Origin of the sequence: Actinomyces sp. HPA0247 (assembly GCA_000411415.1) — a bacterium.
Lineage (GTDB): Bacteria > Actinomycetota > Actinomycetes > Actinomycetales > Actinomycetaceae > Pauljensenia.
In genome coordinates, this window is sequence record KE150451.1 from 597,504 (window position 1) to 655,174 (window position 57,671).

The window sequence follows — 57,671 nt, forward strand, 5'->3', positions numbered from 1 at the left end:
CCTGCAGGACCTTCGTGTAAGTGTCGGTCTGTTCCTCCAGCGTCGGGGCCTCCGAACGCTCCAGGAACAGGAACTCCGTGCGGAACAGGCCCGAGCCCTCAAGGTCGAACTTCGAGGCCTTCATCGCGTCGTCAACCGTGCCGATATTGGCCAGGAGCTTGACGGGGTAGCCGTCGTAGGTCGCGCCCTTGCCGGTCGAACCGGCCAGGGCGAGCGCGCGGCGACGCGAGCGTTCCTTGAGCAGGTCCACCTCGTCGTCGGTGGGGGCGATGATCACCTCGCCGACGCCACCGTCGAGGGCCAGCATCGTACCTTCGGCGACACCCATGATGCCCGCGGCCTTCACGATCGCGGGAATACCCAGCTGGGCGGCCAGGATCGCCGTGTGCGAGGTGGGGCCGCCGACCTCGGTGATGATGCCGAGAACGGTATCGGGGTCCAGGGTCGCGGTCTCGGCGGGGGCCAGATCGTGGGCCACGAGGACGACGGGGCCATCAAAGGCCGGGACGCCGGGCTCGGGCAGGCCGCGAAGCTCGCAGATCGCGCGATCGCGCACGTCGTAGAGATCGGTCGCGCGCTCGGCCATGTAGCCGCCCAGGCCGCGCAGCATCTGCGCATAGTCCTCGACAGCATCGTGGACGGCCTGAGTGATGCCCAGACCCTTCTTGAGCTTCTTGTCGACGGCCTTGGCCAGGCCGCGGTCACCCGCGAGCTGAGCGGTGGCCTTCAGGATCGCCTTCGTCTCCTCCGGCGCGTTCGCGGCGCGCTCTTTCAGGCGAGCGGAAACGGCAGCGAGCGCCTCGCGGACACGCGCGCCGTCGGCGGCAGCATCGACACTGCCCGGCTCCGTCGTGTCAACACCGGGGGCGGGCTGGACGATCGCGGCGGGGGCTGCTGCGGTACCGGCGGAGACGCCGATGCCGTGCAGGACGTCGTGCGTCGCCATCAGTTCACTCCTGGTCGAGGTCGCGCGAGAGCAGCTCAACGAGCGAGTCGAGCACCGCACCCGCGGAATCATCCTCGGTGGACAGCGTGACAACGTCGCCGTGCTTGGCGCCCAGGGTCATGATCTCGAGGAGCGACGCGGCGTCAGCTTCCTCTTCACCCAGGGAGATGGTCACGTCGACGCCGGAGTCATCAACGGCCTCGGCAAGAATGTTCGCGGGACGCGCGTGGAGGCCAACGGAGGAACCAATTGCAACGGTGCGGGAAATCATGGTTGTTCCTTTCAAGTGCGGGTATGTCCATCGTGAGACACAGGTGCCCGTACGGCCCATGGTAACGGGCTCAGATACCCGCGCAAAACCCGATATCACAGACCGTGACATGGGATACATCACCCTTATAAATGCTGGCAAACCATGGAACGGACCCCTCGCTCGCTCCCGCGTGACGACGCCCTTTCGTACCCCTGCGCCCCGGCCTCGCCGACGTGATGGACGGCTCCCTCCCACCCAACCAACTACAATGGAGAAGTACCGAGGGAAGGAAAGGAAACCCCGCATGAGTTCGCGCGAACCCACGCTGGCCGACGTCGCCGAGCTGGCCGGAGTGAGCCTGACGACCGTGTCGCGCGTCCTCAACAACCGCGGATACCTCTCGGAAAAGACGAAGCAGAACGTCGCCGACGCGATCAAGACGCTGGGATATCGCCCTAATTCCCTGGCGCGCGCCCTGCACGGAAAACGCACGCAGACGGTCGGCCTCATCGTTCCGGCCGTGTCTCTCCCCTTCTTCGGCGAGCTGGCCGTCGAGGTCGAAAACGCCCTCGCCGACGCCGGATACCGCATCCTTATCTGCAATTCCATGGGCAGGGCGGACCGCGAGCGCGAATACCTGTCGCTCCTCGTGGGCAACCGTGTGGATGGCATCATCTCGGGCGCCCACAACGAGGGCCTGGGCGAATACGACACAATCCGCATGCCGCTGGTGACGATCGACCGCGAGCTGAGCCCATCCATCCCGAACGTGCGCTGCGCGAACGAGGAGGCGGGCGCCATGGCGACGCGCGCTCTCATCGAGGGCGGATGCCGCTATCCGCTGCTGCTCACCTCGCGTTCGGGTCCGCGCAATCTGCGCGAGGCAGGCTACCGCACTGAGGTGACACGCGCCGGACTGACCCCGCGCGTGGTGACCGTGCCCTTCGATACGCCGACACCGCAACGTTTCGCGATGGTGCGCGACGCCCTGGATGAGGCCCGCGCCGCCGCTCCCATCGACGGCGTTTTCGCGACCGACGACCTGGCAGCGGCCGAGGTCCTCGAGTGGGCGCGCACGCGCGAGCTGGCTGTCCCCACGGATCTGTCGGTCATCGGCTTCGATGGCACGGAGACGATGCGCCGCGCTCTGCCTCACCTTGCAACAATTCGCCAACCCATCGCGGCGATCGCGCAGGAGGCGGTGACGATCCTCCTCGATCAGATCGAGGGCAAGGCGCCGCGTCCCTCATCCGACGAGACCGGGGCACCCCACGCCCAGACGGTCGAGTTCCCGGGGACGCTGATTCCGGGGCGCTCGATCAACGCCTGAGTGCGTCACGCGGCGCGAGGCTCCCACCAGTCACGATTGTCGCTGTTCCGCGTCATTTTCTTAGCCCCCGCGAGCGCCCACAGCTACGCACGCGGATAGGTTATCCGCATATGGATAGGTTATTGGCATACGGATAGGTTAATAAGCTATCCGCATCGTCATAACCTATCCGCGTGTGCACAACCTATCCGCATGTTCGGCCCTAATCTGCGAGCAGGCCCCCGTCCGCAGATTCAGCCCTATCCGCATGTTCGGCCGTAATCTGCGAGCAGACCCCCGTCCGCAGGTTCAGCCCTTTGCTGCGGGCAGATCGCCTAGCCGCGAGCGCACATCAACACACCCGGTACAAAACTCTCCCAACACGCCCCCGCCAGCAGCCCACCCGGTACAAAACTCTCCCAACACGCCCAAAAAGGCCCATTTCAGCCAGTTTTGCACGAGCAGGGAGAACTTTGTACCGCATCCACCCCCACGACCCCCAGCAGGGAGAACTTTGTACCGCGCCCAGTGCCAAACCCGGCACAAAACTCCCCCAACACGCCCCCGCCAGCAGCCCAACCGGTACAAAACTCTCCCAGCGCCCCCGTTCTACAGCGGTTCCGCGAAAAAGTTCGCCCAGCACACCCCACACCACAACAGAACCGCGAAAAAGTTCGCCCAGCACTCCTAAAAACGGCGTTTTTCGCCTCTTTCGCGCCTGCAGGGCGAATTTTTTCGCGCTCACACCCACACCAGGCCGAGCAGGGCGAACTTATTCGCGCAGAGGACTTGACCGGACGCTATGACGGGGCGACTTTGAAACCGCCAACACCTTTGTTCACCGTCGACAGGCCTCGCAGCAGCCACAGACTGTACAGTCGACACCCGCGCCCGAGAACACAAGCTCCCCACAACGAGTGCCACCACAACGAAACGCGCATACGACTCTGCCGGTTCAACAGACGGGTGGGCGGCACCAGCGCACTGCTGATGCCGCCCACCCGTTATGTCGAGAGTAACTCCCGGAAGGCTCAGGCCTCCTTGGGGGCCACGTCGAGCAGCGCGTCGCCGCGCTGGATCTGCCCGCTCGCGACCGGGGTGATCGCACCGAGCTTCTTCTTGTTCGTCACGACGACGGGCGTGATGGTCTCGTAGCCGGCCTCGCGGATCACGTCGAGGTCAACCTCGGCGAGGACGTCGCCACGGCGCACGATGTCGCCCTTGGCGACGCGGGGCGTGAAGCCCTTGCCGTCGAGCTTGACGGTGTCCATGCCAACGTGGATGAGGACCTGGACGCCGGACGCGGACTTGAGGCCGTAGGCGTGGCCGGTCGGGAACGCGACGGTCACGGTGCCATCGAAGGGCGCCACGACGAGGCCGTCGGCGGGCTCGATGCCAATGCCGGGGCCGAGCATGCCCTTGGCGAAGGACTCATCCTTGACCTGCTCGAGCGGAATCGCGGTGCCCGCAAGGGGCGAGGAGACCGAGAGGTCAGCCACTGCCTCGTCGCTAAAAGACGGGGCGGCAGCGGGAGCAACGGCTGCAGCGGGAGCAGCGGCGGCAGCCGGGGCTGCAGCGGGAGCCGGAGCTGCGGAAGAAGCAGCAGCCGCGGCCACGGGAGCGGCAGCCTTGGCGGCGGGCGCGCGGCCCTCCATGTCAGCCTTGCCTCGCGTCATGGCGTAGCCGAAGGTGAGGCCGAAGGAGATGACGAAGACGAGGACCTCGAGGGCCAGGTAGGCGGGGATCGACTTGGGGATGATCGACACGAAGCCGACGAAACCTGCGGCGCCGAGGGCCTGACCGCGCACGTTCAGCAGGGCGACGCCCGCCGAGCCGATGGCGGCGGACACCATCGCGCAGTAGAAGGGCCAGCGCAGACGCAGGTTGACGCCGAAGATCGCGGGCTCGGTGATACCGAAGACGGCGGACACGCCACCGGCGCCAGCCAGGCCCTTGAGCTTGGCGTCGCGGGTCTTGAAGAAGACGGCCAGGGCGGCTGCGCCCTGCGCGACGTTCGCCATGGAGGCGATCGGGAAGATGAAGTCGCCGACGCCACCATTGGAGGGCAGGAGCGGAATTTCGATGGCCGGGAACGACTGGTGCAGGCCGGTGACAACGATGGCGCTGTAGAAGAAACCGAAGATGAGCCCACCAAAGATGCCGAGGGTCGTGTACGCCCAGTTGATGCCGTAGGTCAGGTAGTTGGAGAGCTCGCGGGTCACGGGGCCGACGACGACGAAGGCCAGGAAGCCGGTGATCAGCAGGGTGATGAGCGGGGTCAGCAGGAAGTCCGCGGTGCCCTTGAGGACCTTGTGCAGACTCTTTTCGATGAGGCACATGATCCAGGTAACGACCAGGGTGGGGATGACCATCGCCTGGTAGCCGACCTTGCTGACCTCGAGGCCGAAGAGGTGCCACACGGAGGACTGGTCCGTGTAGGCCCAGAACTTGGCGGCGGCCGCGGCATCCGTCATGGAGTAGGCGGACAGCAGCGAGGGCGACACCATGGCAGCACCCATCGCGGCGCCCAGGTAGGTGTTGCCTCCAAAGCGCTTGGCAGCCGAGAAACCGACGAGTACGGGCAGGAACGCGAAGGCCGCGGATGACACGAGGTTGATGAGCGCGTCATAGTCGGTCATCGCCGGATACATCTGGATGACGGACCGCTCGCCGAAAAGCCCCTCGGCCGTGAGGACCGAGTGGAGGGCCATGAGGAGACCACCGGCGATCAGGGCCGGGAGGACTGGAACGAAGATGTCGGCGATCATCTTGATGAAGCGCGAGAAGATGTTGCCACCAGCCTCGGCTTCTTCCTTGGCTTCATCCTTGGAGACCTCGCGCACGCCGTGGTCGGAGACCATGTGAGCGTACACCTGGTCGACATCGCCGGGGCCGACGATGATCTGGAACATGCCGCCGGCGGCGAATGTGCCCTTCAGATCTTCATTGTCGTCAAGGGCCTGCTGATTGATCTTGGACTCGTCCGCGATCACCAGGCGGAGACGGGTTGCACAGTGTGCTGCTGCGCTGATGTTGGAGGCGCCGCCGACTGCTTCGACGACCTCTCCTGCCACCTTGGCGTGATCCATCGCTGATCACATTCCTTTCTGAAAACCCCACGCGCAACGCCATTGTTACGCCGCGCTGGGCGGTGTGTAGCAATCGATTGACATACTACGGGCGAACGAGCCGCGAACGCAAGGTACGAGAGGGATCGTCTCAGGTCAGAGCATGAGAGACCGCACACATACGACGAGGCCGGGGCCACCTGAGCAGCCACGGCCTCGTGCGCGGGTCGCTTAGTCGGCGCGCGCGGCGCTCACGTTCGTCACGGAAGCGGCGCCCGTGAGGGTCACGCCGGAGCCGTCGCCGTTCAGGAAGCTGCGGGTCGTGAAGACGCGCGAGCCGTCGCCCAGGTAGATCTCGGTGATGGAACGGTCGTGGAGGATCTCGACGCGGCTGGCCTCCCCCGCCTCCAGGGTGACGACGCGGCGGCCGCCATGGGGGTAGCGCGTGCCCGTCAGGTCGACGCTCAGGCGTCCGTCTTCCAAAGTGATCGACAGGCCGGAGCCGGAACCGATCTGCACGGACAAGGCCCCGTCGTAGGAGGCGTCGAAAGCGAGGCGCCACGAGCGCGACCCAGCGAGCTCCGCAATGCGTGCCCCGGCCTCGTCCCCGGGAACACCCTCGAGTGTGGCGGGCGCCAGGGGCAGGCCCGGCAGGTACGGGCGGGCGATGACGCTGCCCCCACGCAGGGTCAGGGCGCGCGGGGCGGTGAAGCAGTGCACCCAGCCGCCGGTCGCGATGGAGGGCTGGTCGTCCTCCCCGGCGTTACCCGCCCAACCGAAGAGGAGGGTCGCCGCGTCAGGCGAGGAGGAGGCGAAGCGGGCCATGATCTGGGGTGCGTAGAACTCGGTGCCGCGGTCGAGCTCCTCGAAGGAGCCGTCGGCCCCGCGCAGCTCGGTCCCCACGAGCTCGCCGACGATGGCGACGCACGGGAAGACGTTCTCGAAACCCTCGCGCTCGGGCGAGATGCCCTGCGGGCAGAAGATCAGGACGTCGCGCGCCTCACCCGATTCTTCGTCGACGAGGCGCACCAGGTTGGGGCACTCCCACATGTAGCCGAACGCGTCAAAGGTGCCGCCGGCGTCGGGGAAGGTCATCTCACCCTCGCACTCCCACGCGCGCAGGTCCGCGGAGCGGTAGAGCAGGGCCGCGCCCGTGAGGTTCTCGCGCTGGACGCCGAGCAGCATCCGGTAGGAGCCGTCCGCGTCGCGCCACACCTGCGGGTCACGGAAATGCGCCGTGTATCCCTCCGGCTGGCGGCCGATGATCGGGGGCACGTGCTTATCGAAGTGAACCATATCCGTCGTGGTGACGACGCACTGGGTGGCCTCGCGCTCCCCCGTCTCGGGATCCTTGTAATTGCCCGTGTACCACAGCTCAACGTGATCGCCGACCTCGATCGCCGTGCCCGAGTAGGCACCGTTGGCGTCCTGGTGGGTGTCAGGCAGGATCGCGGGGGCATGGTAGTCCCAGTGGGTCAGGTCCGAGGAGGTGGCGTGACCCCAGTAGACGAGCTTGCGCGGGTGCTCGGGCGTGTACTGGAAGAACGCGTGATACGTCCCGTCGATCTCAATGAGGCCGTTCGGGTCGTTCAGGCGGCCCACCGGGGGCGCGACGTGAAAGAGCGGGTAGTCGGGATCTTGCGGGGCGCGCGACGAGGCCTCGGCGGCGAGGGCGGACGCGAGAAAATCTTCGGCCATGACCTCACGGTAACACCCCGGGATAGACGAGCGCGCGGGCGGGACTCATCCGTCCCGCCCGCGCGCGCTCACACGTCCGTCACACTCTTCACGAGTGGCGTCCTGCCAAGGAAAACCTCAGATCAGGCGCCCGTCACATCGTCGGGGTGAGCGTCCGCGTAGCGGGCAAGCTCCTCCTCGACGATGGATTCGTCGAGCTTGACGAACACGGGCGTGGGCTTGGCGATCGGGGTGCCGGGCGTGATCGGGTGACGCTCCCAGGTGGGCACGTTCGTGTAGTCGCCCGTGATGATCGGGTAGCCGTCGCGGCCCTCGAAGTCGGCGGGCAGGACCTGCGGGTCGAGCTCGGCGACCTCTTCGATGCGAGGCATCGGCGCGATCTCGCCGGCACCACCCATGACGCGGTCGATGTCGTTGGCGGCGTGGGGCAGGAACGGGGAGAGCATGAGGTTGAGGTCCGTCACCGCCTGGGCGAGGGTCCACAGGACCGTCGCGAGGCGCTCGCGCTGCTCGGGGGCCTTGAGCTTGAAGGGCTCGGTGTCGGTCACGTACTTGTTGGCCTCGCCCACCAGGCGCATGGCCTCGGATAGCGCCGCCTTCTGGCGGTGGTGGCGGATCAGGTTGCCGACGGTGTCGAAACCGGCCTCGACGGCGTCCAGGAGCGCGCGGTCGATGTCCTCGAGCTCACCCGGGGCGGGGATCTCGCCGAACTTCTTGGCGATCATGGAGGCGGTGCGGTTGACCAGGTTGCCCCAGCCGGCGACAAGCTCGCCGTTGGTGCGGCGCACGAACTCGGCCCACGTGAAATCGGAGTCCGAGGTCTCGGGGCCCGCCGCGCTGATGAAGTAGCGCAGGGCGTCGGCCTGGTAGCGCGAGAGGAAGTCGCGCACGTAGATGACGATGCCGTGCGAGGAGGAGAACTTCTTGCCCTCCATGGTGAGGAACTCGGAGGAGACGACCTCGGTGGGCAGGTTGAGGACACCCAGGTCGCCGGGAGCGCCACCCTTCGAACCCTGGCCGTTGTAGCCGAGCAGCTCGGCGGGCCAGATCTGGGAGTGGAAGACGATGTTGTCCTTGCCCATGAAGTAGTAGGACAGGGCCTCGGGGTCGTTCCACCACTTGCGCCAGGCCTCGGGGTCGCCGGTGCGGCGCGCCCACTCGATGGAGGCACTCAGGTAGCCGATGACGGCGTCGAACCACACGTAGAGACGCTTGGTGGGCTGGTCCTCCCAGCCGGGGACCGGGATACCCCAGTCGATGTCGCGCGTCATCGCGCGGGGGCGGATGTCCTCGAGGAAGTTCTGGGAGAACTTGATGACGTTGGGACGCCAGGTGCCGGACTTCTCGCGCTCGTCGAGCCAGGCGGACAGGGCCTCGGCGAGGGCGGGCAGGTCGAGGAAGTAGTGGACGGACTCCACGAACTTGGGGGTCTCACCGTTGATGCGCGAGTGCGGGTTGATGAGCTCGGTCGGGTCCATCTGGTTGCCGCAGTTGTCGCACTGATCGCCACGCGCGCCCTCGGCGCCACAGATCGGACAGGTGCCCTCAATGTAGCGGTCGGGCAGGGTGCGGCCGGTGGACGGAGAGATGGCGGCACGCGTGACCTGCTCGATCATGTAGCCGTTGTCGCGCACGGTGGCGAACATGTCCTGGACGACGCGGTAGTGGTTACCGGCGGTCGTGCGGGTGAAGAGGTCGTAGGACAGGCCGAGCGCCACGAGGTCCTCGACGATGAGGCGGTTGTTGCGGTCGGCGAGTTCGCGGGCGCTCATGCCAGCGCCGTCGGCGGCCACCAGGATGGGGGTTCCGTGTTCATCGGTGCCGGAGACCATGAGGACGTCGTGGCCGGCCATTCGCATGTACCGGGAGAAAACGTCGGAGGGGACACCGAATCCCGCAACGTGGCCAATATGACGGGGGCCGTTGGCGTAGGGCCATGCGACGGCGGACAGAATACGACTCATAGCCCCTAACAATACTGCGTAGCGCTCACGAACGGGGAACCGGCCACATCGCGAGGAATTGAAACAGCCTTTGGGCGACTGTGACCGGGGTGATATTCTTGAGGAAATCACTGAATTTTCTGGGAGGTCTCATGCCCCGCGCTCTCATCATTGTCGACGTTCAGCCCACGTTCTGCGAAGGCGGTGCCCTCCCGGTGACGGGCGGTAACGCTATCGCCGAGGCCGTGGCCGCCTACGTGGACGCGCACCGCGACGAGTATCAGCTGATCGTGACCACGCAGGATTGGCACATCGATCCGGGCGAGCACTTCTCGGAGAACCCGGATTTCGTAGACACGTGGCCCCCGCACGGCGTGGCCGGCACGGACGAGGCCGAGCTGCACCCGGCGCTCGCGAACGTGAACGCGGATGTGACGGTCAAGAAGGGCCAGTACAAGGCTGCTTACTCGGGCTTCGAGGGAACGACCGAGGATGGGAAGACGCTGGAGGAGGCGCTGCGCGACGCCGGCATTACGGATGTGGACGTCGTGGGCCTGGCGGAGTCGCACTGCGTCGCGTGCACGGCCGTGGACGCTGTCCACGCCGGATTCCCGACGCGTGTCCTGCGCGAGCTGACCGCCCCCGTGACCGAGGAGCTGGGCGCGTCGGCCCGTCAGTGGATGACGTCGGAGGGCGTCTTGCTCGTCTGAGCAAATTCCCTGACGGTGCCCGGGCCTCGTTGCCGCCCGGGCCTCGTCACTTCGCGGCAAGCGCCGCCTTGTAGAGGTCGTTCTTGCGCGCGCCCGTCGCCGCGGCTACCTCGGCCGCGGCGTCTTTGAGGCGCATCCCTTCCGCCGCGAGCGCGAGGACCGCTCCGACGTGGTCTTCGGCGCGCGCGCTGCGCTCGTATCCGGCGACGACAATCGTCACTTCGCCGAGGACGTCGTCGGCGCCGGCCGCGAGCTCGCCGAGCGTGCCGCGGCGCACCTCCTCATAGTCTTTCGTGAGCTCGCGGCACAGCGCGGCGGCGCGGTCGGCGCCCAGCACCTCGGCCATGCGCGTGAGCGTGGCGGCCGCGCGACGGGGTGACTCGAAGAAGATGAGCGTGTGCGGGTCGGTGGCCAGGTCCTGCAGGTAGCGCGTGGCCTCCCCGTCCTTGCGCGGCAGGAATCCCTCGAAGGCGAAGCGGTCGGAGGGCAGGCCGGACAGCGCGAGGGCGACGAGCGGCGCGGAGGGGCCGGGCAGGACGGACAGGGGAACGCCCGCTTCGATGGCGGCGCGAGCCAGTCGGAATCCCGGGTCGGAGACCGTGGGCATGCCCGCGTCGGAGACGAAGACGACGCGCGCCCCACCCTTGGCGGCCTCGACGATACCCGAGGCCTTGTCGGCCTCGTTATGGTCGTGCAGGGCGATCAGTCGGCCGCCCAGCTTGATGCCCAGGCGTGAGGCCAGGGCGAGCGCGCGGCGCGTGTCTTCGGCGGCGACGATGTCCGCCCCTTCGAGAGCGGCGACGACGCGCGGGGACGCGTCACGCACGTCACCGATGGGGGTCGCGGCCAGCAGGATGGTCCCCGCCTCCTGGCGGTAGGCCTCCTGCGTGCGAGCATCCTTGGACGTCGAGGCAACCTCGGGGGCGTTGGTCGTGTCGGTCGCTGCTTCCATGCCCGTATCGTCTCACTGGTTTCCTGCGCGTGCACGGCGCGTCCGCGTCGTACCCGCCCGCCATTGGGGGACGCGCGAGGCGAGGACGCACGCGGCGCACAGGAGCGCGATGGTTCCGCCTGCGCTGAGGCGCGCGGGGACGGCAATGGCGAGGCCGGAGATCCCCAGGAGCGCGCCGAGCAGCGGGCAGCCGATGAGGAAGGCACGAGAGCTGCGCACGAGGGGCGCGAGCGCCGCGGCTGGCGCGGCAATGAGCGCGATCGACAGGATCGTACCGACCGCCGGGATCGCCACGGTGACCGACGCGAGGATGAGTCCGAGGATGACGAGTTCGTGGCGAGAGGCCCGCGCGGCTGCGGCTGGGCTAGAGGGGTCGAAGCAGTGGGCAATCAGCTGGCGCCCGCCCAGCATCACGACAAGAAGGGCGACCGCGAAGACGGCACCGGCCCAGGCGACGTCAGCTGGCGAGACCGTCATGACGGAGCCGGTCAGGAAAGAATTGACCGCGAGGGGCAGGGGCTTGAACCAGGTCGCTAGGAAGTAACCGGAAGCAAAACCCGCGGTCAGCACGATGCCGGCCGCTCCTTGGCTGGAGATGCCGGGGATCGTGGCGAGCCAGCGCATGAGGGCGACGAGCGGGATCGTCCCAAGGAACGCTCCAACGTAGAGCGCCGCCGACATGCCGGAGTGCCCGAATCCGAGGGCGGCTGCGATGACCACGCCGAGGACCGCGCCGGGGAAGGTCCCGTGCGTAACGGATTCGGCGAAGAAGATGCGCCGGTCCAGGTAGGCGAAGGCGCCGACGAGGCCGCCCAGGGCCCCGATGATCGTCACGTGCAGCGCGGGGTACAGGAGGAGGCTGGCGATCACGACTGATCCCCTCCCCGGGCACTCACGGTCGTTTCACGCGACGTTTCACGCGCGGCTCCGACCGCTTGGGCACGCCGGCCGCGGATCCCGCGGATGGCGCAGGCGGCAGCGAAGCAGACAAGGACCCCCATGGCGACGCACGCCTGCGGGGAGAGCGGGCGCGGCGCACGCAGGAGGGAGATGCCAAATCCGGCCCATCCCCCGACGAGCGCGCAGGCGCCGGCCAGGAGCGCCATCGAGCGTGGGCCCGACGCGAGCAGGCGACCGAAGGCTCCGGGCACGACAAGATATCCGACGACGAGGAGGACCCCGACGGCCGTCGACGCGGCGACGACGATCGCGCCGAGCGCCGCGTTAAAAGCGATGTCAATCCAGGTGACCGGGATGCCGCTAACGTGCGCGGCCTCGCGGTCGAAGGCCACCGCGACCTGTGCACGCCAGGTGAGGGCAAGCAGGGCGGTCGCAACCACGAGGACCAGAGCACTCACCGACAATCGAGAGGGCGTGATATCCAGGAGACGGCCGAACATGAGGGATTCGAGCTGCCCGGACATGTCCCCGATGCGTAGGGAGATGACGATGCCCAGGGAGAAGAAGGCGGTGAGCAGGACCGCGGTCGTCGCCTCGGAGTGGCGCTGTTTGCGCGAGGCCGCCGTCAGCGCCGCCGCGATGAGGGCCGCGCACACGGCACCGCCCGGGATGATCGCGTCGCGCCCGCCAAGGGCCATGCCGACGACAATGCCGGGAAAGACACCGTGGACCATCGTTTCAGCGCTGAACTCGGCGCGGCGCAGGTTGACCAGCGTCGAGGCCGGTCCCACCGCGAGCGCGAGCAGGCCAAGGACAACGAGAGGGCGCGCCAGGTAGGGGGCGATCATGACAGGGACGCAATCGCCTCGTCGGCGCTCGATCCGTAGGCGCGCGCCAAGACCTCGGGGGCGAGGGCTTCGTCGGTGGACCCCAGGGCGACGAGGCGGGAGGCGAGCACGCACGCCTGGGAGCACACGTCGCGCGCGAGGGACAGGTCGTGCGTGGACACGATGACGCCGACGCCGTCGGCTGTCAGGTCCGCGATGAGACCCGTGATGATGTCGCGGCTGGGCGCGTCGAGGCCGTTGAAGGGTTCGTCCATCATGACCAGCTCGGGGCGCGCAACGAGGGCGCGTGCGACGAGGACACGCTGGCGCTGGCCCCCACTGAGCGTCCCGAAGCGGTGGGTCGCCCGGTCGCTGAGGTTCACCCGCTCGAGGGCAGCGCTCACCCGCGCGCGCATGTCCGAGGTGATGCGCCTGCCCCAGCCGGCCTCGGCGATGAGTCCCATCGTGACGACCTCGGCGGCGCTCACTGGGAAGGTAAGGTCCAGGTCGGCGCTCTGCGGCACGAGGCCGATGCGCGTTGCATCGACCTCAACGCTGCCGGACAGAACCGAGCAGCCGCCGACGATACCTCGCATGAGGGTCGTCTTGCCCCCTCCGTTGGGGCCGACAAGGGCGAGGGCCTGGCCCCCGAACACGTCGAGGGTCAGGCCGGTCAGCGCCGGGGTATTCCCATACCCCAGCGCCGCGTCGTGAAAGGAGACGAGCCGTGCCATCACTGGTCCTTCAGCCGTTCGGGCAGCTGCGGGACGGTGCCGCCCCACGCCTGCGTCACGGCGCGCACGTTGTGGATGATCGAGCCGACGTAGGTGGCTCCCTCGGAGCCATCCGGTCCCAGCGAGTCGCCGTACATGGCGTCCTCGCCCACGATGGGGGTCACGCCGGCCGCGCGAGCAATCGCCTCGATGGACTTGGAGTTGTTGGAGTTTTCGGCGAAGAGCGCGACCGCTCCGGACTCCTTGACGGCCGCGACGGCCTTGGCGATGTGGTCGGCGGTGGCGTCCTGCTGCTCGTTGAAGTCGGACAGGGCGGCGCCAATGAAGCGGATCCCGTAGTCCCTCGAGAAGTAGCCGAACGCGTCGTGGGAGGTGAAGAGGACGCGCTGTCCCTCCGGCACAGTCTCGATGGCCTCGGCGGTCCATTTATCGAGCGCGTCAATCTCCTCCAGGTACGAGGCCGTGGCTGCGTTGATTGACGAGGCGGCGTCGGGTGCCGCGGCCGCGAGGCCCGCGCCGAGGTTAGCGACCTGGACGCGAGCGCCCTTCGGCGAAGTCCACACGTGCGGGTCGAAGCGGAACTCGGGTTCCTCGCCCGCTTCCTCCGGCGGGAACGGCCACGGGGCGACGTCCACGCGTTCGCTTCCGCGATCAATCGTGTAGGGGCCCTCGGGGTCGGGAGTACCCGGGTTGTCGACGTCGGCGGCAGTCAGGACTCCAGAGGTGACGACCATGCGCCCCTTGAAGCCGGAGGAGGCGACCGCGTCGTCGAGGAAGTGCTCGAGGTCGACGCCGGAGACCGCCATGACGTCGGCCTGCGCGAGCGCTGAGGTCTGCGCGGGGGTCATCTCGTGCTCGTGCGCGGATGCGTTGGGGGCGAGCAGGCAGGTCAGGCTCATGGTGAGAGCGGCGCCGTCGTTCTGCGCGCCGACGTGGCTATTCTTTCCGGCAGCGTCGGTCTTGTCGAGGGAAATGTCGGCAGAATGAGCAGCGATCTGCGTGACGTAGTCGCAGATCTGCGTGGTCGTGGCAACGACCGCGAGGCCGTGGGCCGAGGAGGAGGGCGTGCACGCAGCCAGCGAGGCGGTCGCCATTGCCAGCCCGGCGGCAGCGGCCAAGCTGCGCGTTGTTGAGGAAAACATCATTGCTCCTACGCAATTTTCGGGTACACGAAATTATAGCCACAAGCGAGAACAATTCTCAAGAGTCTTGCGCCGCACATCCTCCCCGGGCGCGCGAGCGAATGTGCACCGCGGTTCTTGTGCCTCGACGAGGCCGCTAGACTCGGATGCGATGGATACAGCGAACACACACAACGACACGATCGACGAGGCTACGCAGCCCCTCGAGCAGGAGACGACGGCCGACACCTCTGTCGAGAAACAGCACCCCGAGGCCCCTGACGCCGACTCGACGACCCCACCTGCCTCCGAGCTCCCCCTTCCCCCGCGCCATCCGCGATGGGCGGATCGCCTGACCACTCCGGCGGCCGGATGGGTCGCCACCGCGATCGCGACGATCCTCGCGGCCGTCATCAGGCTCCCCGGCCTCGATAACGTCCGCACGCTGATCTTCGACGAGACCTATTACGTGAAGGACGCGTGGTCACTCCTCACGCTGGGGTACGAGGGAACATGGGCCAAGGACGTCGACGCAGCATTCGCCGCCGGCGACGTCTCCGGCCTGTCCACGGTGGGCGGATACCCGGTGCACCCGCCCACCGGCAAGTGGCTGATCGCGCTGGGTATGAAGATTTTCGGTCAGGCAGACCCCGTCGGCTGGCGCATCGCCGCCGCCATCTGCGGCATCATCACCGTCTTCCTTCTGTGCCGACTCGCCCAGAATCTCTTCCGCACGCCAGCACTGACGCTCCTGGCTGGCCTCTTCCTGGCGACCGACGGCATGGCGATCGTCATGAGCCGCACATCCATCCTCGACGGCTTCCTCACGATGTTCGCCCTGGCCGCATTCCTGTGCGTCGTCAAGGACCAGGAAACATCCCGACCGCGCCTGCTGGCTAAGCTACGCGAATGGGACGGCCTGGGCGCGCCGAGGCAGGGGTGGTCCGACCTGCGCACCTACCTCACCCGCCAGGACCGACGCCCCTTCGCGATCGGCCCGAATGCGGGCAACCGTCCTTGGCTGCTCGCAGCGGGAGTCCTGGCAGGGCTCTCCTGCTCCGTCAAGTGGTCGGGCATCTACGCTCTCGCTTTCCTCGGCCTGTTTGTGGCCCTCCGCGAAGTCACATGCCGCTGGCGCGCCGGTCACCCCTCCCCCATCCGCGGCGCCCTCCTCGCCGACATCTGGTGGGCATTCATCCTCATGGTTCCCACCGCGATCCTGACATACATCGCCTCGTGGTTCGGGTGGTTTGCTCACCCCGCCGCGCACGGACACGGTCGATCAGGAATCCCGGGCTTCGCGGGTTCACTCGCAGACCTATGGCTCTACCACAAGGAAATGTGGACATTCCACAACGGGCTCAGCACGCCGCACACCTACCAGTCCAGCCCCTACACGTGGCTCGCACAGTACCGTGCAACATCCTTCCACTGGGCAAACGGACCCGAGGTCACAGGATGCACATCCGGGACGTGCGCGACCGACATTGTCGCCCTCGGCAATCCACTCCTGTGGTGGATCGGGATTGGCGCACTCATCGTCGTCCTCTGGGCAACGGTGCGGTACCGCAACTGGCGCACCGGCGTCATCACGCTTGGCTACATCGCCCTATACGTTCCCTGGCTCGCCTACGCACACCGCACGATCTTCACGTTCTACACCGTCGCCTTCGCACCTTTCGTGGCACTCGCCGTCGCCTGGCTCATCGCCGTACTGGCGGGGTGGGTCACCGCCGACGACCAGCCCCTCACCGCCCCACTCCCCCGCCGCACCGAGCTAACGGGCTGGGTACTGGCAGCGGTCCTGACGATCATGATCCTCGCGTGCGCGGCATACTTTATGCCGCTATGGCGGGCGGACGTCGTGGACTACAGCTTCTGGCGCGCACACATGTGGCTCCCCTCGTGGATCTAATGACGCGCCAGTGACGCCCTTAAGAAAGGGTGGGGCCCGGCAGTTACCTGCCGGGCCCCACCCTTTCATCCTGAACCCCGCCCCATCACGGTTGCACGTTCAACCACTCATGCCAAAGCACGACGCCAACAAGCCGACTCCGCGTCACCCCGTGGGAAGCCGTTCGCGAAGCCTTCTCAGGCAAGCGATGCGAGAAGCTCGCGGATCTGAGCGTTCAGCTCGTCGGAGGGCTGGAAAACGCCGTCCTGGAAGTCAGAGCCAAGGTTGATGCCAACCTGCTGGTCGCGAACGTCGGCCCCAAAGGTCGACACGATCTCACGCAGATGCTCGAGGGGCTTGACAGCGCCGTACCACGAGTAGCCGACGAGACCAACAGCCTTGTCCTTGAGCGTGGCCGGGGGCAGGTAATCGATAGCGTTCTTCAGAACCGCGGAGACCGAGTGGTTGTACTCGGGGGTCACGAAAAGAACGGCGTCATTCGCCTCGATGTTCGTGCGCAGACGAACAGCCTCGGGCAACTCGGGGGCCTGCATCGACGGGGGCATCTCCTCCGCAAAGAGCGGCAGCTGGTAGTCGCGCAGATCGAAGAAAACGGTGGAGACGCCGTCGAGCTGACGCGCCTGCTCCTCAATCCAACGAACGACCTGCTCGCCAGCGCGGCCGGGACGCACGGAGCCAAGAACGATAGCAACGGAAGCCATGATGTTTCCTCTCACAGTCTTATTGAAACATCAACTACTATAGGCGCTTGGTAGGCCGCTGCCAAGGATGAATAGCTATTGCTTAGGACACAAGTCCCATGAACATTGCGAGCACCGGCGCGGCGCGGATCGTCATGGAGCATATATGCGCGGAGGGCCTCACCCTGATGGGTGAGGCCCTCCGTTTACGTGTGTTGTGGCGGTGTCCTACTCTCCCACAACCTGGCGGTTGCAGTACCATTGGCGCTGCCGGGCTTAGCTTCCAGGTTCGGAATGGAGGCTGGGCGTTTCCCCGGTGCTATGACCACCACAAGAATTGGTGTTCAACACTCCCCTCACCGTGTTTGGTGGGGTGTGGGTTGATCGTGGTTTGTATAGTGGTTGCGGCTGTTTCGTTGCCTGGTTTTTGTTCACCCCAACGTTGTTTGTGTGTTGGGTGTTGTTTAGTGTTGGCCCATTAGTACCAGTCGGCTCACGAGCACCTCGCGGTGCTTCCACCTCTGGCCTATCAACCCGCTAGTCTGGCGGGGGCCTCTCACCCCACAGTGGGGGCGTGGAAACCTCATCTTGAAGCAGGCTTCCCGCTTAGATGCTTTCAGCGGTTATCCCTTCCGAACGTAGCCAACCAGCCATGCACCTGGCGGTACAACTGGCACACCAGAGGTTCGTCCATCCCGGTCCTCTCGTACTAGGGACGGCCCTTCTCAAGTTTCCTGCGCGCACAGAGGATAGGGACCGAACTGTCTCACGACGTTCTGAACCCAGCTCGCGTACCGCTTTAATGGGCGAACAGCCCAACCCTTGGGACCAACTCCAGCCCCAGGATGCGACGAGCCGACATCGAGGTGCCAAACCATGCCGTCGATATGGACTCTTGGGCAAGATCAGCCTGTTATCCCCGGGGTACCTTTTATCCGTTGAGCGACCACGCACCCACGTGCCATGGCCGGATCACTAGTTCCTGCTTTCGCACCTGCTCGACCCGTCGGTCTCACAGTCAAGCTCCCTTGTACACTTGCACTCGCCACCTGATTACCAACCAGGCTGAGGGAACCTTTGAGCGCCTCCGTTACATTTTAGGAGGCAACCGCCCCAGTTAAACTACCCACCAGGCACTGTCCCCAACCCGGATCACGGGTCTAGGTTGAGGTGACCGCTTGAACCAGAATGGTATTTCAACGACGACTCCACCACCGCTGGCGCGGCAGCTTCACAGTCTCCCACCTATCCTACACAAGTCCAAGCGAACACCAATACCAAGCTATAGTAAAGGTCCCGGGGTCTTTCCGTCCTTCTGCGCGAAACGAGCATCTTTACTCGTACTGCAATTTCACCGAGTTCGCGGTTGAGACAGCGGAGAAGTCGTTACGCCATTCGTGCAGGTCGGAACTTACCCGACAAGGAATTTCGCTACCTTAGGATGGTTATAGTTACCACCGCCGTTTACTGGGGCTTAAATTCACCGCTTCACACCCACAAGGAGTGTTGACGGTTCCTCTTAACCTTCCAGCACCGGGCAGGCGTCAGTGCGTATACATCGCCTTACGGCTTCGCACGCACCTGTGTTTTTGATAAACAGTCGCTTCTCCCTATTCTCTGCGACCCCACAACCCCACACCGCGCGCAAGGCACGGGGAAGTCACGGGGTCCTCCTTATCCCGAAGTTACGGAGGAATTTTGCCGAGTTCCTTAACCACGATTCACTCGAACGCCTCGGTATACTCTACCTGACCACCTGAGTCGGTTTAGGGTACGGGCGCGTTATGCCCTCACGTCGAGGCTTTTCTCGGCAGCATAGGATCACCACAAGTCCACACACGCGTGTGTCCCTCATCAGTTCTCACCCTCCATGCCCCCCGGATTTACCTGGGCGGCGGGCCACAACCTTAAATACGCACAACCATCGGCGCACTGCAGCTACCTGTCTGCGTCACCCCTGTTAACACGCTTGCCTACAATCACCGGGGCCCCAAGACCCACACACACCAACAAACCCGAAGGCTTAGTGGCGGCGTGAGCAAATTGGTTAGCACAATGACTTCAGCATGGGCGGTCATAACGCGGTACCAGAATATCAACTGGTTGTCCATCGACTACGCCTGTCGGCCTCGCCTTAGGACCCGACTAACCCAGGGCGGATAAACCTAGCCCTGGAACCCTTAGTCAATCGGCGCTGCGGATTCTCACCGCAGATTCGTTACTCATGCCTGCATTCTCACTCCCACACAATCCACCAGAAGTTCCCTCCAGGCTTCACCTCGTGCAGGACGCTCCCCTACCCAACAACACACCAGCACTCCAGTTCCTGGCGCCAGCATTGCGTGTTGTTGCCACAGCTTCGGCGGTACGCTTGAGCCCCGCTACATTGTCGGCGCAGAACCACTTGACCAGTGAGCTATTACGCACTCTTTCAAGGATGGCTGCTTCTAAGCCAACCTCCTGGTTGTCACCGCGACTCCACATCCTTTCCCACTTAGCGTACGCTTAGGGGCCTTAGCTGATGATCTGGGCTGTTTCCCTCTCGACTACGAAGCTTATCCCCCGCAGTCTCACTGCCGCGCTACACCTAATGGCATTCGGAGTTTGGCTGACGTCAGTAACCCATAGGGCCCATCGGCCATCCAGTAGCTCTACCTCCACCAGGGACCACGCGACGCTGCACCTAAATGCATTTCGGGGAGAACCAGCTATCACGGAGTTTGATTGGCCTTTCACCCCTACCCACAGTTCATCCCCCAGGTTTTCAACCCTGGTGGGTTCGGTCCTCCACACAGTCTTACCTCTGCTTCAACCTGACCATGGGTAGATCACCCCGCTTCGGGTCTAGAACACGCGACAAACGCCATCTTTCAGACTCGCTTTCGCTACGCATACCCCACACGGGTTAAGCACGCCACGTATCACTAACTCGCAGGCTCATTCTTCAAAAGGCACGCCATCACCCCACAAGGCTCTGACGGCTTACAGGCACACGGTTTCAGGTACTATTTCACTCCCCTCCCGGGGTACTTTTCACCATTCCCTCACGGTACTATGCACTATCGGTCATCAAGTAGTATTTAGGCTTACCAAGTGGTCTTGGCAGATTCACACGAGATTTCACGAGTCCCGCGCTACTCGGGTACCACACCCACACGCCCTGCCACCGGTCCGCTTACACGACTCTCACGCTCTACGGTCAGCCATCCCAGACTGTTCAACTCCCAGCAACAACACGCGCGACCCCCCGGCAGAAGGATCCGATGTGGCCCCACAACACCAAACACGCAACGGCCGCCGCCTCTCACACGCATCTGGTTTAGCCTCCTCCGCTTTCGCTCGCCACTACTCACGGAATATCTTTTCCTGCGGGTACTGAGATGTTTCACTTCCCCGCGTTCCCCCCACCACCCTATACACGTTCAGATGATGGTAACCCAGCACAACCCAGGTTAGGTTCCCCCATTCGGACACCCTCGGATAATAACGCTCGCTCGCCAGCTCCCCGAGGCATATCGCAGGCCGCAACGTCCTTCATCAGCTCTTGATGCCAAGGCATCCACCGAATGCCCAATAAAACTAAACAAAACACAAAAAACAGTACAGAACAAATATGCTCGCAACCACTATACAAATCACAAACAACCCACCACACACACCCAGACACCCAAACCACAAACGATCCAGGCCGGGCATGCAGGCAACCACCACAACAAGCGGCGGACGCTCACACGGTGTTGAACGTGAACCCGACAGTGTGCTCATCTGCTAAAAACTTTATATGCCCAACCCACGAAACGCACCCACACCCACCACCCACATCAGGTGGCGTACACATGCAGGCACAAGAAAACAACCACACACCCACAACAGGCGCAATGATCGTCCCCCACAAAACTGGGCTCCCTAGAAAGGAGGTGATCCAGCCGCACCTTCCGGTACGGCTACCTTGTTACGACTTCGTCCCAATCGCCAATCCCACCTTCGACCACTCCCCCCGCAAAAACGGTTAGGCCATGGGCTTCGGGTGTTACCAACTTTCGTGACGTGACGGGCGGTGTGTACAAGGCCCGAGAACGTATTCACCGCAGCGTTGCTGATCTGCGATTACTAGCGACTCCACCTTCATGGGGTCGAGTTGCAGACCCCAATCCGAACTGAGACTGGCTTTAAGGGATTCGCTCCACCTCACAGTATCGCAACCCTCTGTACCAACCATTGTAGCATGCGTGAAGCCCAAGACATAAGGGGCATGATGATTTGACGTCATCCCCACCTTCCTCCGAGTTAACCCCGGCAGTCCCCCACGAGTCCCCACCATCACGTGCTGGCAACATAGGGCAAGGGTTGCGCTCGTTGCGGGACTTAACCCAACATCTCACGACACGAGCTGACGACAACCATGCACCACCTGCACACGACCAACTAAATGCCACCACATCTCTGCAGTGTCGCCGTGCATGTCAAGCCTTGGTAAGGTTCTTCGCGTTGCATCGAATTAATCCGCATGCTCCGCCGCTTGTGCGGGCCCCCGTCAATTCCTTTGAGTTTTAGCCTTGCGGCCGTACTCCCCAGGCGGGGCACTTAAAGCGTTAGCTACGGCGCAGAAACCACGGGTGGCCCCCACACCTAGTGCCCAACGTTTACAGCGTGGACTACCAGGGTATCTAATCCTGTTCGCTCCCCACGCTTTCGCTCCTCAGCGTCAGTAACGGCCCAGAGACCCGCCTTCGCCACCGGTGTTCTTCCTGATATCTGCGCATTCCACCGCTACACCAGGAGTTCCAGTCTCCCCTACCGCACTCAAGTCAGCCCGTACCCACCGCACGCCCCCAGTTAAGCCAGAGGATTTCACGGCAGACGCGACCAACCGCCTACAAGCCCTTTACGCCCAATAATTCCGGACAACGCTCGCGCCCTACGTATTACCGCGGCTGCTGGCACGTAGTTAGCCGGCGCTTCTTTACCCACTACCCTCACCACAACCCAAAGCTGCGGCTTGACCATGAGCGAAAGAGGTTTACAACCCGAAGGCCGTCATCCCTCACGCGGCGTCGCTGCATCAGGCTTTCGCCCATTGTGCAATATTCCCCACTGCTGCCTCCCGTAGGAGTCTGGGCCGTATCTCAGTCCCAATGTGACCGGTCACCCTCTCAGGCCGGCTACCCGTCAAAGCCTTGGTAGGCCATCACCCCACCAACAAGCTGATAGGCCGCGAGCCCATCCCCCACCAGAAAAAACCTTTCCACCAACCCCCATGCGAAGATCAGTGAATATCCAGTATTAGCACCCGTTTCCGGGCGTTATCCCAAAGAAGGGGGCAGGTTACTCACGTGTTACTCACCCGTTCGCCACTCATCCACCCAGCAAGCTGGGCTTCAGCGTTCGACTTGCATGTGTTAAGCACGCCGCCAGCGTTCGTCCTGAGCCAGGATCAAACTCTCCGAACAAAAACAAAAACGTTAAAGCCCAGAAAAACCAACCAGACACAAAGCCCAGTCAGCAATCCCAACCAAAAACACTCAAAAACAAAAAACAGGCATAAAAAACAAACAAACACACTATCGAGTTCACAAACAACACCTGCACGATCAAGCGCACACGAATATCTCGCATGTTTTCGAAAGGCGGTCCGCGCCATGTTTCCGCGATCCGAGCTTCTCGCTTCGTTCGCTGCCGTTCGGCGCAACAAGGAAAACAATACGCAGTTCTTCCGACATCGTCAAGTCAAGCGCAATTGCACCCATTCTCGACACTTTTCCGCAGAATGTCAACGATTGAAGCTTTGAGACTGGCTCACTTTGCCCCAAAATCGCCCAATTTCATGCGCCAGACCACAAAGATTTGCCCGAAATGTGCGCCAGCACTCCCAACATTCCACAGTAACCCGCCCCCCAAGCCACGCTATCAGGGGTCCGACGTGCACAGACGGCCGATGCCATCACGTTTTTTAGTAAACTCTTTACCTTTTGTTGACCCTGGCGCTATACTCGTGCTCATACCGCGGCCTCGCCGCATCCACGAACATCCATCAACGCTAGGAACAACGATGAATGGAACCCTGCACCCGGCCTTCGATCTGGCCGGCACCCTGGATACGATCTCGGGCTTCATGTATACGTACGTGCTCGTCGCGCTCCTGATCGGCGTCGGCCTGTACTTCTTCATTCGCACGCGCGCCCTGCCGCTGCGCCTCTTCAAGGAAGCCATCCGCGTCGTCACCGAGCCGCCGCACGAGGAAGGCGAGGTCTCCTCGTTCCGTGCCCTGATGGTCTCCACGGCCTCGCGCGTGGGCGTCGGCAACATCGCCGGTGTTGCGACCGCCGTGACACTGGGCGGCGCGGGCGCTGTCTTCTGGATGTGGGTCATCGCGACCCTCGGCGGCGCCTCTGCCTTCATCGAGTCGACGCTCGCGCAGATCTACAAGAAGCAGGGACCCCACCACTCCTACGGTGGTCCCGCCTACTACATCCAGATGGCTCTCAAGCAGAACTGGTTGGCCACGCTTTTCGCCTCCGTTCTCATCCTGACCTACATGGGTGGCTTCAACCTCCTGGCTTCCTTCAACGTCGCTGACGCGTTCACCCAGTACAGCTGGGCGAACGAGTGGACGCCGTGGATCGTCGGCGCCGTGCTCGCGGTGCTCATGGCCGGCTCGATCTTCGGCGGCACCCGTCGCCTCACCGACGTCACGGGCCTCCTCGTGCCCGTCATGGCGATCATCTACCTGGGTGTCGGCTTCGTCGTCATCGTGCTCAACTACCAAAACATCCCCGCGATGTTCGCCGCTATCTTCCGCAGCGCTTTCGATTTCCCGGCTATCTTTGGCGGTTTCACCGGCTCGGCCATGATGCTCGGCATTAAGCGTGGCCTCTACTCGAACGAGGCCGGCGTCGGTTCCGCTCCGAACGCCGCTGCCTCCGCCTCCGTGTCGCACCCCGCCAAGCAGGGCCTCGTCCAGATGCTCTCCGTCTTCATCGACACGATGGTGATCTGCACGCTCACCGCTTTCGTGGTGCTCTCCTCGGGCGTCGGTTCGGATAACGGCGTGACGGGCGCTCCCCTCGTGAAGGATGCTATGGCGACGGTCCTCGGCCAGGGTCCTGCGCAGGTTTTCATCTCGATCGCTCTGTTCCTCTTCGCGTTCACGACGCTGGTCGGTAATTTCTACTACGCCGAGGTCAACTTCCGCTTCCTGCTGCGCAACGTGCACATGAAGCACTGGATGCTCTCGATCTTCCGCGCGGTCGCAGCGCTGCTCGTCTTTGCGGGCGCCCTCCTCAAGTTCGAGGTTGCGTGGAACCTGGGCGACATCCTGATGGGCCTCATGGCGCTCATCAACCTGCCCGTCATCGTCATCCTGGGCAACCAGGCCATCCGCTGCGCGAACGACTACGTCGCCCAGCGCAAGGCCGGTCTCGAGCCCCAGTTCAAGGCGTCCTCGATCGGCTTGAACCCCGACGAGCTGGACTTCTGGAAGGACGACGCTCCGCTCGCCTCCGAGAAGACCAACGCGTAAGGGTCCCCTCCCCTAGCAAACTGCCCCGGCCTCGTTCCTCCACGTGAGAACGAGGCCGGGGCTTCGCTATGCGCATCGGCGCGGTCATCGCGTTCTCGGCCTGGGCGCGTGCCCCAGCCACGTGTGGGTTCTCAGCCAGCGCGTGCGCGCTACACCGACGTGTGCTCGAAGCGCACTCGGATCTGCACGCCCCCGGTGTGACCGCACGCGGACAGGGCTCGAGCCACTGCATCGGCGGCCCACCCGAGCATCTCAGGGCCCCCGTGCGGGGCGCGCAGAGTGGCGGCGGCCCCGAAGGCGAACGCAGAGGACGACTCCACGGCGAGCCCCATCTGCACGGCCGATGCCAGGGCCTCGGTAAAGCCCGAGGGGGACAGGGCCTGTCCCTTGTAGCGCGGGCGCGCCTCGATGTGGATGAGAGGACCGGGGACCACCAGGGACAAATCGAGAGCGCCAATGGGCAGGGTGCCGTCCTCCCATGGCTGGTTCGCGGTGAAGCGCGCGTAGTCGGGTGGCAGATCGACCTCGAAGACGCACTCGTCGACGCTCACATCGGCGACGAGCTCGAGGGTGGCAACAGAGGCGATCACGGAGGCCACGTATGGGATGCGGCCATCCGTTTCCCCGAGCCACTTGTCGACGAGGGCGTGGCACATCGCGCGGCCGGCGGCGTCCGTTGCAGACTCCCCCGCCATGCCGGGCGCCCTCTGCACATCAACGCCCTTGTCTCGCGGCGGCACCTTGATGTCGCCCACGAAAAAGTCGAAAGCGTAGAGCCCATGATGGGTGCAATTATCGTCGTAGGCGGAGAATCCCAGCCCCGTGCCGACGAGCACGGAGAGGAACGCGTCGTACAGGCACTCCCTGTCCTGCGCAAAGAGGTCCGCCGCGTGCGGCGCACGCGGGGACATCTGGCCGACCAGCCACGCCTGCAACGCCACGTAGCGCTCCTGCAAGGCGGAATCGTTGACTGTCATGGGAACCTCCTCGTTCCAACCCACAACGTGTGCACCCTCATTATCGCAGAAACGCGAAGGCCCCGGCCTCGTCCGAAATAACAGACGAAGCCGGGGCGAAGGTCCAGCGCAGCGCTCAGCGGGTGGCGAGCAGCGCCTCCTCGGCCTCTTTGGTCCACAGGCCGGCGGCGTCGAGCTTCGCGGCGACCGTCGGCAGCTTCTCGGCGAGCTCGGACACGGGGGTCAGGCCCAGGTCGTGCATCATCGGGAAGACCATGATCTTGCCGCCCGAGGTACGGTTCATCACCGCGTTGATGGCGTCGCCGAAGCCCGCCATGCCGGTGATCGCCCACAGGGAGATCGTGGTGTCGATGATGCCGGCTTCGATCTTGCGCAGCACCGTGCGCATGTCGGACACGTCCGAGCCGGAGGTGCCCAGCATGAAGATCTGGCGCTCGATGATGCCCTGCAGGTCGAAGTCGCCGAACGTACCGGCCGGGATGCCCGCGAACGCGTTCAGGATGCCGCCCTGCGCCAGCAGATCGACGGCCTGGGAGACCAGCGCCGGGACGGGCACGAGGCACGTCGCGTAGGTGTAGCCGTACTCCAGGGGCGTCGAGGCGGTGTTGATGATGTCCAGCGGCACGCCGTTCTTTTCGGCGGTCGGGCCCACGACCTTCGTCAAGTTGGCCAGGCGCTCGTCCGACAGGTCGGTGCCCACAACGCTGATGCCGGGAACACCGGAGGTGACGGCGCGCATCGTGTGCATGACGCCCATCGGGCCGGCGGCGCCGACGAACACGCACTTGTCGTTCTCGCGCAGATCACCGTTGGCGGGGATCCAGGCGTAGCCTTCGCGCGGATCCGAGCCGGTCGTACCGCAGAAGCGGATGAAGTCGTAGTGGACGCGGCCGATGTCCAGGGACACCTTGCGCTCGATTGTGCCGCCGCCCAGGACGACACACATGGTGCCGCGGGTGCCGATCAGGAGCGCGGCCTTCTCGATGGCGTCGGCGTCCGAGCCGAAGAACACGACGTCGTCGAATTCGCCCTCCACGCCCTCAAGATCCTCAGCGGCAACGCGCACGACCTCGGCGGGCTTGTGCTCGGCGGTCAGAGCGTCGATATCACCCTCACCGACGACCAACAGGCGGCCACCGTCGGCGACGTGGTTACGCTCAGCCCACGCGTAGGAACCCTCGACGGTCGCCCAGGGCTCGATGAGGCCGACGGCCGCGGCCGACGGACCCTCCGACACGTGGATGAGGAACTCTTCCCCGTCCGGGGACACGACGCAACGCTCGTCGACGACGACGAACTCCTCGAGGGCACCGTCGAAGTTGTAGCCGAAAGCACCGTTCGACTTCGCGGTGCGCAGGTGCTTCCAGTCAGCCTGGACCAGCAGACGATCACCGACCTTGAAGTGCGTGACCTTCTCGCCGACCTTCACGACGCGGACGACGGGCTCGTGGCCGGGCGTCACGGCCTCCTGGTTCGGGTGGTAGGACGGAATGTCCTTGAGGGCGTCCAGGTCGATACCCGCCACCACGTCCGACTTGCGCGGGTGGCCATCGAACTGGTGGAGCAGCTTCGTATCAGAGAAGCAAATGCCGCAGGCTTCGACCTCGAGCATGATCTGCGTCGGGCCAACGGGGTCAACGGGCTTCGCCGGGTTAACGACGAACTCTTCCTTACCGACGATCTGAATCGCGTACTGGGTGGCGGGAATCTCGGTCATGACTGACTCTTTCACTGGAAAAACTACTGGACGTGGGAAGAAAGGACGAGGCCGGGGAGCTCCGGAGAAACCCGCATGTGTCCCCGGCCTCGTGAGAAGTCAGGAAAGCATCACCTGGCCGCCCGTGACGGGCACGGCCTGGCCGGTCTCGTATTCCTGCTCGACGATGTAGAAGATCGCGCGCAGAACGTCGATGCCCTGAGCGCCGCGACGCATCGGGACCTTCGCCTCGTAGAACTCCTTAACGTCGGCGACAGTCTTCGCGCCGGGGACCTTGCCGGAGTTCAGGTACTGGACGAAAAGGCCGCGATCCGGGTCGGACCAGAGCGGGCCATCGTAGAAGTTACCGGGGCAGATCGCGTTGACCTTCACACCGTGAGCAACCAACTCGAGGGCGAAGGACTGGACCAAGCCGATGCCGCCGAACTTGGAGCCCGCGTAGGCGGCATTCTTGTTCGAACCGACGAGGCCGGACTTGGAGTTGATCTGAATGATGTCGGTCAGCCACTCGGGGGCGGTCGAGTGCTGGCGAGCCAGAAGCTGGCCCAGGTGCTTAGTGACGAGGAAGAAGGCCACGTAGTTGATGTCCGTGGACAGGCGGAACGCGGAGGCATCCTGCTCGAGGACCGATCCGGCGCGCACAATACCCGCGTTGGAGACGACCAGGTCGAGGCCGCCAGTGACGCGCTCGATCTCGGCGGCCATCGCCGCGACAGAGTCCTCGTCCGCGACGTTCACCGTGATCGGGTGTGCGACGCCTTCGCCGCCGAGCTCGGCCGCCTTAGCGGCGGCACCCTCACCGTTCAGGTCGGCGATGAACACGAAGCAACCGGCGTCGACCAGGCCGCGCGCGATCTCCGCGCCGAAGCCCTGGGCGCCGCCCGTCACGAGGGCAACGCGGCCGTTGATGGCGCGCTCGCCGGTGGTGGTGGCGCGAACCTCGAAAGTCTCCTCGCCTGCGCGCACGACGACGGGAAGCTCCGTCTCCTTCAGGGAGCAGGGGCACACCTCGGTGAGCGGGCGGTCGAAGGTGACGGTCGGCTCCGCCAAGCTGGGGGCCACGATGACCGGGCGGCCGAGGGCCTTGAGGAAAAGCCCACGTACCTCGGGAGCGTTACTCATGATGTCTCTCTTTCTTGACGATGGTCGTCAGTTAATCGAAGTGGCTCGGGCGGCGACGTCGGCGGCGTCCTCACCGTCGGCAATCGCGCGGCCCAGGGGCGCGTACTCGGTGATGCGCTCGGCGAGCGCCTCGGGGGTCAGGCGACCCGCGCGGCCCAGCAGGTGCAGGGACGGATCCACGGAAGACAGGGCCTCGTGCGCGACAAGGGCCCACGTGGCCTCGTTGAGGTCCGCGAACTCGGGGCGACGCAGCTCCTCGCAGGTGAAGCGCTGGCGGGGCTGGTTGATATCCACGCCCGAGATCTCGAGCATGCCGTGAGCGGCCGCGAGCGCGTGGATGCGCTCGAGCTGCTCGGGGGTGTTGCGCGGGGGCATGTAGGTCACGGCGCGCAGTCCGATGGACTCCATGTACTCGAAGAGCTCGTCGAGGAACGCGTCCTCGAACTTCTCAGCCTTCTTGTCGCCCGTCGGCGAGGCGGACACGTCGCCCAGGTAGGCGTAGGTGGCGATCGCACCGACCGAATCGGCGAACTCGACGACCTCGGCCGCACTGGGCAGCTCGTCGGTGGGCTGGATGTAGATGCGATCCAGGTAGTTGGCCTTCAGGACGCCCAGTAGGTCGTACATGAGGTGCGGGTTGTCCTCGTCGGACAGGACGCGCGCGAGGGACTCGGGGACCTCGACGCCCATCGAATCCAGGCCCTGGACCAGGGCAGGGCCGCGGCCGAATCCACGGATCAGAGCCGAGGCCATCGCGGCCAGCAGGTGACGCTCGGTGATCCCGCCGCCATTGGCGTACTGGGAGATGCCGACCATGTCCGCCTGGGGATCGAAGGGCTCCAGGCCCAGGTCGGTGAGGATCTTGTTGGCGCGCTGCGCCATGGCGAGGGTGCGCTCAAGGCGGGCGGCGCGCTTGGGGGCCAGCCACGCCGCGACCTTCTCGCGGGCCGGTGCGGGCACGCCCTGGACGGTCATGTAGGCCACGCCCACGGAGTCGGGGTTGTTGAGCTTACGCTGCGCGAGCGGCGTTCCCTCGCCGAAGCGGGCGCGAATCTCAAAGCCGGTGACGGAACCCATGCCCAGGACGGACGTGGCCTCGCTCATCTCTGCGGCCGCGCCGATCGAATCATGATCGACCGAGCCGACGACGCGCAGACCGTTACGACGCGCGAGCAGAGCGGCGTGGGTGGGCGTGTAGGGGCTGAACGAGAAGCACGTGTGGATGTGGTTGTTCGACTCGGGCACCCAGCTGGGGAAGTGCTCGTCGGCGACCACCGCGCGCAGCGCCTCGATGCGCTGGGCCGGGGTGGCGGCCGGATCGTTGGTGATGTCCATGGGTTCTGCCATCTCTTCGTTGGGTGGAGAAAAACGGTGATGAATCAAGAATGTGGGCGAGGCCGGGGCTCGGTGAGGAGGAGTGTGGCCCCGGCCTCGCTAGCTCGCGTCAGGGAATGCGAGCCAGGGACGGGGGCGGGTCGGAAAGGGGAACGACCCGCCCCCAACGCCTCAGAGGCCCTCGCGGTTCAGGCGAGCGATCTCGGCCTCGGTCGCGTGCTTCGTGGTGGGCACGTGGCCGGGCAGCGGGAGGATGCGCTCGTGAATCGCGTCGAGGATCCAGGAGACCTGCGGGAAGAAGTACGACTCCAACTCGGGGCCGGGCGTGATGCCGTTGCGCGAGCCGACGACGGCGATCGGCGCGTCGAGCGCGTCGAAGGCCAGGGTCTGCACGTTCGCGGCAACCGTGTTGAGGAAGGAACCGCGCTCGACCGCGTCCGAGGTCAGGACGAGGCGACCGGTCTTCTTCACGGATGCGACGAGCTTGTCGTAGTTCAGCGGGGCGACGAAGCGCAGGTCGATGACCTCGGCGCTCAGGCCGTACTTCTCGGCCAGGACGTCGGCAGCCTCGAGGGCCTTGTACACGGTCGCACCGTAGGCGGCAATCGTGATGTCGCTGCCCTCGCGGCGGATCGCCGGCTCGCCCTCTTCGGTCTCGTAGTAGCCCTCGGGCACGCCGCCGGGCTCGAAGTCCTCGCCCTTGTCGTAGAGCTTCTGGCTCTCCAGGAACACGACCGGGTCGGTGCCAGACAGTGCCAGGTTGAGCATGCCCTTCGCGTCGGTCGGGGTCGTCGGGAAGTAGACCTTCAGGCCCGGGATGTGAGCGACGAGCGCGCTCCAGTCCTGGGAATGCTGGGCGCCGTACTTCGATCCCACGGACACGCGCAGAACGAGGGGCATCTTGAGCAGGCCGGCGCTCATCGACTGCCACTTGGCCATCTGGTTGAAGACCTCGTCACCGGCGCGGCCCAGGAAGTCGCAGTACATGAGCTCAACGACCGCGCGGCCACCGGCCATCGCGTAGCCGACGCCGGCGCCCACGATCGAGGCCTCGGCGATGGGCGAGTTGAACAGGCGGCGGTAGGGCAGGGCCTCAGTCAGGCCGCGGTAGACGGCGAAGGCGCCGCCCCAGTCGCGGTTTTCCTCGCCCCATGCGGCCATCGTCGGATCGGTCTTGAAGCGGTGCAGCATCGCCTCGAACAGGCCGTCACGGAACTGGTACATGCGCATCTTGGAGACGGGCTTGCCGTTCTCGTCGACGGAGCTACGCACCTTCTTGGCCAGCGCCTTCACGCGCGGGTTGTCCTCGAGGTCGATCTCGGGGGTGGCATCGTCGAACGCCTCAACCTTCTCGTTGGAGAACATGACGGTGTCGATGTAGCCGTCGGCGACGCGCGGGGTGGCCTCGTCGTCGATCGCCAGCTTGAGGACGTGCACGAGCTTGTCGGTCAGGGAGGCGGCGTAGCCATCGATCTCGTCCTGCGTGGTCAGGCCGTTGGAGATGAGCAGGTTCGAGTATTCCTTGATGCAGTCGACCTGCTCCCACAGCTCGACCTCTTCCTTCGTGCGGTACGAGGAGGCATCCGACGGCGAGTGGCCGGAGAAGCGGTAGGTGATGGTGTCCATGAGGACGGGGCCGCGGCCCTCCTCGAGGATCTTCTTCTTGCGGGTGGTCGCATCCGCGACGGCCAGCGGGTTGAGGCCGTCGACGCGCTCGGCGTGCATGGCCTCGGGGTTGAGGGCCGCGCCCACGCGGGCGAGGATCTCATATCCCATGGTCTCGCCGAAGGTCTGGCCACCCATGCCGTAGAAGTTGTTGAAGAAGTTGAACAGGATCGGCGGGTTGCCACCGTCCTCCTCGCGCCACAGGGAGCGGAACTGATCCATCGACGCGAAGTTCATGGCCTCCCACACGGGGCCACAGGCCAGGGCGGCGTCGCCAACGTTGGAGACGACGATGCCGGGCTTGCGGTTGATGCGCTTGAAGAGGGCCGCGCCGTTCGCGATCGGAGCGGATCCGCCGACGATCGCGTTGTTCGGGTAGGAGCCAAAGGGCAGGAAGAAGGTGTGCATCGAGCCGCCCAGGCCACGGTTGAAGCCGGACTTACGGGCGAAGATCTCGGCGAGGGCACCGAAGAGGATGAAGTTCTCGGTGAGGTCCTTCGTGTCCTTGTAGTCGATCTTCTCGGCGTAGGACAGGGTCTCGCCACCGAGGAAGCCCTTCATGATGGACTCAAGCTGAGCCTCGTCCATCTGGTGCATGGCCGAGTAGCACTTGGCGAGGATCTCACCGTGGGAGCGGTGGGAACCAAAGATGAAGTCCTCCGGCTTGAGCACGAAGCTCTGGCCGACGTAGGCGCTCTCCTGGCCGATGCCGAGGTGGGCGGGGCCGCGGTGGTTGTACTCGACGCCCTGCCAGGCGCCGGTCTTCTTGATGGAGTCGAGCATCGACTCGAAGGTGCGCACGACGATCATGTCGTGGAGCATCTGGACCATGCCCTTTTCGCCGTAGCGGGCGATCTCGGTGTCACGGTCGAAGGTGTACTGGTTGACGGGCACCTCGGGGAACTTCACGTATCCGGGGCGACGCACCTCGTTGGGGTCGATGATGAGAGACTGAGTCATTTTTCTACTCTTCCTTGACGTAGGGGATGTTCGTTAGAGCTTGACGGCCCACGCGGCTTCGCGGATGACCTCGGAGACCGTGGGGTGCGGGAAGACGACCTGACGCAGGTCCTCGACGGTGAGTTCCATCTCGAGGACGGCCTGCGCGCCCCAGATCATCTCGGCGGCGTACGCACCCAGCACGTGGATGCCCAGCACCTGGTGGGTCTTGGGGTCGACGAGGATCTTCGCCTCGCCCGGGGCCTTGAAGCCGTTCTCCGCGATGAAGCGGCCGGACATGAGGGCGGGGACCTTGGCGACGAGAACCTCGCGGCCTTCGCGCTTAGCCGCGGACTCGGTCAGACCGACGCCGGCGGCCTCGGGGATCGAGAAGACGGCCCACGGGACGGTGTGCCAACGCATGACCTCGCCGCGCTTCTTCGCGGTCGGATCGAGGATGTTCGCCGAGGCGATCTCCGCCATGCGGTAGGCGGCGTGCGCCAGCAGGGAGCGTCCGGTGACGTCGCCGATGGCCCACACGTTGGGCAGGTTGGTGCGCATCGTGTCGTCGACGACGACGCCGCGGTTGATCTCGAGGCCGGCCTCTTCGGCTCCCCAGCCCACCGTTGCGGGACGGCGGCCAACCGCCATGAGGACCACGTCGGCCTCGACGCTCTTCTTTTCCTCGCCCTTGGAGTAGTGGACGGTGCCTCCATCGAGGGACTCGACGCGGCAGCCCAGCTCGAAGGTCACGTCCTTCATGGCGGCGCGGGCCTTGGCGGCCAGATCGTCGTCCATGAAGGGCAGGATCTCGGGGGCCATCTCGATGACGGTCACCTGGGAGCCGAGGGTGGAGTACAGGGAGGCGAACTCGACGCCGATGACGCCGCCGCCGATGATCGCGAGGCGGGAGGGGACCTCGGGCAGCGAGAGGATGCCCGTGGAGTCCACCAGCGCCGGGTTGTCCTGGGTGCCGGGCAGCGGGGGCATGGCCGGCACGGAGCCCGTGGCGATGATGACGTGGTCCGAGGTGTAGGTCGTGCCCTCAACGGTCACGCGACCGGGGGCGTCGAGGTGGCCTCGTCCGTTGATGACGGTCACGCCCGCCTTGCGCTCGGTGGCGGCAACGCCGGCGACCAGACCCTTGACGACCTGATCCTTCCAGGCCTGCATCTGCGTCCAGTTGACGGCCACGCCGCTGGCATCCACGCCGAACTGGCTGGCTTCCTTGGCGTGCAGGTAGTTCTTCGCGCCGTTGAGCAGGGTCTTGGTGGGGATGCAGCCCACGTTCAGGCAGGTGCCGCCCAGGTACTGCTCCTCGACGAGGGCGACCTTCTTGCCCGCGTGTCCGAGGCGCTCGGCAGCCAGGTAGCCGCCGGGGCCCGCACCGAGGACGATGACGTCAAAATGCGTATCACTCATGAGTATTCCTCTTTCCTCAGGCCAGGACCGTCACGTCAATGTTTTCGATGGCTGCGACCAGGTCGCGCAGGAAGCGGGCACCGTCCGCGCCGTCGATGACCTGGTGGTCGATCGTCAGCGAGAGGTTGATGCGCTGCTCCACGCCGATCGTGCCGTCGGCGGCCACGGTCGGGCGCGGGGTAATCGCGCCGACGCCCAGGATGGCCGTCTGAGGCAGGTTGATGACGGGGGTGAAGGTCTCGATACCGAAGGAGCCGATGTTGGAGACCGTGAAGGTGCCGCCGCTCAGGAAGTCGGGCGACAGGGAGCCGTCGATCGCGCCGCCGGCGAGGCGCTTGGCCTCGTCGGAGAAGGCCTTGAGGCCCAGGGACTGCGCGGAGCGGATGACGGGGACGAGGAGGCCGCGCGGGGTGTCGCACGCAAAGCCGAGGTGAACCTGCTCGAACTGCGTGAGAACGCCGTCCTCGAGGTGAGCGTTGAACACGGGGTACTTGAGCAGGGTGCGCGACACGGCGAAGCAGACCAGGTCGTTGAGCGTGATCTTGTTCAGGCCCAGTGCCTCGTCGGCGTTCTTGACCTTCTTGCGCATCGCGAGGATGCCGGCGGCGTTGGCCGTCGTGTTGAGGGTCAGCTGCGCGGTGGAGGTCAGGGACTCCATCATGCGCTTGGCGACGACCTTGCGCACACCCTTGAGCGGGGCGGAGGTCGAGGCGCCGGGGAAGTCGGCCGCGGCGGCGGGGGCTGCGACAGCGGCGGCGGGGGCGGCCTCGGGCGCGCGGCCCGCGTCGGCGACGGACACGCGTCCACCGATGCCGGTGCCTTCGGTGGCGCTCACGCCGGCGGCGCGCGCGGCGGAGGTCAGGACGGGGCCGGCGGCGATGGCGGCGGCAACGTCGCGCTCGATGACGCGGCCGTGGGGGCCGGAGCCCTCGGAGATGGACGAGGCGTCGACGCCGTTCGAAGCGGCGAGGGCGCGGGCGCGCGGAGAGACGGCGCCGGTAGCGCGCTCGGTCGCGAACGCGGGGGCGGCGGCCTGCTCAGGGGCGGCAACCTGCTCGGCGGGAGCGTCGGCTTCGGCGGGGGCAGCGTCGCCACCGGGAACGAGGCCGGAGATGTCCTCCCCGGGCTCACCGACGATGATGAGCGGATCCTTGACGGGGACCTCGTCGCCTTCCTCCCACAGGAGCTTCAGGACGGTACCCTCAGCGGTCGAGGGCACCTCCATGGTCGACTTGTCGGTCTCGATGGACGCGAGCGTCTGGTCGACGGCGACGGTGTCGCCTTCCGCGATCATCCACTCGACGATGATGCATGACTCAACAGAGTTGCCCAGCTGGGGCATCACCACGATGGTGGCCATGTAATTCCTCCTAGACGATGCGCAGCTTCGTGCGCTCGGCCAATTCCTTGATGGATTCTTCGGGGATCTCATCGTCGGTGATGATTCCGGTGACCTCGTCGATCCCCATGAAGCTGACGAAGCCGGCTTCCCCATACTTGGAGGAGTCGGCGAGCAGCCACGTCTCTTGTGCGCGGGTGCGCATAATGGAACCGACCTGTCCACCCTCCACGAGTTGGGTAGTCAGGCCGCGATCAACGCTGAACCCGTCGGTCCCAAGGAACGCGACGCGTGCGTTGAAGTCATTGATAGCGCGCTCTGCGACCGGTCCCACGAGGGACTCGGACTCGGCGCGGAAGTGCCCACCCGTCAGCGTGATGTTGAGGCTCGGGTTGGAGCGGGCGTTAGCGAAGACAAGCACGGAGTTGGTCAGGACCTGCACTCCGCGCTTGCCGGTCAGGTACTTGACGATGAGGGCGCAGGTGGTGCCGGCCTCGATCATGACGCGATCATCGTCGTGGATCATGTCGGCGGCGGCGCGAGCAATGCGTTCCTTGACCTCGACGCGATCGTTTTGGCGCAGGTGAATATTGCGGAAGGTGGTGGGGCGCGCGCCGCCGTGGGTGCGCACGAGGTATCCCTGCTCGTCGAGGGTCTTCAGCGAGGCGCGCACGGTCACGGGCGACACACCCAGATCGGAGGCAAGCTGCGCGACGCTCACCTCACCCTCCCGGGCGAGGCGATCCAGGATGTAGTTCGTGCGTTCTTCTGCACGTCCCATGGGACACCTCTTCGTGAATCAGCAACAATCCTTGTCGCTTTATCTTTCGTTACATCAAGAATAGTCACTAAAACGAAAGTATGCAACATCACGCAACTCATTGATACACCCGTCCAGCCCGGGCGCACAAACGTTCAGAACGCCATCGTTCAGTCACTCTATTTGACGGACATTGCTGGGATAAATGCACTGGTGGGCGGCCCGGCCGGGCCACCCACCAGCTATGAAACTCTCACTCCACGCCAGGGCTATCATCCGCTCGAAACGAAAACGAAACGAAAGCGCTCGTCACTCGCGACACAAGCCCATCACTGGCGCGGCAAACGGGCTTTACTCCCCGGGCTGACGAACGCCCACCGTGAGGAGCAGGTTGCCGTACAGGCGCTGCTCGCCCGTCGCGACAATGATGCCCACGTTCTCGTCACGCGCGGCATCGTAGAAGTCCCAGCGGGAAATTTCACCGAACTCGACACCGGGCAGAGCCGCACGGAACTCGTCGTGGATCGGGATCTCCACCGGCTCAGCGTCGGGCGCGGGGGTCATGATCTCGGCGCGCTCGATCGGAATCGTGCGCTTGAGGACGTCGAGGACCTGGCTGACATCCAGCAGACCCGGAGCCAGGTTGAGGGAAATGAGTTCGCAGCGCGGGTTCACACCCGTCGTGTGCGGGTAGTTCGCGTCAGCCAGCAGGATCTTCGAGCCGTGGCCGGCGGCCGCCAGCGCGCGCAGGAACTGCGGGTGAGTCATCGGACCATAGAGCATGAACGTGCCTTTCTTACAGGTGTGAACTGGCCCGGATGACCAGCTCAGGGTCGAGAACAATGTCTTGAGAGGGTCCCCCGCCCATGAGCGAACGCACGAGGCGCACCGCGGTGCGCCCGAGGCGGTCGAAGGGCTGGTGGATCGTCGTGAGCGGGGGCGCGTAGGAGTCCGCACCGTCGATGTCGTCGAAGCCGACCACGCGCACGTCGCGTGGGACCACTCCCCCGCGCTCGTAGATGTAGCGCATTGCGCCCAGGGCCAGCTGATCGTTCGCTGTCTGCACGCCCTCGGGCAGTCGCCCAGCCGCACGCATCACGTCGTAACCGTCGCGCGAGTCCCACGAGTCGGGCTGAAGCACCACGGGTTCAATACCGTACCCCTCGCACGCCTGCTCGTAGCCCAGTCGGCGCATCTGCGCGTCCGACCAGCCGGTGGGACCACAGATGTGAACGACGTCGGTGAGCCCCTGAGCGAGCAAATGCTCCGTGGCCAGGCGCGCCCCACGCACGTTGTCGACGGCGACCGTCGAGATGCCGTCGAGTCCCTTTTCGCTCGTCAGAACGAGGACGGTCGGGAATCGCTTGCCCGCCTCGATCGCGACGTCGATCGTCGGATCCTGGCCCCCCAGGATGATGACACCATCGACGTCGAAGGGAGCGAAGTCGTTACGCAGCTGCCCATCCGGCCCGTACGCGTAGGACAGGGACACGTGGTACCCGGCCTGCGACGAGGCGTTGAGGATTGACAGCAGCACGCGCCCGTGTCCGTGGAACATGGGGGCGGCCAGCACGACCTGCAGGACGTTCGTGCGCTTGGCCGCGAGCGCGCGCGCCGCGTAGTTGGGCACGTAGCCCAGCTCGTCGACCAGCTTGGAAATCCTCGCCCGCGTCTTTTCTGAGACCTCGGGATCCCCGCGGACGACGCGCGAGACCGTGTTCGTTGAGACGCCCGCGCGCCGCGCGATGTCGGCCAGGGAGACTTTCTTAGCCGCGGGTCGGGACGTGGACATGGGTGGCTGCGCTGGCTGCGATGACGGAGGCGCGGTCTTCCTCGGCGAGAGCACCGATGGTTTCGAGCTGCGCCAGGAGAGAACCAAAGGTCGAGGCCTCGATGGGGCCACGCACGACGGTGACACCCGAGATCTGGGCGGTCAGGTCGCACAGCAGGCGGTTACGCGCGCCGCCACCCACGAGGTTGAGCTGGTCGGGGGCCCTCCCCGTGGCCTCGGTGAGTTCGCCGATCGCGCGGGCGTAGCGGCGGGCGAAGGACTCGATGATGACGCGCACGTACCCGGCCATGGAGTCGGGACGGGCCGCACCCTGGGCGTCCAGGGCCTCGTCGATCTTGCGCTGCATGTCGCCGGGGGTGGCGAACGCTTCCTCGTCGGGATCGAAGGTGCCCGAGGCGGCGGGCAGCTCGCGGGCCTGGGCGACCAGCTCGTCGGTGTCGGTGGGCGTGCCCTCGCGCTCCCACTGGCGCTGGATTTCCTGAAGGATCCACATGCCGGTGATGTTGAAGAGGGGACGCACTCCCCCATCGGTGCGGCCTTCGTTCGTAATGCCGAGGTTGAAGGCCGCGTCGCTCATGAGGGGCTTGTCCTCGATGGCACCCAGGACCGACCAGGAGCCGCAGGACAGGAAGTAGGCGCGCTTGCCCTCCTCGATGGGCAGGCCGTGGACCGCGCACGCGGAGTCATGGGCACCGCCGCGCACGACGGTGAGGGTCTCGAGGCCGGGGACCGTGCAGGGGCCGACGACGGTGCGGTCTGCGGCCAGCTCGCCGAACCAGCCGCGCGGGATACCGAGACGGTTGAAAACCTCGTCGTTAAAGTCGCCGCCACCCGGGGTCAGCAAGCCGGAGGTCGAGGCGATCGTACGCGACCAGCCGACGACACCGGTGAGACGGTACGCAAAGTAGTCGGGCAGGAAGAGGGCCGCCGCGACGCGCTGAGCGTCAGCTGGGTTTTCCTGCAGATAGGCGAACAGCTGATTCGCCGTGTTAATCGTCGCCGGCTGATTACCGGTCAGGTCAAAGAACTCGCGGTCGCCAATGCGCTCGCGGAAAGCATCCAGGGTGCGCGCGGTGCGCTCGTCACGGTAGGCGACGACATCGCCGACAAGCTCGCCATTCTCATCAAGGGGAGCCCAATCCACGCCCCACGTATCGATCGAGACGGCGCGGGCGTCGGGGAAGCGTTCGAGGGCCTTCTTCAAGCCGGTGATCGTCTCGGCCTCCATCGTGGCCACGTCCCACGTGAGGGTGCCGTCGTCCCGGCGGCGCGCCTCGTGCTTGAAACGGTGGATGTCCGTGACGTCCAGGCGGCCATCGCGTAGCGTTCCGGCGAGGACTCGTCCGGACGCGGATCCAAGGTCAACAGCAAGTACGGTGGTCATTGAAGGTCTCCTCCAGATACGCCCTGGGTCGGCGTGTCCCGTCGTTGGGTTCTCGTGCAGCTTTCCTCATCGGCGAGGCCGGGGCTGCGTCCCGGGAAAAGACCCCCGAGGGGGTGGCCCGGTCGGGCCCGGGGAGAGAGGACACCCGAGCCCGACCGGGAGTTGCATCAGCGGTACATCGGACCGAAGGTGTCGCAGGCGCGGAAGTCCGCGGCCTCGAGGGACTCGGTGCCGAACAGCGACCACGCCTTGGGACGGAAGATCCGCTCCTCGGGGACGTTGTGCATGTTGACCGGGATGCGCAGCATCGAGGCCAGCGTGATGAGCTGACCGCCGATGTGGCCGTAGGAGATCGCGCCGTGGTTAGCGCCCCAGTTGTTCATCACGTCGTAGACGCTCTTGAACGCACCCTCACCCGTCAGGTTCGGGACGAACCAGGTGGTGGGCCACTCGATGTTGGTGCGCTCTTCGATGGTGAAGGCGACCTCGTCGGGCAGCTCAACCGTGTAGCCCTCGGCGATCTGCAGGACCGGTCCAAGGCCGCGCACCAGGTTGAGGCGGCACATCGTCACGGGCATCTCGCCGGAGGTGCGGAAGTGGGTCGAGAAGCCGCCGCCACGGAAGTAGCCGGTCGAGGCCGGGTGGAAGGTCGTGGCCTCGAGCGTGGCGTCGCGGTCTTCCTCGGTCAGCTCGTACCAGGGCTTGATGACGTTCTTGCCGTCGCGCACAGCCTTGCCGGCGCCGTCCAGCGTGGTCGAGCCGGAGTTACGCAGGTCGAGCAGACCGGCGGCAGCGCGGCCCTCGGGCTTCCAACCGGTGGCCTTCTCGATGGACTCGGGGCTCCAGTAGGTGCGCACGTCGGAGAAGATCTGCGGCGTGTTGGTCAGCAGGTAGCCGAACAGCATCGAGGCGCCGTTGAGTGAGTCGTTCTCGGTGGCCACGACGGAAGGCTGGCGAATGCCAGTCCAGTCGAAGTTCGTGTTGAGGATGGTCTCCAGAACGTCGCCGTTGGGGAAGTGGTCCGTCCACTGGCGCTGGCCCTGGAAGCCTGCCGCGATGGCGCCGTGGCCGCCGGCCTCTTCCTCAAAGCCCAGCTCGGCCAGACGCGGGTTGCCGTGCATGAGGTCGCGGGCGATGAGCGTCATCTTGGTGACGAACTTCCACCAGTCCTCGTGCTTCTCCGGGTACTGCCACTCCGGCGGGTTCCAATCCTTGCCCTGCTTGAAGTTCTCGCGGATCCACTGGTACGCCTTCTCGTACTCCTCGGGATCGTAGATGCCCTCATCGATACGGCGGGTGAACTCGGACATGTCGATGTACTCGTTGCGCATGCCGAGGTAGGAGCCGAAGAAGTCGGGGTTGACGACAGAGCCGGCAATACCCATGGACACGGAGCCCATGGACAGGTAGGCCTCGCCCTTCATCTGCGCAACGGCCAGACCGGCGGTCGCGTAGTCGAGGAGGCGGGTGCGCACGTCCTCGGGGATGGAGGTGTCGTCAGCGTCCTGCACGTGCTCGCCGTAGATGCCGAAGGCGGGGATACCGATCTGGGCGTGGCCTGCCAGGGCGGCGGCGAGGTACACGGCGCCGGGGCGCTCAGTGCCGTTGAAGCCCCAGATGGCGTGCGGCATCGCGGGGTCCATGTCGGTGGTCTCCGTGCCGTAGCACCAGCAGGGGGTGACCGTCACGGTCAGGCCGACATTGTTCTCGCGGAACTTGGCGGCGCAAGCCTGGGCCTCGTGGACGCGGCCGATCGTGGTGTCAGCGATGACGACCTCGACGGGGGCGCCGTCCGGGTAACGCAGGTTGGAGGTGAAAAGCTCGGCAACGGACTTCGCCATGTTCATGGTCTGCTCTTCGAGCGACTCACGAACGCCCTTACGGCGGCCGTCAATAGTGGGGCGGATTCCGATGCGGGGGTGGTTTGTCATTATTCCTTCATCCCTCATGATGACGTCGATGTCGGAGCGCGGGGGCGCTCGCCCCCTCGGATCCTGTGAATAAAAAGGTGCCGGGTCCGCGGGTCCCGCCCCACCCTCGTGGAGCGGGACCCGCGGCGGGCCACCGGGTTAGTTTGTCACTGACCCGGCCCCGGCCTCGTGCCCGATGGAGCTATCGGCTCACTCGTACAGGTTCGCCTTGATGTCGGGGTCGTCGATGTTGGTCTTGTCGTACCACGCGAAGCCCGAGTCGATGACCTTGGGCAGCTCGCCCTTGTTGATGGCGACGACGGCAGCCTTGACCGTGTAGTAGCCGATCTTGACGGGCGACTGGGTCACGGCGCCAGCCTCGGTGCCGGCCTTGATGGCGTCAATCTGGGTCTTGCCCGAGTCGAAGCCCACGACGGTGACATCCTTGCCGGTCTCCTGCGAGCCCTGGACGATACCGGAGGCGGCGGCCTCGTTGGAGCCGTACATGCCGACGATGTCGTCGTTCGCCTGGATGATGGCCTTGGAGGTGTCGGCGGCCTTGGTAACCTCACCGGCGATCTGCTCGTCGAGGAGCTTCAGGTCCGCGGGAGCGTTGGCCTTGAAGTACTCCTTGAAGCCCTCGCAGCGCTGCTTGCCCGTGGTGGAGGTCGCGTCGTGGCAGACCATGCCGACCGAGCCCTTCTTGCCCTTGAGCAGCTCGATCATGTGCTTGGCGGCCTCGGCGGCGGCGGCCTTGTTGTCCGTCTGAACGGTGGTGACGGGGATGTCGGACTCAACACCGGAGTCGAAGGCGACGACCGGGATGCCCTGCTTGTTGATCTCGTCGAGCAGGTCGGCGGCAGCCTTGGAGTCAAGGGCGGCGAAGCCGATGGCGGCCGGGCCGGAGTCCAGAGCAGACTTCAGCTGGTCGGTCTGCTCGGTCACCTTGGTCTCATCCTGCGGGCCGACGAACTTGACCTGGTAGCCCAGCTCCTCGCCAGCCTGCTCGGCGCCTTCCTTCACGGCCTGCCAGAAGCGGTGCTGGAAGCCCTTGGAGACGAGGTAGATGGTCTTGGTGCCGTCGCCCTTGACCGCGGCCTTCTCCCAATCCTGAGCGTTGGCGGAGGTGTCGACCTTGGTCGCACCCGAGGAGTCACCGGTCTTGGTGTCAGTCGCGGGAGCGGAGGAGTCCGACGAGGTCGTGCAGGCAGCCAGGCCCAGGGCCATGGAGCCGACAGCGGCGGCGGCGAAGATACGTCCGATGGGGCGCATTGGTATTCCTTTCGTGGGGTGGCGGGGTCATTCCCGCTCTTGGGTGTGTGGACCGACGTCGGTCCACGATGGGTGAATTGAATGGGTAAGAATCAGGCGGCGTTCTCGCGAACGCGGCGGATGTTGTCGATGACGACGGCGAGCAGCAGGACGATACCGGTGACGACGAACTGCCATTCGGCGGCGATACCCATCATCGTCAGGCCCTTCTTCAGGGTCTCCATGATGATCGCGCCAACCAGGGCGCCGGGGATCGAGGCGCGGCCACCCGACAGGGACGTACCACCGATGACGGCCGCGGCGATGACGTTGAGCTCCATGCCCACGCCCTCAGCGGGCTGGACCAGGCCACCACGCGAGGAGTAGAGGACCGCACCAATAGCCATGAAGGCACCCGCGACGACGTAGATGATGATCTTCCACAGGCGGACGTTGACACCGGAGAGGCGGGTGGCCTCCTCGTTGGAGCCGATCGCGAGGGAGTAGCGGCCGAGCAGCGTCTTGTTCATGAGGAAGGTCGCCAGGACCGTGAGGACCACGAAGATCAGGACGGCGTTGGCCACACCGGGGATGATCTCGCCACGCGCAATGGCCTTGTAGCCCGTGTTCGCGATCGTGATGGAGGCCTTGTCCGAGATGATCAGCGCGAGGCCTCGGGCGACCATCATCATCGCAAGCGTTGCGATAAAGGGCGGCAGACCCAGGATCGAGACGTTCAGGCCATTGACCAGGCCGATCGCCATGCCGACCAGCAGCGTCAGGATGAGACCGAGGCCCAGAGGCAGGTTCATCTTGTCGCCCGCCAGGAAGATACCGGCCATCACCGCGACGAGGCTCATGCCCGTACCGACGGAGAGGTCAATGCCGGAGGTCGCGATGACGAAGGTCGCACCCAGGGCCATGACGCCCGTGTAGGCCGACTGCAGGACGATGTCCAGGTAGATGTTCGGCTTCGCAAAGCCGTTGGCTGCAATGCTGAAGAACAGCAGGATGACGAACAGAGCAACCGTGACGAGCATCAGCTGCATGTTGTTCTTCAGGAAGGTCTTGACAGGCGACGGCGCCTCCAGGCCCTTGTTGTCGACGACGGTGCTCACGCGACTTCTCCGTTCGCTTCTTCCTGGCCGACGGTGGCCAGTTCCATGATGTTTTCTTGGGTGGCTTCCTCGTTGTTGAGGGTGCCAATGATGCGGCCGTGGGCCATGACGGCGATGCGGTTGGCCAGGCGCAGAACCTCGGGCAGCTCCGAGGAGATCACGATGATGGCCTTGCCCTGCTTCGCCAGATCCTCGAGCAGCGTGTAAATCTCATCCTTCGCGCCCACGTCGATGCCGCGCGTCGGCTCGTCGAAGATCAGGATGTCAGTGTCACGTTCCAGCCACTTGGCCACGACGACCTTCTGCTGGTTACCGCCCGAGAGGCTGCGCAGCTCAACGTCCACGGAGGGGGTGCGGGTACGCAGCTTCGTCACGTAGTCCTGGGCGACGTTGCGCAGCTTCTTCGTTGCGACGACGGTCGCGGTGGTGAAGTGGCTCATCGCGGCCAGGCCCGTGTTGAAAGAGATGTCCTTGTCGAGGAGCAGGCCATACTGCTTGCGGTCCTCAGACAGGTAGCCGATGCCGTTCTTCACGGCGTCGTTCGCGCCCTTGATGGTGACCTTCTTGCCGTGGACGTAGATGTCGCCCTCGGTGTGGGGGTCGGCGCCGAACAGTGCTCGGGCGACCTCGGTGCGGCCGGCACCAACCAGGCCCGCGAAGCCGAAGATCTCACCCTTCTTGACCTCGAAGGACACGTCGTGGACGGCCTTGACGGTCGAGAGGTGCTCGACTCGCAGGACGGCCTCGTCGGAGATCGGCTTGGTCGTGGGACGCGCGTCCGCGGGGACCTCGCGGCCGACCATCATCTTGACGACCTCACTCATCGGGGTCGAGGCCGTATCCACCGTGCCGATGTACTTGCCATCGCGCAGAACCGAAATGCGGTTGGTGAGCTCGGTGAGTTCGGGCATGCGGTGCGTGATGAAGATCAGGCCGGTCGTCGGGCACACAAAGTCGCGCACCAGCTCGAAGAGAGACTCGGTCTCGGTCGTGGTCAGAGGAGCCGTGGGCTCGTCCATAACCAGGATCTTCGAATCGAAGGACAGCGCACGCGCAATTTCCACCATCTGCAGGCGCGCAACGGGCAGGTCGCGGCAGTAGGCGGTGGGGTCGATGTCCATGTTGAGGCGCTCGAAGAGCTCGCGCGCATCACGAACCATCTTGCGGTCGTCGACGTAGCCAAACTTGGACGTACCGGGTCGACCGATGTACAGGTTCTGGGCGACGGTCAGGTCAGGAACAATGTTGAGCTCCTGGTGGATGATCGACAGGCCGAGGTCACGTGCGTGCTCCGGCGACTGGATGTCGACCTTCTCCCCCTGCAGCCAAATCTCGCCGCCCGGGTCGGACTTGTGGATACCGGTGAGCACCTTCATGAGCGTGGACTTGCCCGCTCCGTTCTCACCACAGAGACCCAAGACTTCACCGGGTCGAAGGTCGAGGTCCACTTCGGACAGCGCCTTCACGCCGGGGAACGTCTTTGAGATCCCCTTTAGCTCTAGTAAGTTCGTCACTTCTCACCCCTTGGGTACCAGTAACTTCTCTGTTTCTGGAGTTTTCTTCCCCGACATCGTTAACGCTAACGGTCATCGTTCCGGAGAATCGCCCTCTTCGGCGTCTCCTTTAGAGTAGAGCATCACATGGGTCTGCGCGACCCAAATCGAAAAACGCGTAACCAAATCGTAATCAAATATCAGCGAGCATCAGCCTGACAATTCCGCAGCATTCTGCAGATTCTCAAGGACCGTTCGCGCGACACTGTCGAGCCATTCCTGCTCGACAACGCATTGCTTGAGATGAAGTTTTCCCCGCTCCAGATCGTGAGGCATCCCCTCTTTCTCCCACTCAGAAAATCCCTCACCACGAATAGTTGTCGGAAAAGTTCCGTGAACGTTCACGACGCGCCACCACGGGACTCCACCGCCCCAGTCATGCATGATCCGCCCCACAACGCGCGGACCGGTACCGACCGCCCGCGCGATCATGCCGTACGTCGCCGCACGCCCCTCTGGGATTTCCTCCACAACCCGCAGGACGGCTTCAACGAGTTCTTCCCTCACAGCTCGATCATCCTCTCGACCGCCCGCAGCACCTCACGAGGATCGATTGGCACCACCGCGAGATCCGTGTCCGCCAGCGGCTCAGGTTCATCTCCAAGCAGCCCGGATACCCCGGGGCCGACACCACTGACGGGCTTGCCCGGCGTCGCCACCGTGCCGCTCCCCTCGCTCAGGCCAGCGAGCCCGCTCGGGCGGCCACGGCCTCGTCGAGAAGCCTCAGTCGGCTCCTCCTCGCCTGCCCGAGCCGGAGCCTCGTCCCCCGCCCCGCGCGGTGCCCACCGCACGTCGTCGGACTCCCGCGAGAACGCATCGCCCACCTGGTACGTGACACCCGCACAATCCAGGACGCGCAAATGCGCGCAGGGTTCCTTCCACGCACTCTCGGCACGTGAGACCACGAAAGCAAACGCATGATAGTCCCCCGCACGCAACGCATCTGCGACGGGCGATCCCTCGGGCGCAACGCCGGAGATTCCACGCAGGACGCGGAACGTGTTCCACAGCGGCTTCTCCCCCAGCTCCATCGCCTCGGCAGGCAGCCAGCGCAGGCCATCCACCGCACCCTTGCGCGGGGCGAGGCGCGTGAACCCGCGAACAAAACCAACGATCTCGCTGGGGAGGATCTCGTCAACTTTCACGACGCGCGTGCGATGCAGCTCCACGAGCGCACGGTCCCCGCTCAGCCACACGCGCATGAGACGGGGCTTCTGCGCAGCCTTCGAGTGCAGCGCCCACACGTCGAGGCGTATCTTCGCCCACGAGGTCGGGGCCAGCTCGCGCCTCGGCTGAACCACGTCGGCGGGAGCGTTCAGCATCGCGAGGTAGCTGCGCTTATCGAGCATGACCTTTCCCAGCTGACTGTCGTGAAAGCGCCGAGGGAAGGAGGCTCCCTGCTCCGGGCTCCCCCAGACGCTCGCGGCCGTCACGAGGCGGTCAGCGTCGCCACTCCCCCGGGGCCGATCCAGCCACTCCCGCCAACGATCCCCGAATGCCGCGTAGCGCTCTCGCAGGCGCTTCTCACGCTCGGCCGCGCTCTCTCTGGGGGCAACCGGCCCGCGCTTCCTCTTGCGCGGCTTCCTCGCAGCCTTGACGATCACCTCGATAAACGTGGTAGCAACGAACGCGATGACCAGAACGTGGTAGACGTGATCAGCCAGCACCTGCATCCGCTCCCCCTCCCGATCAACAAAAAGCCCCGAGTTCATGAGAACTCGGGGCATCTGCTCCTGCGACTGGATTCGAACCAGTAACCGTCCGATTAACAGTCGGATGCTCTGCCGTTGAGCTACGCAGGATTGCGACAAGAGAAGATGGTAGCAGAGACTATTCGGAACTGGCAAGCCAGAGTGGCCTCAAAGGCTATGCTGCGTGTCACTGACATCAAGTTCGGGGTCGGGTGCGCTCACCCCCACGTCGGATTCTCGAGGTTAATTCCCCGATGCCTCGCAGCCGCCTCAATCGCATCGGCAAGCCACTGCGCGAAGCCAACATACTGCGAGTCGTAGTGAGCCCGGAATCGCTCGTCATGAATGTACCCGCGAGACATGATGTAGTGCTTGGCAGGCGTGACCGGAAAGAACTCACTGAGGGCTTCTCTGTGCTCCTCGACGAGGCTTTCCGCTTCCTTGCTATCCGGAGCTACGCCGTCACGGATCGCATCGATCATCCTGCTTTCGATGTCATGGAATCGCTCGGCGTTGTCACGCCAGTCGGCGGTTTGCCACGAAGCAGTGCGCTCTCGCGATTCACGCCAGTCGTCAGTGTCACCATAACGGTCTTTGGCCTCGCTCTGGTGCGCCGCAAAGTCAGCCTCCCCCAAGATCTCCCCGATTTCTTCCACGGTGAGCACCTTGTCATTCAATGCATCCTCCAACAGTATGTCTAGCGCGTCTATCATTGCGTCCGTCTCGCGACGATGAGCAAGAAGGCTCTCTCGTTGCCTCTTGAGGTGTTCGATCTCAGAGTCTCCACAGTCGAGGAGAGCCTTGATGTCCATCAGCTTCATCCCCGTCGCCCGGTAGATGACAATCCTCTGGACACGCACGCAGTCCTCGCGCGAATAGAGCCGGTAGTTCGACCAGCTCCGCGCGGTGGGAGCGAGGAGCCCCTGCGCCTCCCAGTGGCGCAGCGTTCGCACCGTCAGCGAGAATCGCTCGGCGACCTCTCCAACCGTGTAGAGGGTGGTGTCGTTGCTCATGACATTGATTCTGACCCCTGACGCCGCGTCATGGTCAAACGAAAGATCGTTTCCATGTCGCGGTCACGCGGAACAGTACACCGGCATCAGGCATATCAGGCCCGTTGCGCGAAATAACTCGCCCAACGCCAGGTCCATCGGGGCCCTCGCGCGAAAAAATCGCCCAGCACGCCATCAACCGCGATTTTTAGGCCATTTTTCCCTCGCTGGGCGAACTTTTTCGCGTTCGCGTTCACGTCAGCTCGCACAAGGCGAACTTTTTCGCGCCCAGAGCACAGGGACGTCATAACTGTGAAACCAACGGCATCACTCAACGCCCGCCCCGGTACAACACTCTCCCAACAACCACCGTCGCACACCCTTGGCGGTACGAAACTCTCCCAACAACCACCGTCGCACACCCATCCCGGTACAAAACTCTCCCAGCGCGCGAAATAACGCCTATTTTTGCCCAAAATGCATCAGCAGGGAGAATTTTGTACCGCTCACAGAGCACAGAAGCCGAGCAGGGAGAATTTTGTACCGGCCATCGCGAGCTCACCCCGCCAACACCGATAGCAAGCCAAAGCCACACCCCTCCTGTGGGGCACGGGGTGGAACCGACATGGTTGACGATCCGGATAGGTTACGACGATGCGGATAGGCTACGACGATCCGGATAGGTTAATAAGCTATCCGGATGCTCATAACCTATCCAGATAGCAACAACCTATCCGTATGCGCATCATGTGAGGAAGCCGTTGCACGAGGCTGCGGTGCCCATGAGTGACGACGGTGACACATACCAGAAATTCCGCATGCAATTCGATTGCATGAACTTTCAACAAAGCCCAAAAACGTTGCAATTCCAACGACGCCAATTCAAAAACTGAAATAGTCACAGGGGAATTGCATGCGAAAGTGCTAGACGCACAATAGCCGCATCGACCAGGCTGCGGTGCCCGTGGGCGGTGGCAGAGCCTGGGCGACACCAAATCCGCACGTAATTTCCCTCGGTCACTTTTGAAGACAGCCCAGAAACGCTCCAATTCCAACGGTGCCAATTCAAATACTGAAATAGTCACCGGGGAATTACGTGCGAAATTACTGAGCAGCAGGCAAGACGGTGCAACACACAGCAGAACAAGCCGCACCGCCGGTGTGGAGGCGCAGGAGGGCCGGAGGGCCGGGCTGCGGTGCCCGTGGGCGGCGGCGGGGCCTGGCCGGGAGTCGCACCAACGCGCCAGGCAACACGTAGCACACCACGCGTCACTGGTGTGGAGGCGCCGGAGGGCCGGAGGGCCGGACTGCGGTGTCCGTGGGCGGCGGCGGGGCCTGGCCGGGCTGCGGTGCCCGTGGGCGGCGGCGGGGCCTGGCCGGACAACGAGTCGACGCGCCGAGCGAAGCTCGCGGCGCGGACGGCTCGCGGGCGGGCCGCCGCCCACGGGCACACCAAGCAGCCCGGCCCCACAGCAGGGCCCGACGGCGCCCGGAACACCAGCGGCGCCACAAGCAACACAATGCACGCCCAGACATGCGGAAACCCCGCCCCGCAGATGCGGGACGGGGTTTCGCCCACCCAGTCGGGTGGAAGAGTCTGAACGATTCAGACGGGGAAAGTCACTTAAGGGTGACCTTGCCGCCGGCCTCTTCGATCTCAGCCTTGGCCTTCTCGGCGTCTTCCTTCTTCGCGGCGGGGAAGATGGTGGAGGGCGCGGAGTCAACCAGGTCCTTGGCTTCCTTGAGGCCCAGGCCGGCCAGGTTCTTGACGACCTTGACGACGGCGATCTTCTTGTCACCGGCGGACTCGAGGACGACCTCGAACTCGTCCTTCTCTTCGGCGGCGGGGGCGTCGGCGGCCGGGGCGGCAACGGCGACGGCTGCGGGGGCAGCGGCCTCAACGTCGAAGGTCTCCTCGAAGAGCTTCACGAAGTCGGAGAGCTCGATGAGGGTCATTTCCTTGAAAGCTGCGATGAGCTCGTCATTGGAGAGCTTAGCCATGAGTGGCATCCTTCCTAATTGGCCTGCACGAGTGCAGATTGTTGGTTTGTTTCACGCAGCCTGGGTGGCGGCGTGGAACAGGGCCTGTCTCGTCAGGCCGCCTCGCCCTGCTGCTTTTCGCGCAGAGCATCGATGGTGCGCACTGCCTTGACGGGCAGAGCGTTGAATGCGAACGCCGCCTGACCAATCTTGGCCTTGAGGACGCCTGCGGCCTTGGCCAGCAGGACCTCGCGGGACTCGAGATCGGCAAGCTTCTTGACACCCTCGGCGCTCAGCTGAGCACCGTCCATCGCGCCAGACTTCAGCACGAGGGCGGGGTTGTCCTTAGCAAAATCACGCAGGGTCTTGGCGGCCTCGACGGGCTCGCCGGAGACGAATGCGATGGCGGTGGGGCCCTTCAGGTCCTCAGCCAGGAAGTCGAGACCGACCTCCTTGGCCGCCAGGCGCGCAAGCGTGTTCTTTGCCACGGCGTAGGTCGCGTTCTCGCCCAGGCCGCGACGCAGCTGCTTGAGCTGGCCGACGGTCAGGCCGCGGTACTCGGTCAGCAGGACAGCGTCGGCTGCGCGGAAGCGCTCCACGAGCTCGGCAACTGCTGCCACCTTGTCGGACTTCGCCATGGTCCTCCTTCCAGATACGTGACCGCAGGTAAGAAAAAACCCGACACGCAGGATCGTGTCGGGCGTACGCTCGATTGCAGCACATGGCTGCTCACTCACCTGCGTTGGATTTTCCTCCACTAGCGTGGACACCAACGGTCTTCGGCACGGATCAGCTTAACAGGGCCACCGACAGCGCGCAAGCATGGCGGCGCGTTTCACAGACGAGGCCGGGGTTGCACCCTCCGGCGAGTGCCGCGCAGCCCACTTTCGCGCAGCTGCGAGTCACCCACCACGCTCTCACAGCTGCCGCGACGCCCAGGACTGGCGCACGCGCACATCTCAACGCACAACAACAGATAAGGCGGGTCCCCGCGCAGCCATGCTGCGCGGGGACCCGAATGCTTCGTCAGCGAGCTGAGCTCACTTCTCCAGCAGGTCCTTGACCTTGGTGACATCCAGCGGGATGCCGGGGCCCATCGTCGTGGCGACGGCGCCCTTGATCAGGTAACGGCCCTTCGCGGAGGTCGGCTTGAGACGCAGAACCTCATCCAGGACGGTCGCGTAGTTCTCGGTCAGCTGCTCGGCGGTGAAAGACGCCTTGCCAACGATGAACGCCAGGTTGCCGTGCTTGTCGACACGGAACTCGATACGACCACCCTTGATCTCCTTGACAGCCTTCGCGACATCCATGGTCACGGTGCCCGTCTTGGGGTTCGGCATGAGGCCACGGGGGCCGAGGACGCGGCCGAGGCGGCCAACCTTGCCCATCAGGTCGGGGGTAGCAACGGCGACATCGAAGTCGGTGTAGCCCTTGGCAACCTTCTCGATGAGCTCGTCGCCGCCGACCTCGTCGGCGCCTGCGTCAATCGCTTCCTGAGCGCGCGGACCAACGGCGAAGACCAAGACCCGGGCGGTCTTGCCGGTGCCGTGCGGCAGGGAAACGGTGCCACGGACCATCTGGTCCGCCTGGCGGGGATCGACACCCAGTCGGAAGACGACCTCAACGGTCGAATCGAACTTGGTGACGGTGGTCTCCTTGGCCAGCTTCATGGCCTCGAAGGGGGTGTACAGCACGTCCGCGTGGACCTTCTCGGCCGCTGCGCGGTAGCTCTTGGAGCGCTTGGTCATTCTGCTTCTTCTCCTTGCAGTCGTGGGTGTCGGGCAGCGCCTGCCCTACCACGGGGGGGTTGGTTGAGGTCAGCCCTCGACGGTGATGCCCATGGAACGGGCGGTGCCGGCGATGATCTTGGCCGCGGCCTCGATGTCGTTGGCGTTGAGGTCAGCCATCTTGGACTGGCCGATCTCGCGAGCCTGATCCATCGTGATCGAACCAACCTTGACGGTGTTGGGGGTGCCGGAACCCTTCTGGATGCCAGCAGCCTTCTTGATGAGCTCAGCGGCGGGCGGCGTCTTGAGGACGAACGTGAAGGAACGATCCTCGTAGACGGTGATCTCAACGGGGATGATGTTTCCACGCTGCGACTCGGTGGCCGCGTTGTAAGCCTTGGTGAACTCGACGATGTTCACGCCGTGCTGGCCCAGAGCGGGGCCGACGGGCGGTGCGGGGGTAGCGGCGCCGGCTGCGATCTGAAGCTTGATCAGGCCGGTGACCTTCTTCTTCGGTGCCATGAATGCGGGTCTTTCTTCTGAAGTTCTGACCGACGGGTGCCGGTCAGGCGGAGCGTCGGGCACTGCTCACTGGGTTTCAGCGGGCATAGTGCGCCCTACGCACACAAAAGTGAATCATAACGCGATTCCGGGCTTGATCCCAAGTCCGGGTGCGTGATGTCACTGCTCGAGCTTCTCCACCTGGTCGAAGCCGAGCTCGAGCGGCGTCTCGCGCTCGAAGATGGTGACGAGGACCTTGAGCTTCTGAGTCTCGGGCATGATCTCGGAGATCGTGGCCGACATGGTCTCGAAAGGTCCGTCGGTGACGGTAACGATCTCGCCGACCTCGAACTGGGTCTGGACGACCTGGACGGGTGCGGGCTGATCCTTGGCGGCCTCGGCGGCTTCCTCGAGGACGTTGGGCGTCAGGAGCATGACGACCTCGTCAATCGAGAGCGGCACCGGGTTGTGCTGGTCGCCCACGAAGCCGGTCACGGCGGGGGTCTCCTTGACGACACGGTACGAGGCCTCGTTGAAGTCCATGCAGACGATCGCGTAGCCGGGGATGCGCACGTGACGCACGCGCTTCTTCGTCGTACCGCGGTACTCCATGACGTACTCGTCCGGGACCTCGACAGCGAAGATGTAGTCTTCCATGTTCTGCGTGGTGATGCGCTGCTCGAGGTTCGCCTTCACCTTGCGCTCGTGGCCGGAGTAGGTGTGGATGACGTACCAGTCGCCGGGAGACATGTAGAGCTTGCGGCGCAGCTTGGCGATCGCTTCCTCTTCGGCCGAGGCAGGGGCCTCGTCGTCCGATTCGGTCTCCTTCTCGGCGACCTCCTCGGCCACCTCGTCGACGACTTCCTGGGCGGCTCCGTCGGCCAGCGCCTCGGCGCTCTCCTGCTGGACCTCTTCCTGATGCTCCTCGAAGGCCTGTTCCTCGGTGTAGTTTTCGTCGCTCACGACGTTTCCCTCCTGCAAATGGGGCCGGACCGTAGAAGAAACCCGCCTGCAGTATCCTGCGGGCGGGTTCGTCGGTCTCAGCCGAAGATCAATGCACTTAGCTTACCGAATCCGAAGTCGAGTAGGCCAGCGAAAAGCATGATTGCGGCGACAAACACAACGACGACAACGAAGTATGTCCAGGTTTCGGATCCCGTCGGATACGTCACCTTCTTCATTTCGTCGATGACCTGCTTGAAGAAGAGCCAGATGCCACCGAAGAAACCGGGACGCTTGTTCTGTTCCTTGCCGGCGTCACCGCGCTTGCGGGTGGCAGCGCTCTTAGTGCGATCTCGGCGCGAGGATTCAGCGTCCGAGGCAACACGATCGGCCATGGGAATCCTCCTACGAAATGATCAGCCTAATCCGCAGGGCAGGCGGGACTCGAACCCACAACCGCCGGTTTTGGAGACCGGTGCGCTACCAATTGCGCCACTGCCCTACGCAGGAAAACCTGCCTGACGAACATTAGTGGATCATGCGGCGCTTTGTCCACCCGAGAACCACGACCAAAGGTCGCGTGCCCCGAAATACCAGCCCCGACCTCGTAAATGAGAGGTAGCCCACGCGCGCATTCTGTGCCCTCCCCGCCACACGCGCGCGCGACGTGGGACCATGGAGGGGTGACCAATACTCCTCGCACCCGTGTCTCTGATCGTTTCAACGCCATCACCCCCTCCGCGACCCTGGCCGTGGACGCGAAGGCTAAGGCCCTCAAGGCCGCCGGCCGCCCTGTGATCGGCTTCGGCGCCGGCGAACCCGACTTCGCCACGCCCGACTACATTGTCGAGGCCGCCGTCAAGGCCGCGCGCAACCCCGCGATGCACCGCTACACGCCCGCCGCCGGCCTGCCCGCGCTGCGCGAAGCCATCGCCGCCAAGACCCTGCGCGACTCCGGCTACGAGGTCTCCCCCGCCGACATCGTTGTCACCAACGGCGGTAAGCAGGCCGTCTTCCAGGCCTTCGCCGCGCTGCTCGGCCCCGGCGACGAGGCCATCCTGCCGACCCCGTACTGGACCACCTACCCCGAGGTCGTCAAGCTCGCCGGCGCGACCCCCGTTGAGGTCTTCGCGGGGGCCGACCAGGACTACAAGGTGAGCGTCGAACAGCTCGAGGCCGCGCGCACCCCTCGCACGAAGGTGCTCCTCATGTGCTCGCCGTCCAACCCGACGGGCAGCGTCTACACGCCCGAGGAGCTGACCGCGATTGGCCAGTGGGCCCTCGAGCACGGCATCTGGGTTATCTCCGATGAGATCTACGAGCACCTGCTGTACGAGGACGCGCAGAGCGCGCACATCGTCAAGCTGGTGCCCGAGCTGGCCGACCAGGCCGTCATCCTCAACGGCGTGGCCAAGACCTACGCCATGACCGGCTGGCGAGTCGGCTGGATGATCGGCCCCTCCGACGTCATCAAGGCCGCCCTGTCCTTCCAGTCGCACCTAACCTCCAACGTCAACAACATCGCCCAGGAGGCCGCGCGCGCCGCCGTGTCCGGCTCCCTGGACGCGGTGAACGAGATGCGCGTCGCCTTCGACCGTCGCCGCCGCACGATCGTTGACATGCTGCGCCAGATCGACGGCTTCGACGTCCCCACCCCCAAGGGCGCGTTCTACGTCTACCCCTCCGTCGAGCGCCTGCTGGGTCGCGAGATCCGCGGCCGCGTCGCCAACACCTCGGGCGAGCTCGCCGACCTGATCCTCGACGAGGTCGAGGTCGCGGCGGTTCCGGGCGAGGCCTTCGGCCCCTCCGGCTTCCTGCGCTTCTCCTACGCGCTGTCCGACGACGACCTCGTCGAGGGCATCACCCGCGTGCAGGAGCTCTTCGCCTGATGCACGTCTCGTTCGAACGGACAGCGCAGGAGGCCCCCCTCGGAACGGTCCTCCTCGCCCACGGGTACGCGGAGCACTCCGGGCGCTACGCCCACCTGCGCTCCGCACTCACCCGCGCCGGTTACGACGTCGCCTACTACGACCACGCGGGCCACGGGACCTCCGACGGTCCCCGCGCCCGCGTGGACGTGGGTGCGCTCATCCGCGACTTCGGCGACGCGCGCCGGGCGGCCCTCGCCCACGCGCGCACGCCGGAGCTGTTCCTGTTCGGGCACTCAATGGGCGGGCTCATCGCCGCTGCCTCGACCATCCTGGACCCGACGCGGCTGCGCGGCACGGTGCTCTCCGCTCCGGCGCTGCGCCCGCTCCCCCACGTCTCCCCGTCCCAGGCGCGCAGGCTGCTGCCGATCGCCAGGCTGCGCCCCGGCCTCGTCGTGGCGAAGGGCGCGTCCGACATGGAGGCCTCTCCCCTGTCGCGCGACCCGCAGGTCCAGCGCGACTTCGACGCGGACCCGCTCACCTACAAGGGCGGCGTGCCGATCCTGACGGGCGCGACCATGATCATTCAGGGCGACGAGGTCATCGCGCGCGCCGACCGCCTGCGCACTCCGACCCTGGTCATGCACGGGTCGCACGACCTGATGGCTGATCTGCGCGGTTCTCGCGAGCTCGTGCGCGGGGCACGCGCGGCGCACCCGGACGCCGACATCCACCTGCGTATCGTCGACGGCGCCTACCACGAGCTCCTCAACGAGCCCGAGGGCCCCGGCCTGATCCGCGACATCATCATCTGGCTCGGGGAGCACTAGGCCGTGGACGCGCCCTCCGTCCCCAACCTGACGGCCCCACGCCCCACCCCACCGGGCAGGCGCGACCTCACGACCCTACCCAAAGCGCACCTGCACCTGCACTTCACGGGCGCGATGCGGCCCACCACGATGGTGGACATGGCGCGCGCGCAGGGTGTTCGTCTACCCCCTCACCTGCTGCACATCGACGCGGCCTCCATGCCGGCCGACGGGCGCGGGTGGTTCCGTTTCCAGCGCGCCTACGACTCCGCGCGTCACCTCGTGCGCTCCGAGGCCGCGATGCGCCGCCTCATCCGCGAGGCCGCCGAGGACGACGCCGCCGAAGGCTCGGTGCGCATGGAGATCCAGGCCGACCCCACGAGCTACGCGCCCTACGTCGGCGGCATCACCCCGGCGCTTGAGATCATCATCGACGAGGCCCGAGCGGCCTCGCGGGACACCGGCGTCGACATCGGCGTGATCGTCGCGGCGTCACGCATGAAGCACCCGTTGGATGCGCGCACGCTCGCGCGCCTGGCCGCCTCGTTTGCCGGGGATGGCCCCGGCGACGTCGTGGCTTTCGGCCTGTCGAACGACGAGCGCGTGGGCTCCACAGCGTCGTTTGCCCCCGCATTCCGCATCGCGCGGCGCGCCGGGCTCGTGGGTGTTCCACACGGAGGCGAGCTCCTGGGCCCATCCTCCGTGCGCGAGGTCGTGTCCACTCTGGCACCCGCCCGCCTCGGGCACGGGGTGCGCACCAGTGAGGACCCGGACCTGCTGAAGGCCGTCGTGGATGCGGGCATCGCCCTGGAGGTGTGCCCAACGTCGAACGTGCACCTGGGGGTGTACACGGATTTCTCGCAGGTGCCGCTGCCGATTCTGTTGTCTGCCGGTGCTCGTATTGCGCTGGCTGCCGATGATCCGCTGCTCTTCCGCTCGCGCCTGGTCGCCCAGTACGAGGTCGCCCGCGACGTGTTCGGCCTGTCCGACCAGGCCCTGGCCGACTTGGCGCGCTCCTCTATCGACGCGTCCCTGGCCTCACCCTCGCGCAAGGCGGCCTGGAAGGCCGACATCGACGCCTGGCTGGCGGCTGAGCCTGCGGCGTAGTGCTGCCGTAGGGCCTGCGTGACGTTGCGCTGTCGTGGGGTGCACGCGGCGTAGCACTGTCGTGGGGTTCCTGTGCCCAGTTCCCCGATAATCTCGCATGCAATTCCCCCACGCCTTTTTCAAACTTTGAATTCAGAACGGCGATATTCTGCGGTTTTCAGGGCGTGTCCCCGGACACCCACCGGGGAATTGCATGCGGAATGTGGGAAGCCCTCTCTCAGTCCGGTTATTTCTTTCCCGTCCGATCACCCGAGTCAGCCACCTCGGGAAGACCACAGACCCCGGCCTCGTACCTGGGCTACACACGACGACCGCTTCACCAATAGTGCACGCGTGCACTATCATGGAGACATGAGCCGGTTTCATCGTGACGACGCGCCGTCCCTCGTGCGTGCTGCACGTCAGGACGCATCCCTCACACAGGCCGAGCTGGCGGGGATGACCGGGATGAGCCAGTCGACCCTCGCGCAGATCGAGTCCGGCAGGCGCGCAGTCTCCGCCGAACTGCTCGAACGCATCCTCCGCGCCGCCGACTACCGCCCCTCCGTGCCGCTCGCCCGCTACGCGCCTTCCATCAGCAGCTACGCCCAGGAACGAGGCCTGGGTTTCCTCCGCGTCTTCGGCTCGGTCGCCCGGGGCACGGACGGATTTGAGTCGGACATCGACCTGATCGGCACGCCCACCCGCGAGCTTTCGCTGTTCGAGTTGGCGGACATCGCCTCGTTCACGAGCGAACTCACCGGCTTCCCGACGGAGGTTCACGTGGATACACACGTACCCGAAGCACTGCGAACTGCCGTTGACGAGGCCGTGGCACTATGAGTGAGCCGACTCCCTTCACCCCTCGGCCGCGAGTGGCACGCAGACATGCGCCCAGTTTCGACGCTGAGAACTTCCTGCGCGAACTTGACGTCATCGTGCAGCGCGTCAAGCGAGTTGCCGCTGCCCCCGCCGAGACCTTCAGTGCCGACTGCCCGGAGTACGACTCCGCCTGCATGGTGATCATCCGGCTGGCCGCGTTCCTGGAGCGCGAAGAGTACGCACCCTACATGGACGCCCTGACCTCACCTGAGAAGCGCGCGCTGCGCACGACCCGCAACATCGCGGCGCACTCGGGGTACCAGAGCATGGACGACCAGCTCCTGTGGACGGCCGTCACCCGCAACGTGCCCGACATGATCAAGCGCCTGCGCGC

The 57,671-nt window shown here is 65.0% G+C and carries 44 protein-coding genes, 2 tRNA genes and 3 rRNA genes (2 of these 49 cut by a window edge); 9 read left to right on the top strand and 40 right to left on the bottom strand.

Annotation, left to right across the window (positions count from 1 at the left end):
- Together ptsP and HMPREF1478_RS07705 are read right to left on the bottom strand one after the other, a co-directional pair.
- Positions 1 to 946, bottom strand: partial view of a phosphoenolpyruvate--protein phosphotransferase gene (ptsP, locus tag HMPREF1478_RS07700; protein WP_016461525.1) — the 5' portion only. It extends 737 nt beyond the left edge of the window; only the first 946 of its 1,683 coding nucleotides appear in the window; its start codon is at positions 944 to 946; the stop codon falls past the left edge of the window.
- Positions 947 to 950: 4 nt separating this feature from the next.
- On the bottom strand, positions 951 to 1,217 hold the full coding sequence (locus HMPREF1478_RS07705; RefSeq protein WP_016461526.1) for an HPr family phosphocarrier protein: 267 nt from the start codon (positions 1,215 to 1,217) through the stop codon (positions 951 to 953).
- A gap of 286 nt (positions 1,218 to 1,503) precedes the next feature.
- Here HMPREF1478_RS07705 and HMPREF1478_RS07710 point away from each other — a divergent pair, with 286 nt between their 5' ends.
- Positions 1,504 to 2,529 (top strand): LacI family DNA-binding transcriptional regulator, encoded by a 1,026-nt coding sequence (locus tag HMPREF1478_RS07710; protein WP_016461527.1) that lies wholly within the window; start codon positions 1,504 to 1,506, stop codon positions 2,527 to 2,529.
- A gap of 1,010 nt (positions 2,530 to 3,539) precedes the next feature.
- On the opposite strand, the gene HMPREF1478_RS07715 is transcribed toward HMPREF1478_RS07710, so the two are convergent.
- From HMPREF1478_RS07715 to metG, 3 genes are all read right to left on the bottom strand, one after another.
- A complete protein-coding gene (locus HMPREF1478_RS07715) occupies positions 3,540 to 5,597 on the bottom strand; it encodes a sucrose-specific PTS transporter subunit IIBC (RefSeq protein WP_016461528.1) in 2,058 nt (685 codons plus the stop codon).
- 210 nt (positions 5,598 to 5,807) lie between these two features.
- Positions 5,808 to 7,274: a glycoside hydrolase family 32 protein gene (locus tag HMPREF1478_RS07720; RefSeq protein ID WP_016461529.1), complete on the bottom strand. Its 1,467-nt coding sequence runs from the start codon at positions 7,272 to 7,274 to the stop codon at positions 5,808 to 5,810.
- 122 nt (positions 7,275 to 7,396) lie between these two features.
- Positions 7,397 to 9,238: a methionine--tRNA ligase gene (gene metG, locus HMPREF1478_RS07725; RefSeq protein ID WP_016461530.1), complete on the bottom strand. Its 1,842-nt coding sequence runs from the start codon at positions 9,236 to 9,238 to the stop codon at positions 7,397 to 7,399.
- A 131-nt stretch (positions 9,239 to 9,369) separates the two neighbouring features.
- Between metG and HMPREF1478_RS07730 the strand changes: the two genes are divergently transcribed.
- Positions 9,370 to 9,927: an isochorismatase family protein gene (locus HMPREF1478_RS07730; protein WP_016461531.1), complete on the top strand. Its 558-nt coding sequence runs from the start codon at positions 9,370 to 9,372 to the stop codon at positions 9,925 to 9,927.
- A gap of 46 nt (positions 9,928 to 9,973) precedes the next feature.
- Here HMPREF1478_RS07730 and rsmI read toward each other — a convergent pair whose 3' ends face one another.
- The 5 genes from rsmI to HMPREF1478_RS07755 are packed head-to-tail and all read right to left on the bottom strand — an operon-like array spanning position 9,974 to position 14,482.
- Complete coding sequence (gene rsmI, locus HMPREF1478_RS07735; RefSeq protein WP_016461532.1) at positions 9,974 to 10,879, bottom strand: 16S rRNA (cytidine(1402)-2'-O)-methyltransferase; 906 nt, start codon at positions 10,877 to 10,879, stop codon at positions 9,974 to 9,976.
- A gap of 12 nt (positions 10,880 to 10,891) precedes the next feature.
- The gene (locus HMPREF1478_RS07740) at positions 10,892 to 11,749 is read right to left on the bottom strand and encodes a metal ABC transporter permease (RefSeq protein ID WP_016461533.1); all 858 of its coding nucleotides are present in this window, start codon (positions 11,747 to 11,749) and stop codon (positions 10,892 to 10,894) included.
- On the bottom strand, positions 11,746 to 12,627 hold the full coding sequence (locus tag HMPREF1478_RS07745; RefSeq protein WP_016461534.1) for a metal ABC transporter permease: 882 nt from the start codon (positions 12,625 to 12,627) through the stop codon (positions 11,746 to 11,748). The genes HMPREF1478_RS07740 and HMPREF1478_RS07745 overlap by 4 nt, the downstream gene beginning before the upstream one ends.
- Complete coding sequence (locus HMPREF1478_RS07750; protein WP_016461535.1) at positions 12,624 to 13,340, bottom strand: metal ABC transporter ATP-binding protein; 717 nt, start codon at positions 13,338 to 13,340, stop codon at positions 12,624 to 12,626. The genes HMPREF1478_RS07745 and HMPREF1478_RS07750 overlap by 4 nt, the downstream gene beginning before the upstream one ends.
- Positions 13,340 to 14,482 (bottom strand): metal ABC transporter substrate-binding protein, encoded by a 1,143-nt coding sequence (locus HMPREF1478_RS07755; protein WP_016461536.1) that lies wholly within the window; start codon positions 14,480 to 14,482, stop codon positions 13,340 to 13,342. Before HMPREF1478_RS07755 ends, HMPREF1478_RS07750 begins: the two co-directional genes overlap by 1 nt.
- 151 nt (positions 14,483 to 14,633) lie before the next feature.
- Here HMPREF1478_RS07755 and HMPREF1478_RS07760 point away from each other — a divergent pair, with 151 nt between their 5' ends.
- Positions 14,634 to 16,376, top strand: coding sequence for a dolichyl-phosphate-mannose--protein mannosyltransferase (locus tag HMPREF1478_RS07760; protein ID WP_016461537.1), 1,743 nt, complete (start codon positions 14,634 to 14,636; stop codon positions 16,374 to 16,376).
- A gap of 176 nt (positions 16,377 to 16,552) precedes the next feature.
- On the opposite strand, the gene HMPREF1478_RS07765 is transcribed toward HMPREF1478_RS07760, so the two are convergent.
- The 4 genes from HMPREF1478_RS07765 to HMPREF1478_RS07780 all read right to left on the bottom strand — a co-directional run bounded on the left by HMPREF1478_RS07765 (position 16,553) and on the right by HMPREF1478_RS07780 (position 22,506).
- Positions 16,553 to 17,077 (bottom strand): NADPH-dependent FMN reductase, encoded by a 525-nt coding sequence (locus tag HMPREF1478_RS07765; RefSeq protein WP_016461538.1) that lies wholly within the window; start codon positions 17,075 to 17,077, stop codon positions 16,553 to 16,555.
- Positions 17,078 to 17,271: 194 nt separating this feature from the next.
- Positions 17,272 to 17,389 (bottom strand): 5S ribosomal RNA (gene rrf, locus HMPREF1478_RS07770).
- 126 nt (positions 17,390 to 17,515) lie between these two features.
- A 23S ribosomal RNA gene (locus tag HMPREF1478_RS07775) occupies positions 17,516 to 20,642 on the bottom strand.
- Positions 20,643 to 20,966: 324 nt separating this feature from the next.
- A 16S ribosomal RNA gene (locus tag HMPREF1478_RS07780) occupies positions 20,967 to 22,506 on the bottom strand.
- The 16S, 23S and 5S rRNA genes sit together here, the layout of an rRNA operon.
- A 599-nt stretch (positions 22,507 to 23,105) precedes the next feature.
- Here HMPREF1478_RS07780 and HMPREF1478_RS07785 point away from each other — a divergent pair.
- The gene (locus tag HMPREF1478_RS07785; RefSeq protein WP_016461539.1) at positions 23,106 to 24,575 is read left to right on the top strand and encodes an alanine/glycine:cation symporter family protein; all 1,470 of its coding nucleotides are present in this window, start codon (positions 23,106 to 23,108) and stop codon (positions 24,573 to 24,575) included.
- A 149-nt stretch (positions 24,576 to 24,724) separates the two neighbouring features.
- Here HMPREF1478_RS07785 and HMPREF1478_RS07790 read toward each other — a convergent pair whose 3' ends face one another.
- The 26 genes from HMPREF1478_RS07790 to HMPREF1478_RS07915 all read right to left on the bottom strand — a co-directional run bounded on the left by HMPREF1478_RS07790 (position 24,725) and on the right by HMPREF1478_RS07915 (position 53,194).
- Positions 24,725 to 25,552, bottom strand: coding sequence for a hypothetical protein (locus HMPREF1478_RS07790; protein WP_016461540.1), 828 nt, complete (start codon positions 25,550 to 25,552; stop codon positions 24,725 to 24,727).
- Between the two features lie 115 nt (positions 25,553 to 25,667).
- Positions 25,668 to 27,269 (bottom strand): alcohol dehydrogenase catalytic domain-containing protein, encoded by a 1,602-nt coding sequence (locus tag HMPREF1478_RS07795; RefSeq protein ID WP_016461541.1) that lies wholly within the window; start codon positions 27,267 to 27,269, stop codon positions 25,668 to 25,670.
- A 99-nt stretch (positions 27,270 to 27,368) separates the two neighbouring features.
- Entirely contained in the window at positions 27,369 to 28,391 is a 1,023-nt protein-coding gene (locus HMPREF1478_RS07800) for an SDR family NAD(P)-dependent oxidoreductase (protein ID WP_016461542.1), read from the bottom strand.
- A 27-nt stretch (positions 28,392 to 28,418) separates the two neighbouring features.
- Entirely contained in the window at positions 28,419 to 29,738 is a 1,320-nt protein-coding gene (locus HMPREF1478_RS07805; RefSeq protein WP_034475399.1) for a PHP domain-containing protein, read from the bottom strand.
- Positions 29,739 to 29,897: 159 nt separating this feature from the next.
- Positions 29,898 to 32,351 (bottom strand): alpha-ketoacid dehydrogenase subunit alpha/beta, encoded by a 2,454-nt coding sequence (locus HMPREF1478_RS07810; protein ID WP_016461544.1) that lies wholly within the window; start codon positions 32,349 to 32,351, stop codon positions 29,898 to 29,900.
- A 33-nt stretch (positions 32,352 to 32,384) separates the two neighbouring features.
- On the bottom strand, positions 32,385 to 33,752 hold the full coding sequence (gene lpdA / locus HMPREF1478_RS07815; RefSeq protein ID WP_016461545.1) for a dihydrolipoyl dehydrogenase: 1,368 nt from the start codon (positions 33,750 to 33,752) through the stop codon (positions 32,385 to 32,387).
- 16 nt (positions 33,753 to 33,768) lie between these two features.
- Entirely contained in the window at positions 33,769 to 35,112 is a 1,344-nt protein-coding gene (locus tag HMPREF1478_RS07820; RefSeq protein WP_016461546.1) for a dihydrolipoamide acetyltransferase family protein, read from the bottom strand.
- Positions 35,113 to 35,122: 10 nt separating this feature from the next.
- Positions 35,123 to 35,872, bottom strand: a complete 750-nt coding sequence (locus HMPREF1478_RS07825) for a DeoR/GlpR family DNA-binding transcription regulator (RefSeq protein ID WP_016461547.1) — start codon at positions 35,870 to 35,872, stop codon at positions 35,123 to 35,125.
- 330 nt (positions 35,873 to 36,202) lie between these two features.
- Positions 36,203 to 36,634 carry an RbsD/FucU family protein gene (locus HMPREF1478_RS07830; RefSeq protein ID WP_016461548.1) on the bottom strand — a complete coding sequence of 144 codons (432 nt, stop codon included), beginning with the start codon at positions 36,632 to 36,634 and terminating at the stop codon, positions 36,203 to 36,205.
- Positions 36,635 to 36,647: 13 nt separating this feature from the next.
- On the bottom strand, positions 36,648 to 37,643 hold the full coding sequence (locus tag HMPREF1478_RS07835) for a LacI family DNA-binding transcriptional regulator (RefSeq protein ID WP_016461549.1): 996 nt from the start codon (positions 37,641 to 37,643) through the stop codon (positions 36,648 to 36,650).
- Positions 37,618 to 39,027, bottom strand: coding sequence for a rhamnulokinase (locus HMPREF1478_RS07840; protein WP_016461550.1), 1,410 nt, complete (start codon positions 39,025 to 39,027; stop codon positions 37,618 to 37,620). The genes HMPREF1478_RS07835 and HMPREF1478_RS07840 overlap by 26 nt, the downstream gene beginning before the upstream one ends.
- A 167-nt stretch (positions 39,028 to 39,194) precedes the next feature.
- Positions 39,195 to 40,958 (bottom strand): L-fucose isomerase, encoded by a 1,764-nt coding sequence (locus HMPREF1478_RS07845; protein ID WP_016461551.1) that lies wholly within the window; start codon positions 40,956 to 40,958, stop codon positions 39,195 to 39,197.
- Between the two features lie 189 nt (positions 40,959 to 41,147).
- Complete coding sequence (locus HMPREF1478_RS07850; protein ID WP_016461552.1) at positions 41,148 to 42,209, bottom strand: ABC transporter substrate-binding protein; 1,062 nt, start codon at positions 42,207 to 42,209, stop codon at positions 41,148 to 41,150.
- Between the two features lie 92 nt (positions 42,210 to 42,301).
- The gene (locus HMPREF1478_RS07855; RefSeq protein ID WP_016461553.1) at positions 42,302 to 43,306 is read right to left on the bottom strand and encodes an ABC transporter permease; all 1,005 of its coding nucleotides are present in this window, start codon (positions 43,304 to 43,306) and stop codon (positions 42,302 to 42,304) included.
- Positions 43,303 to 44,820 carry a sugar ABC transporter ATP-binding protein gene (locus HMPREF1478_RS07860; protein WP_016461554.1) on the bottom strand — a complete coding sequence of 506 codons (1,518 nt, stop codon included), beginning with the start codon at positions 44,818 to 44,820 and terminating at the stop codon, positions 43,303 to 43,305. The genes HMPREF1478_RS07855 and HMPREF1478_RS07860 overlap by 4 nt, the downstream gene beginning before the upstream one ends.
- Before the next feature lie 189 nt (positions 44,821 to 45,009).
- The gene (locus HMPREF1478_RS07865) at positions 45,010 to 45,366 is read right to left on the bottom strand and encodes an MGMT family protein (RefSeq protein ID WP_016461555.1); all 357 of its coding nucleotides are present in this window, start codon (positions 45,364 to 45,366) and stop codon (positions 45,010 to 45,012) included.
- Entirely contained in the window at positions 45,363 to 46,586 is a 1,224-nt protein-coding gene (locus HMPREF1478_RS07870) for a hypothetical protein (protein WP_232207455.1), read from the bottom strand. Before HMPREF1478_RS07870 ends, HMPREF1478_RS07865 begins: the two co-directional genes overlap by 4 nt.
- A gap of 3 nt (positions 46,587 to 46,589) precedes the next feature.
- Positions 46,590 to 46,661, bottom strand: a tRNA-Asn gene (locus tag HMPREF1478_RS07875).
- Between the two features lie 107 nt (positions 46,662 to 46,768).
- A complete protein-coding gene (locus tag HMPREF1478_RS07880) occupies positions 46,769 to 47,563 on the bottom strand; it encodes a MerR family transcriptional regulator (protein WP_016461557.1) in 795 nt (264 codons plus the stop codon).
- Between the two features lie 1,599 nt (positions 47,564 to 49,162).
- A complete protein-coding gene (gene rplL / locus HMPREF1478_RS07885; RefSeq protein WP_003792291.1) occupies positions 49,163 to 49,543 on the bottom strand; it encodes a 50S ribosomal protein L7/L12 in 381 nt (126 codons plus the stop codon).
- 92 nt (positions 49,544 to 49,635) lie between these two features.
- The gene (rplJ, locus tag HMPREF1478_RS07890) at positions 49,636 to 50,160 is read right to left on the bottom strand and encodes a 50S ribosomal protein L10 (RefSeq protein WP_016461558.1); all 525 of its coding nucleotides are present in this window, start codon (positions 50,158 to 50,160) and stop codon (positions 49,636 to 49,638) included.
- A gap of 402 nt (positions 50,161 to 50,562) precedes the next feature.
- Positions 50,563 to 51,270 (bottom strand): 50S ribosomal protein L1, encoded by a 708-nt coding sequence (rplA, locus tag HMPREF1478_RS07895; protein WP_016461559.1) that lies wholly within the window; start codon positions 51,268 to 51,270, stop codon positions 50,563 to 50,565.
- Positions 51,271 to 51,339: 69 nt separating this feature from the next.
- Positions 51,340 to 51,771: a 50S ribosomal protein L11 gene (gene rplK / locus HMPREF1478_RS07900; RefSeq protein WP_016461560.1), complete on the bottom strand. Its 432-nt coding sequence runs from the start codon at positions 51,769 to 51,771 to the stop codon at positions 51,340 to 51,342.
- A 159-nt stretch (positions 51,772 to 51,930) separates the two neighbouring features.
- A complete protein-coding gene (nusG, locus tag HMPREF1478_RS07905) occupies positions 51,931 to 52,713 on the bottom strand; it encodes a transcription termination/antitermination protein NusG (RefSeq protein WP_016461561.1) in 783 nt (260 codons plus the stop codon).
- 77 nt (positions 52,714 to 52,790) lie between these two features.
- Complete coding sequence (secE, locus tag HMPREF1478_RS07910) at positions 52,791 to 53,087, bottom strand: preprotein translocase subunit SecE (protein ID WP_016461562.1); 297 nt, start codon at positions 53,085 to 53,087, stop codon at positions 52,791 to 52,793.
- 34 nt (positions 53,088 to 53,121) lie between these two features.
- Positions 53,122 to 53,194: transfer RNA gene (locus HMPREF1478_RS07915), tRNA-Trp, on the bottom strand.
- A 181-nt stretch (positions 53,195 to 53,375) separates the two neighbouring features.
- Between HMPREF1478_RS07915 and HMPREF1478_RS07920 the strand changes: the two genes are divergently transcribed.
- From HMPREF1478_RS07920 to HMPREF1478_RS07940, 5 genes are all read left to right on the top strand, one after another.
- Positions 53,376 to 54,581, top strand: a complete 1,206-nt coding sequence (locus HMPREF1478_RS07920) for a pyridoxal phosphate-dependent aminotransferase (RefSeq protein ID WP_016461563.1) — start codon at positions 53,376 to 53,378, stop codon at positions 54,579 to 54,581.
- Positions 54,581 to 55,390 (top strand): alpha/beta hydrolase, encoded by an 810-nt coding sequence (locus HMPREF1478_RS07925; protein ID WP_016461564.1) that lies wholly within the window; start codon positions 54,581 to 54,583, stop codon positions 55,388 to 55,390. Before HMPREF1478_RS07920 ends, HMPREF1478_RS07925 begins: the two co-directional genes overlap by 1 nt.
- 3 nt (positions 55,391 to 55,393) lie before the next feature.
- Positions 55,394 to 56,476 (top strand): adenosine deaminase, encoded by a 1,083-nt coding sequence (locus HMPREF1478_RS07930; protein ID WP_016461565.1) that lies wholly within the window; start codon positions 55,394 to 55,396, stop codon positions 56,474 to 56,476.
- Between the two features lie 351 nt (positions 56,477 to 56,827).
- Positions 56,828 to 57,298: a helix-turn-helix domain-containing protein gene (locus tag HMPREF1478_RS07935; RefSeq protein ID WP_034475402.1), complete on the top strand. Its 471-nt coding sequence runs from the start codon at positions 56,828 to 56,830 to the stop codon at positions 57,296 to 57,298.
- A protein-coding gene (locus HMPREF1478_RS07940) for a HepT-like ribonuclease domain-containing protein (protein ID WP_016461567.1) crosses the window boundary here: on the top strand, positions 57,295 to 57,671 show its 5' portion. The gene runs 19 nt beyond the window's last position; only the first 377 of its 396 coding nucleotides appear in the window; its start codon is at positions 57,295 to 57,297; its stop codon lies off the right edge, out of view. Before HMPREF1478_RS07935 ends, HMPREF1478_RS07940 begins: the two co-directional genes overlap by 4 nt.

Excerpts from the sequence above, each read along its gene's own strand:
- HMPREF1478_RS07705 (WP_016461526.1), bottom strand. The coding sequence starts at position 1,217 with ATGATTTCCCGCACCGTTGCAATTGGTTCCTCCGTTGGCCTCCACGCG.
- HMPREF1478_RS07710 (WP_016461527.1), top strand. The coding sequence starts at position 1,504 with ATGAGTTCGCGCGAACCCACGCTGGCCGACGTCGCCGAGCTGGCCGGA.
- HMPREF1478_RS07715 (WP_016461528.1), bottom strand. The coding sequence starts at position 5,597 with ATGGATCACGCCAAGGTGGCAGGAGAGGTCGTCGAAGCAGTCGGCGGC.
- HMPREF1478_RS07720 (WP_016461529.1), bottom strand. The coding sequence starts at position 7,274 with ATGGCCGAAGATTTTCTCGCGTCCGCCCTCGCCGCCGAGGCCTCGTCG.
- metG (WP_016461530.1), bottom strand. The coding sequence starts at position 9,238 with ATGAGTCGTATTCTGTCCGCCGTCGCATGGCCCTACGCCAACGGCCCC.
- HMPREF1478_RS07730 (WP_016461531.1), top strand. The coding sequence starts at position 9,370 with ATGCCCCGCGCTCTCATCATTGTCGACGTTCAGCCCACGTTCTGCGAA.
- rsmI (WP_016461532.1), bottom strand. The coding sequence starts at position 10,879 with ATGGAAGCAGCGACCGACACGACCAACGCCCCCGAGGTTGCCTCGACG.
- HMPREF1478_RS07745 (WP_016461534.1), bottom strand. The coding sequence starts at position 12,627 with ATGATCGCCCCCTACCTGGCGCGCCCTCTCGTTGTCCTTGGCCTGCTC.
- HMPREF1478_RS07750 (WP_016461535.1), bottom strand. The coding sequence starts at position 13,340 with ATGGCACGGCTCGTCTCCTTTCACGACGCGGCGCTGGGGTATGGGAAT.
- HMPREF1478_RS07755 (WP_016461536.1), bottom strand. The coding sequence starts at position 14,482 with ATGTTTTCCTCAACAACGCGCAGCTTGGCCGCTGCCGCCGGGCTGGCA.
- HMPREF1478_RS07760 (WP_016461537.1), top strand. The coding sequence starts at position 14,634 with ATGGATACAGCGAACACACACAACGACACGATCGACGAGGCTACGCAG.
- HMPREF1478_RS07765 (WP_016461538.1), bottom strand. The coding sequence starts at position 17,077 with ATGGCTTCCGTTGCTATCGTTCTTGGCTCCGTGCGTCCCGGCCGCGCT.
- HMPREF1478_RS07785 (WP_016461539.1), top strand. The coding sequence starts at position 23,106 with ATGAATGGAACCCTGCACCCGGCCTTCGATCTGGCCGGCACCCTGGAT.
- HMPREF1478_RS07790 (WP_016461540.1), bottom strand. The coding sequence starts at position 25,552 with ATGACAGTCAACGATTCCGCCTTGCAGGAGCGCTACGTGGCGTTGCAG.
- HMPREF1478_RS07795 (WP_016461541.1), bottom strand. The coding sequence starts at position 27,269 with ATGACCGAGATTCCCGCCACCCAGTACGCGATTCAGATCGTCGGTAAG.
- HMPREF1478_RS07800 (WP_016461542.1), bottom strand. The coding sequence starts at position 28,391 with ATGAGTAACGCTCCCGAGGTACGTGGGCTTTTCCTCAAGGCCCTCGGC.
- HMPREF1478_RS07805 (WP_034475399.1), bottom strand. The coding sequence starts at position 29,738 with ATGGCAGAACCCATGGACATCACCAACGATCCGGCCGCCACCCCGGCC.
- HMPREF1478_RS07810 (WP_016461544.1), bottom strand. The coding sequence starts at position 32,351 with ATGACTCAGTCTCTCATCATCGACCCCAACGAGGTGCGTCGCCCCGGA.
- lpdA (WP_016461545.1), bottom strand. The coding sequence starts at position 33,752 with ATGAGTGATACGCATTTTGACGTCATCGTCCTCGGTGCGGGCCCCGGC.
- HMPREF1478_RS07820 (WP_016461546.1), bottom strand. The coding sequence starts at position 35,112 with ATGGCCACCATCGTGGTGATGCCCCAGCTGGGCAACTCTGTTGAGTCA.
- HMPREF1478_RS07825 (WP_016461547.1), bottom strand. The coding sequence starts at position 35,872 with ATGGGACGTGCAGAAGAACGCACGAACTACATCCTGGATCGCCTCGCC.
- HMPREF1478_RS07830 (WP_016461548.1), bottom strand. The coding sequence starts at position 36,634 with ATGCTCTATGGTCCGATGACTCACCCGCAGTTCCTGCGCGCGCTGGCG.
- HMPREF1478_RS07835 (WP_016461549.1), bottom strand. The coding sequence starts at position 37,643 with ATGTCCACGTCCCGACCCGCGGCTAAGAAAGTCTCCCTGGCCGACATC.
- HMPREF1478_RS07840 (WP_016461550.1), bottom strand. The coding sequence starts at position 39,027 with ATGACCACCGTACTTGCTGTTGACCTTGGATCCGCGTCCGGACGAGTC.
- HMPREF1478_RS07845 (WP_016461551.1), bottom strand. The coding sequence starts at position 40,958 with ATGACAAACCACCCCCGCATCGGAATCCGCCCCACTATTGACGGCCGC.
- HMPREF1478_RS07850 (WP_016461552.1), bottom strand. The coding sequence starts at position 42,209 with ATGCGCCCCATCGGACGTATCTTCGCCGCCGCCGCTGTCGGCTCCATG.
- HMPREF1478_RS07870 (WP_232207455.1), bottom strand. The coding sequence starts at position 46,586 with ATGCCCCGAGTTCTCATGAACTCGGGGCTTTTTGTTGATCGGGAGGGG.
- HMPREF1478_RS07880 (WP_016461557.1), bottom strand. The coding sequence starts at position 47,563 with ATGAGCAACGACACCACCCTCTACACGGTTGGAGAGGTCGCCGAGCGA.
- rplL (WP_003792291.1), bottom strand. The coding sequence starts at position 49,543 with ATGGCTAAGCTCTCCAATGACGAGCTCATCGCAGCTTTCAAGGAAATG.
- rplJ (WP_016461558.1), bottom strand. The coding sequence starts at position 50,160 with ATGGCGAAGTCCGACAAGGTGGCAGCAGTTGCCGAGCTCGTGGAGCGC.
- rplA (WP_016461559.1), bottom strand. The coding sequence starts at position 51,270 with ATGACCAAGCGCTCCAAGAGCTACCGCGCAGCGGCCGAGAAGGTCCAC.
- rplK (WP_016461560.1), bottom strand. The coding sequence starts at position 51,771 with ATGGCACCGAAGAAGAAGGTCACCGGCCTGATCAAGCTTCAGATCGCA.
- secE (WP_016461562.1), bottom strand. The coding sequence starts at position 53,087 with ATGGCCGATCGTGTTGCCTCGGACGCTGAATCCTCGCGCCGAGATCGC.
- HMPREF1478_RS07925 (WP_016461564.1), top strand. The coding sequence starts at position 54,581 with ATGCACGTCTCGTTCGAACGGACAGCGCAGGAGGCCCCCCTCGGAACG.
- HMPREF1478_RS07935 (WP_034475402.1), top strand. The coding sequence starts at position 56,828 with ATGAGCCGGTTTCATCGTGACGACGCGCCGTCCCTCGTGCGTGCTGCA.